At 54.2% G+C, this 57,671-nt stretch carries 49 protein-coding genes and 3 pseudogenes (2 of these 52 cut by a window edge); 26 read left to right on the top strand and 26 right to left on the bottom strand.

The genetic code is table 11. From position 1 onward, the window contains the following. Positions 1 to 746, bottom strand: the 5' portion of a protein-coding gene (locus ACEN2T_RS23610) for an alpha/beta fold hydrolase (RefSeq protein ID WP_442117663.1). It extends 274 nt beyond the left edge of the window; the window shows 746 of its 1,020 coding nt (coding positions 1–746); its start codon is at positions 744 to 746; the stop codon falls past the left edge of the window. A gap of 182 nt (positions 747 to 928) precedes the next feature. Between ACEN2T_RS23610 and metR the strand changes: the two genes are divergently transcribed. Further along, on the top strand, positions 929 to 1,846 hold the full coding sequence (metR, locus tag ACEN2T_RS23605) for a transcriptional regulator MetR (RefSeq protein WP_032891832.1): 918 nt from the start codon (positions 929 to 931) through the stop codon (positions 1,844 to 1,846). Positions 1,847 to 1,961: 115 nt separating this feature from the next. Here the strand turns inward: metR and ACEN2T_RS23600 are convergent, their stop codons facing one another. From ACEN2T_RS23600 to ACEN2T_RS23590, 3 genes are read right to left on the bottom strand one after another with little or no spacing between them, the layout of a single operon-like run. After that, positions 1,962 to 2,468: a GNAT family N-acetyltransferase gene (locus tag ACEN2T_RS23600; RefSeq protein ID WP_032891836.1), complete on the bottom strand. Its 507-nt coding sequence runs from the start codon at positions 2,466 to 2,468 to the stop codon at positions 1,962 to 1,964. A 24-nt stretch (positions 2,469 to 2,492) separates the two neighbouring features. Beyond that, complete coding sequence (locus tag ACEN2T_RS23595; RefSeq protein ID WP_442117662.1) at positions 2,493 to 2,906, bottom strand: NUDIX hydrolase; 414 nt, start codon at positions 2,904 to 2,906, stop codon at positions 2,493 to 2,495. A 31-nt stretch (positions 2,907 to 2,937) separates the two neighbouring features. Next, positions 2,938 to 4,254 (bottom strand): HD domain-containing phosphohydrolase, encoded by a 1,317-nt coding sequence (locus ACEN2T_RS23590; protein WP_032891839.1) that lies wholly within the window; start codon positions 4,252 to 4,254, stop codon positions 2,938 to 2,940. Between the two features lie 380 nt (positions 4,255 to 4,634). Between ACEN2T_RS23590 and ACEN2T_RS23585 the strand changes: the two genes are divergently transcribed. From ACEN2T_RS23585 to ACEN2T_RS23550, 8 genes and pseudogenes are all read left to right on the top strand, one after another. After that, the gene (locus ACEN2T_RS23585; RefSeq protein WP_371260767.1) at positions 4,635 to 5,558 is read left to right on the top strand and encodes a cytochrome-c peroxidase; all 924 of its coding nucleotides are present in this window, start codon (positions 4,635 to 4,637) and stop codon (positions 5,556 to 5,558) included. Positions 5,559 to 5,568: 10 nt separating this feature from the next. After that, a complete protein-coding gene (locus ACEN2T_RS23580) occupies positions 5,569 to 7,383 on the top strand; it encodes a DAHL domain-containing protein (RefSeq protein WP_099601209.1) in 1,815 nt (604 codons plus the stop codon). After that, positions 7,380 to 8,774 carry an ATP-binding protein gene (locus ACEN2T_RS23575; protein ID WP_442117661.1) on the top strand — a complete coding sequence of 465 codons (1,395 nt, stop codon included), beginning with the start codon at positions 7,380 to 7,382 and terminating at the stop codon, positions 8,772 to 8,774. The genes ACEN2T_RS23580 and ACEN2T_RS23575 overlap by 4 nt, the downstream gene beginning before the upstream one ends. Positions 8,775 to 9,006: 232 nt before the next feature. Further along, a complete protein-coding gene (locus ACEN2T_RS23570; protein WP_442117660.1) occupies positions 9,007 to 10,638 on the top strand; it encodes a glucan biosynthesis protein in 1,632 nt (543 codons plus the stop codon). After that, complete coding sequence (gene bglX, locus ACEN2T_RS23565; protein WP_442117659.1) at positions 10,635 to 12,899, top strand: beta-glucosidase BglX; 2,265 nt, start codon at positions 10,635 to 10,637, stop codon at positions 12,897 to 12,899. Before ACEN2T_RS23570 ends, bglX begins: the two co-directional genes overlap by 4 nt. Before the next feature lie 81 nt (positions 12,900 to 12,980). After that, a pseudogene (locus ACEN2T_RS23560) lies at positions 12,981 to 13,718 on the top strand (glutamate synthase-related protein); the annotation flags it as partial. A gap of 463 nt (positions 13,719 to 14,181) precedes the next feature. Then, positions 14,182 to 14,442: a hypothetical protein gene (locus ACEN2T_RS23555; protein WP_442117658.1), complete on the top strand. Its 261-nt coding sequence runs from the start codon at positions 14,182 to 14,184 to the stop codon at positions 14,440 to 14,442. 272 nt (positions 14,443 to 14,714) lie between these two features. Continuing rightward, a complete protein-coding gene (locus tag ACEN2T_RS23550) occupies positions 14,715 to 14,987 on the top strand; it encodes a hypothetical protein (RefSeq protein WP_442117657.1) in 273 nt (90 codons plus the stop codon). A gap of 183 nt (positions 14,988 to 15,170) precedes the next feature. Here the strand turns inward: ACEN2T_RS23550 and ACEN2T_RS23545 are convergent. The 6 genes and pseudogenes from ACEN2T_RS23545 to ACEN2T_RS23520 form a co-directional block, all read right to left on the bottom strand. Then, a pseudogene (locus ACEN2T_RS23545) lies at positions 15,171 to 15,539 on the bottom strand (cation:proton antiporter domain-containing protein); the annotation flags it as partial. A gap of 193 nt (positions 15,540 to 15,732) precedes the next feature. Then, on the bottom strand, positions 15,733 to 16,056 hold the full coding sequence (locus tag ACEN2T_RS23540; protein ID WP_442117665.1) for a nucleotide-binding domain-containing protein: 324 nt from the start codon (positions 16,054 to 16,056) through the stop codon (positions 15,733 to 15,735). 136 nt (positions 16,057 to 16,192) lie between these two features. Then, positions 16,193 to 16,663 (bottom strand): hypothetical protein, encoded by a 471-nt coding sequence (locus ACEN2T_RS23535; RefSeq protein WP_442117656.1) that lies wholly within the window; start codon positions 16,661 to 16,663, stop codon positions 16,193 to 16,195. 52 nt (positions 16,664 to 16,715) lie between these two features. Further along, complete coding sequence (locus ACEN2T_RS23530; RefSeq protein WP_442117655.1) at positions 16,716 to 17,321, bottom strand: GIY-YIG nuclease family protein; 606 nt, start codon at positions 17,319 to 17,321, stop codon at positions 16,716 to 16,718. Between the two features lie 235 nt (positions 17,322 to 17,556). Next, positions 17,557 to 19,905, bottom strand: a complete 2,349-nt coding sequence (locus tag ACEN2T_RS23525) for a hypothetical protein (RefSeq protein ID WP_442117654.1) — start codon at positions 19,903 to 19,905, stop codon at positions 17,557 to 17,559. 310 nt (positions 19,906 to 20,215) lie between these two features. Next, positions 20,216 to 21,097 carry a hypothetical protein gene (locus tag ACEN2T_RS23520; RefSeq protein WP_442117653.1) on the bottom strand — a complete coding sequence of 294 codons (882 nt, stop codon included), beginning with the start codon at positions 21,095 to 21,097 and terminating at the stop codon, positions 20,216 to 20,218. A gap of 88 nt (positions 21,098 to 21,185) precedes the next feature. Here ACEN2T_RS23520 and ACEN2T_RS23515 point away from each other — a divergent pair, with 88 nt between their 5' ends. From ACEN2T_RS23515 to ACEN2T_RS23495, 5 genes are all read left to right on the top strand, one after another. Next, on the top strand, positions 21,186 to 22,274 hold the full coding sequence (locus tag ACEN2T_RS23515; RefSeq protein ID WP_442117652.1) for a helix-turn-helix transcriptional regulator: 1,089 nt from the start codon (positions 21,186 to 21,188) through the stop codon (positions 22,272 to 22,274). Between the two features lie 435 nt (positions 22,275 to 22,709). Beyond that, positions 22,710 to 23,231: a hypothetical protein gene (locus ACEN2T_RS23510; protein ID WP_442117651.1), complete on the top strand. Its 522-nt coding sequence runs from the start codon at positions 22,710 to 22,712 to the stop codon at positions 23,229 to 23,231. Further along, on the top strand, positions 23,224 to 24,144 hold the full coding sequence (locus ACEN2T_RS23505; RefSeq protein ID WP_442117650.1) for an HTTM domain-containing protein: 921 nt from the start codon (positions 23,224 to 23,226) through the stop codon (positions 24,142 to 24,144). The genes ACEN2T_RS23510 and ACEN2T_RS23505 overlap by 8 nt, the downstream gene beginning before the upstream one ends. Positions 24,145 to 24,730: 586 nt before the next feature. Beyond that, positions 24,731 to 25,171, top strand: a complete 441-nt coding sequence (locus ACEN2T_RS23500) for a thiol-disulfide oxidoreductase DCC family protein (RefSeq protein ID WP_442117649.1) — start codon at positions 24,731 to 24,733, stop codon at positions 25,169 to 25,171. 497 nt (positions 25,172 to 25,668) lie between these two features. Continuing rightward, on the top strand, positions 25,669 to 26,400 hold the full coding sequence (locus tag ACEN2T_RS23495; RefSeq protein ID WP_442117648.1) for a GNAT family N-acetyltransferase: 732 nt from the start codon (positions 25,669 to 25,671) through the stop codon (positions 26,398 to 26,400). A 208-nt stretch (positions 26,401 to 26,608) separates the two neighbouring features. On the opposite strand, the gene ACEN2T_RS23490 is transcribed toward ACEN2T_RS23495, so the two are convergent. Next, positions 26,609 to 26,974, bottom strand: a complete 366-nt coding sequence (locus ACEN2T_RS23490) for a histone-like nucleoid-structuring protein, MvaT/MvaU family (protein ID WP_442117647.1) — start codon at positions 26,972 to 26,974, stop codon at positions 26,609 to 26,611. A gap of 344 nt (positions 26,975 to 27,318) precedes the next feature. Here ACEN2T_RS23490 and ACEN2T_RS23485 point away from each other — a divergent pair, with 344 nt between their 5' ends. From ACEN2T_RS23485 to ACEN2T_RS23475, 3 genes are all read left to right on the top strand, one after another. Continuing rightward, positions 27,319 to 28,164, top strand: a complete 846-nt coding sequence (locus ACEN2T_RS23485) for a phosphoribosyltransferase-like protein (protein ID WP_442117646.1) — start codon at positions 27,319 to 27,321, stop codon at positions 28,162 to 28,164. Next, complete coding sequence (locus ACEN2T_RS23480; protein WP_442117645.1) at positions 28,161 to 28,505, top strand: hypothetical protein; 345 nt, start codon at positions 28,161 to 28,163, stop codon at positions 28,503 to 28,505. The genes ACEN2T_RS23485 and ACEN2T_RS23480 overlap by 4 nt, the downstream gene beginning before the upstream one ends. Before the next feature lie 275 nt (positions 28,506 to 28,780). Then, positions 28,781 to 29,803: a reverse transcriptase family protein gene (locus tag ACEN2T_RS23475; protein ID WP_442117644.1), complete on the top strand. Its 1,023-nt coding sequence runs from the start codon at positions 28,781 to 28,783 to the stop codon at positions 29,801 to 29,803. A gap of 91 nt (positions 29,804 to 29,894) precedes the next feature. Here the strand turns inward: ACEN2T_RS23475 and umuC are convergent, their stop codons facing one another. The 5 genes from umuC to ACEN2T_RS23450 all read right to left on the bottom strand — a co-directional run bounded on the left by umuC (position 29,895) and on the right by ACEN2T_RS23450 (position 34,507). Then, positions 29,895 to 31,175: a translesion error-prone DNA polymerase V subunit UmuC gene (gene umuC, locus ACEN2T_RS23470; protein WP_442117664.1), complete on the bottom strand. Its 1,281-nt coding sequence runs from the start codon at positions 31,173 to 31,175 to the stop codon at positions 29,895 to 29,897. Continuing rightward, positions 31,162 to 31,596 carry a LexA family protein gene (locus ACEN2T_RS23465; protein WP_442117643.1) on the bottom strand — a complete coding sequence of 145 codons (435 nt, stop codon included), beginning with the start codon at positions 31,594 to 31,596 and terminating at the stop codon, positions 31,162 to 31,164. The genes umuC and ACEN2T_RS23465 overlap by 14 nt, the downstream gene beginning before the upstream one ends. Before the next feature lie 147 nt (positions 31,597 to 31,743). Beyond that, a complete protein-coding gene (locus ACEN2T_RS23460) occupies positions 31,744 to 32,268 on the bottom strand; it encodes a hypothetical protein (RefSeq protein ID WP_442117642.1) in 525 nt (174 codons plus the stop codon). A gap of 498 nt (positions 32,269 to 32,766) precedes the next feature. After that, positions 32,767 to 33,924, bottom strand: coding sequence for a type II toxin-antitoxin system HipA family toxin (locus ACEN2T_RS23455; RefSeq protein WP_442117641.1), 1,158 nt, complete (start codon positions 33,922 to 33,924; stop codon positions 32,767 to 32,769). Positions 33,925 to 34,090: 166 nt separating this feature from the next. Then, on the bottom strand, positions 34,091 to 34,507 hold the full coding sequence (locus ACEN2T_RS23450) for a DUF6957 family protein (protein ID WP_442117640.1): 417 nt from the start codon (positions 34,505 to 34,507) through the stop codon (positions 34,091 to 34,093). A 1,961-nt stretch (positions 34,508 to 36,468) separates the two neighbouring features. On the opposite strand from ACEN2T_RS23450, the gene ACEN2T_RS23445 reads away from it, so the two are divergent. From ACEN2T_RS23445 to ACEN2T_RS23425, 5 genes are all read left to right on the top strand, one after another. Further along, on the top strand, positions 36,469 to 37,839 hold the full coding sequence (locus ACEN2T_RS23445; RefSeq protein ID WP_442117639.1) for a GrpB family protein: 1,371 nt from the start codon (positions 36,469 to 36,471) through the stop codon (positions 37,837 to 37,839). A gap of 673 nt (positions 37,840 to 38,512) precedes the next feature. Further along, the gene (locus ACEN2T_RS23440; protein WP_442117638.1) at positions 38,513 to 38,674 is read left to right on the top strand and encodes a helix-turn-helix domain-containing protein; all 162 of its coding nucleotides are present in this window, start codon (positions 38,513 to 38,515) and stop codon (positions 38,672 to 38,674) included. A gap of 372 nt (positions 38,675 to 39,046) precedes the next feature. Further along, positions 39,047 to 39,961 carry a hypothetical protein gene (locus ACEN2T_RS23435; RefSeq protein ID WP_442117637.1) on the top strand — a complete coding sequence of 305 codons (915 nt, stop codon included), beginning with the start codon at positions 39,047 to 39,049 and terminating at the stop codon, positions 39,959 to 39,961. Continuing rightward, complete coding sequence (locus ACEN2T_RS23430; RefSeq protein WP_442117636.1) at positions 39,961 to 40,404, top strand: hypothetical protein; 444 nt, start codon at positions 39,961 to 39,963, stop codon at positions 40,402 to 40,404. Before ACEN2T_RS23435 ends, ACEN2T_RS23430 begins: the two co-directional genes overlap by 1 nt. Positions 40,405 to 40,406: 2 nt before the next feature. Continuing rightward, entirely contained in the window at positions 40,407 to 42,524 is a 2,118-nt protein-coding gene (locus ACEN2T_RS23425) for a hypothetical protein (protein ID WP_442117635.1), read from the top strand. A 383-nt stretch (positions 42,525 to 42,907) separates the two neighbouring features. Here the strand turns inward: ACEN2T_RS23425 and ACEN2T_RS23420 are convergent. Then, positions 42,908 to 43,109: pseudogene (locus tag ACEN2T_RS23420) on the bottom strand (Na+/H+ antiporter); the annotation flags it as partial. Between the two features lie 387 nt (positions 43,110 to 43,496). Between ACEN2T_RS23420 and ACEN2T_RS23415 the strand changes: the two are divergent. Further along, positions 43,497 to 44,267 carry a hypothetical protein gene (locus ACEN2T_RS23415; RefSeq protein WP_442117634.1) on the top strand — a complete coding sequence of 257 codons (771 nt, stop codon included), beginning with the start codon at positions 43,497 to 43,499 and terminating at the stop codon, positions 44,265 to 44,267. A gap of 145 nt (positions 44,268 to 44,412) precedes the next feature. On the opposite strand, the gene ACEN2T_RS23410 is transcribed toward ACEN2T_RS23415, so the two are convergent. Both ACEN2T_RS23410 and ACEN2T_RS23405 read right to left on the bottom strand, forming a co-directional pair. Further along, positions 44,413 to 45,822: a hypothetical protein gene (locus ACEN2T_RS23410; RefSeq protein WP_442117633.1), complete on the bottom strand. Its 1,410-nt coding sequence runs from the start codon at positions 45,820 to 45,822 to the stop codon at positions 44,413 to 44,415. A 218-nt stretch (positions 45,823 to 46,040) separates the two neighbouring features. Next, positions 46,041 to 47,318, bottom strand: a complete 1,278-nt coding sequence (locus tag ACEN2T_RS23405) for an RES family NAD+ phosphorylase (RefSeq protein ID WP_442117632.1) — start codon at positions 47,316 to 47,318, stop codon at positions 46,041 to 46,043. A gap of 139 nt (positions 47,319 to 47,457) precedes the next feature. Between ACEN2T_RS23405 and ACEN2T_RS23400 the strand changes: the two genes are divergently transcribed. The 3 genes from ACEN2T_RS23400 (at position 47,458) to ACEN2T_RS23390 (ending at position 49,491) form a co-directional block, all read left to right on the top strand. Beyond that, positions 47,458 to 48,207, top strand: coding sequence for a hypothetical protein (locus tag ACEN2T_RS23400; protein WP_442117631.1), 750 nt, complete (start codon positions 47,458 to 47,460; stop codon positions 48,205 to 48,207). Positions 48,208 to 48,336: 129 nt separating this feature from the next. After that, positions 48,337 to 49,059, top strand: coding sequence for a DUF6035 family protein (locus ACEN2T_RS23395; protein WP_442117630.1), 723 nt, complete (start codon positions 48,337 to 48,339; stop codon positions 49,057 to 49,059). 3 nt (positions 49,060 to 49,062) lie between these two features. After that, positions 49,063 to 49,491, top strand: a complete 429-nt coding sequence (locus ACEN2T_RS23390; RefSeq protein ID WP_442117629.1) for a hypothetical protein — start codon at positions 49,063 to 49,065, stop codon at positions 49,489 to 49,491. Positions 49,492 to 50,189: 698 nt separating this feature from the next. Here the strand turns inward: ACEN2T_RS23390 and ACEN2T_RS23385 are convergent. From ACEN2T_RS23385 to ACEN2T_RS23355, 7 genes are all read right to left on the bottom strand, one after another. Next, positions 50,190 to 50,369 carry an antitoxin Xre/MbcA/ParS toxin-binding domain-containing protein gene (locus ACEN2T_RS23385; RefSeq protein WP_442117628.1) on the bottom strand — a complete coding sequence of 60 codons (180 nt, stop codon included), beginning with the start codon at positions 50,367 to 50,369 and terminating at the stop codon, positions 50,190 to 50,192. A gap of 189 nt (positions 50,370 to 50,558) precedes the next feature. Then, positions 50,559 to 53,357, bottom strand: coding sequence for an SEC-C metal-binding domain-containing protein (locus ACEN2T_RS23380; protein WP_442117627.1), 2,799 nt, complete (start codon positions 53,355 to 53,357; stop codon positions 50,559 to 50,561). Positions 53,358 to 53,557: 200 nt separating this feature from the next. Further along, positions 53,558 to 54,589: a hypothetical protein gene (locus ACEN2T_RS23375; RefSeq protein WP_442117626.1), complete on the bottom strand. Its 1,032-nt coding sequence runs from the start codon at positions 54,587 to 54,589 to the stop codon at positions 53,558 to 53,560. Between the two features lie 145 nt (positions 54,590 to 54,734). Further along, a complete protein-coding gene (locus tag ACEN2T_RS23370; RefSeq protein WP_442117625.1) occupies positions 54,735 to 55,685 on the bottom strand; it encodes an ATPase in 951 nt (316 codons plus the stop codon). A gap of 373 nt (positions 55,686 to 56,058) precedes the next feature. After that, entirely contained in the window at positions 56,059 to 56,427 is a 369-nt protein-coding gene (locus ACEN2T_RS23365; RefSeq protein ID WP_122809935.1) for a histone-like nucleoid-structuring protein, MvaT/MvaU family, read from the bottom strand. Between the two features lie 169 nt (positions 56,428 to 56,596). Then, positions 56,597 to 57,346: a hypothetical protein gene (locus tag ACEN2T_RS23360; RefSeq protein ID WP_236513975.1), complete on the bottom strand. Its 750-nt coding sequence runs from the start codon at positions 57,344 to 57,346 to the stop codon at positions 56,597 to 56,599. Positions 57,347 to 57,475: 129 nt separating this feature from the next. Beyond that, positions 57,476 to 57,671, bottom strand: the end of a protein-coding gene (locus tag ACEN2T_RS23355) for a Mov34/MPN/PAD-1 family protein (protein WP_442117624.1). It continues 2,030 nt past the right edge of the window; the window shows 196 of its 2,226 coding nt (coding positions 2,031–2,226); its start codon lies off the right edge, out of view; the stop codon is at positions 57,476 to 57,478.

Here is a 57,671-nt window from a genome sequence, read left to right as displayed (position 1 = left end):
TCAGCGAGAATCGCCATGATCTGGCGTTTCACGCCCTCCGGGTTGAAGGCGCGGTCGTAGGACAGCGCCGCCTGGTGCAGCAACGCTTGGCGATCATCCTTGATAGTCGGACTGCCCAGCGCGGCCAGCAAGTCAGCCTGTTGCTCCAACGCGACTTCACGATTGGGCGCGCCGCGCCGTGACAACAGTTGCACCAGCGCCGCACTCGGTGCCGGCAAGCCTTCAGCGCCAGAGCTGGTCATGATCAAGGTCAGGCTCTCCACCCGCTGCGGCGCCATGGCCGCCAAGTGCTGGGCGATCATGCCGCCCATGCTCGCGCCGAGGACGTGGAACTGTTGAATCTGCAACGCGCTCATCAGCCCGAGCGCATCATCGGCCATATCGGTCAGGGTGTAAGGCGCCGCCACCGGCAAGCCGAGCTTGTAGCGCAGCACTTCAAACGTGAGATTGGCGTTGGCCGGCGCCTCGCGCCAAGTGGACAGGCCGACATCACGGTTGTCATAGCGGATCACCCGAAAGCCTTGTTGGCAGAGGGCAACCACCACTTCGTCCGGCCAGTGGATCAACTGCCCGCCCAGGCCCATCACCAGCAGCAAGGCCGGGTCGGACGCACGGCCGATACTCTGGTAGGCGATGCTCACCTTTTCCAGGTCGACCGTTTGGGTCGGGACATTGACATCACATCGAGACGCCGCAAAAGACGGCAGGCCGAACAATAAGGCGGCCAGTAAAAGCAACACGCGCATGAAAAACACCGAAACGCAGAACCCCAGTAGAGCGCGAGTCTGATGAAGTTTGTTCAAGCGCGCTGCCACACTTCCATGACAGTTTGATGAAGAGTGCCCAGTGGTCGTGGTCGACATGCTTTGCAACATGAGACAAACTCACGCTATTCAACTTCGTCACAAATTGTCTTCATGGAGAGCACGTGCTCGAAATCCGTCACCTCAAGACCCTGCACGCCCTGCGCGAAGCCGACAGCCTGGTGGAAGCCGCTGAGCGCCTGCACCTGACGCAATCGGCGCTGTCCCACCAGTTCAAGGAGTTGGAGGAACGCCTGGGCATGCAACTGTTCGTGCGCAAGACCAAACCGCTGCGCTTCACCAGCGCCGGTCTGCGCCTGCTGCAACTGGCCGACGCCACCTTGCCCTTGCTGCGCGGCGCCGAGCGCGACATCGCACGTTTGGCCGGCGGCACCGCCGGGCGTCTGCACATGGCGATCGAGTGTCACAGTTGCTTCCAGTGGCTGATGCCAACCATCGACCAGTTCCGCGATGCCTGGCCCGAAGTCGAACTGGACCTGGCTTCAGGCTTCGCCTTCGCGCCGCTGCCGGCCCTCGCCCGTGGCGACCTCGACCTGGTGGTGACCTCCGACCCGCTGGAACTGCCGGGCATCACCTATGTGCCGCTGTTCACTTACGAAGCCATGCTCGCGGTGGCCAATCAGCACGCGCTGGCGAGCAAGTCGTTCATCGTGCCCGAAGACTTGCTTCCCGAAACCTTGATTACCTACCCGGTGGAGCGCGATCGTCTGGACATCTTCACCCGCTTCCTGGAGCCCGCCGACATCGAGCCGGCCCAGGTGCGAACCTCGGAACTGACGGTGATGATGATGCAACTGGTCGCCAGCGGCCGTGGCGTGTGCGGCATGCCCCATTGGGCGTTGCATGAATACAGCTCGCGTGGCTACGTAAAGGCCAAGCGCCTGGGTGAGAAAGGTTTGTTTGCGACGCTGTATGCGGGGATTCGTGCGGACATGCTGGATGCGCCGTATATGCGCGACTTTTTGCTGACGGCCAAGGATACGTCGTTTTCCACTTTGGACGGGGTCAGCGCGGTGCGTTGAAACCACACAGTTCCAACTGTGGGAGGGGGCTTGCCCCCGATGGCGATTGCACATTCAACATTTCTGTTTGATGACACTCTGCTATCGGGGGGCTAGCCCCTTCCCTCATCGGCTCTCAGTCAGCCTTGAGTTCGCGCCACATGTGGATTTTATCGAAGTAATCCACGCCCACCCGCACCGCCAGCGGCTCCAGGCCGTACTGGATAAATCCGCAACGTCGGTACAGCGCAAACGCTGCATCATTGCCGGCGGTGACGGTCAGTTGGATGACTTTGAGGCGCGGATGTTGGCGCGCTTCATCCAGCGCCGCTTCCACCAACCGTCGGCCCAAGCCCTTCTGCTGATAAGCCTCGGTCACGTACATCCCAAACAAGGTCACTTTGTGCCGCGCCTTCTCCCGAAGCTCGAACGCCAGGCCGACGATGCCAGCCAGTTCATCCCCTGAATACGCGCCGAGCAAACGATCCTGGCGCCCGTCCAGACGCTTTTCCCACCAGCTCAACGGCATGGCTGCGCGCTCGGCCACACTGGAGGTGAATGCCTGGGGATAAGCGCCATACGCCTCCAGCATCAACGCTCGATAAGCCTCGGCGTCGTTGCCGCCCAGCGTACGGATGATCACGTTTGAGTCCTTTGCGCCTGAGCGTCAGGCAGTAATGGCCAGCGATGAGCGATAGAACGGCAGGATCTGGTCACGGGTCAAGGGCGCCAGCACCAGGCCGCCATCACCGGCAGGGTCGATCCAGCGAACCTCTTCGATTTCAGCAGCCGGACTGACCTGCGCATCGATCTGCACTTGGAACAATTGAGCTTGCACGGTAAATCCGGGCTCATTGACCGCAGGGGCCGAGAAGTTACCCAGGTAGGCCGCGTCGCTGGGTTTGATGTGCAGGTTCAGCTCTTCGTACAACTCACGGGCCAGGGCCTCGGCAGGTTGTTCACCGGCGTCGATCTTGCCACCGGGTTGCATAAAGGCCTGGGTGCCGCGCTTGCGCACCAGCAGGGTTCGGCCGTCAGCGCCGATCAGCAGGGCGGCGGCGATACGGATAGTGGTAGGCATGAATTGAACACCTTGAATTCAAAAATAAACATTATTGGAGCACTGCTTCGGTGTCGTCCGGCTTCTTGATAAACACGCTGTACTTGGCGCCTTCCATCGCTTCGAACGCAATCAGCTTGTCCACCAACGGCAGGTTCAGCACCTTGCCGGCGTTGAGCAGCAACATCCCGTTGTCGGCATTGAGGTTGCGCGCCAGGACCATGCCATCGGCCAGTTCCCGGGTGCTCAACACTTTGACGGTCGGGTCGCCCAGGGTCACATCACTGAGAAATGCCGCGCAAGCCTGGACGAAGTCCTCGATCAGCTCTGGATCGTAGAGGCGCCCGGCGTATTTGCGGATATATAACAACGCTTCATCGCTGTTCAGATGCCGCTCAAGGATCAGGCCCTTCTGCAGTTCGATAAAGTCCACCGCCAGCTTCAGCAGGCGCGAACCGAACGGAATCGCATCGCCCTTGAGGTGGTCGGGAAAACCACTGCCGTCCCAGCGCTCCTGATGGTGACGAATCATCCGCGCCGCATCCTTCATCGGCTCCAGGGTCATCAACAGCGATTCGCTCTGGGTCGGATAACCGCGGTACCGTTCGCGATCGGTGCTGTGCAGCTTGTCGGCCGGTTCGATCAACATGCTGTCGCTCCAGCTCAGCTTGCCGATGTTGTACAACGCAGCTGCCATGGCCAAGTCACGGGCGCTGGCGTCGTCTATGGACTGGGCGGTGCAGTACACGCGCACCAGTTCGATCAGCGCGCGGTTGGTCTGTTTGTCCTTGGGCAGACGCAGGTTGGCCAACAACGAAAACACTTCGGTGCCGGTCACGTAGCTGCGCTTGAGCTCGTCATAGGCCAGATCGAGCATATCGGCGGTTTGCTGCAACTCGGACGTGCGCGCTGCCACCCGTTTTTCCAGCGTGTTGTTGAGCGCCTTGAGCTGCTCGTTCTGCTCCTGGGTCAAGCGCTCCAGGCGCTGATGCTCCAGAGCCTGCTGCAAGATCAGCTTTAGTTCGTCGTCGTTCCAGGGTTTGCCGATATAGCGGTGGATCTGGCCTTCGTTGATCGCCTTGATGATGGTCGGCAGGTCGGCGTAGCCGCTGAGCAGAATGCGACTGGTAGCGGGATAAAGGCGATGAACCTCGGCCAGCAATTGTGCGCCGTCCATGCCCGGCATGCGCGCATCGCTCATCACCAGGTCAATGGGTTGGGCGGCCATGATCTCCAGGGCCTGTGCGCCGCTGCCCGCGAGCACTACATCGAAGGGTTGGCCGCGCAACAGGCGGCGCAAGCTGTTGAGGATCGACTCTTCATCGTCGACCAGCAAAATAGTGGGTTTCGTCGCAAGTTGTTCATCCATGCCTACTGCGCCTTCACATTGAACTGAATGGAGCTGAATTGAACCCTGGTACTAAGCCGTGTTCCCTCGCCCAAGGCGCGGGCTTGATTTGACGCCAACTGGCCGCCGAATTCAAGGGAGCTCGACTAAGCTGTGACATCAGGTCAGTGCCCCGCCGCGCCAAGTTGCCCAACAGCACGTTGCTGGGCAACCGGTCCTCCTCAAAACCCGGGAGAGCGAAGAGAGCCAGGGTTTTCTATTCAGCAAGGCCGCGTCGACAAAGGATTTTGCCCAATGGCTGCAGTTGGGCTGCGCCATGCCGATAACCTATCAATAGTCCACACTATGCAAGGAGTGCTCGCTTGAGCGACGTCGCAACTCACGGTTTCGGCCTGGTCCTTATGATGGGACTCAGTGTGTCACTGATGGCCGCGCCGCTGGATGAGGCACTCAAACCTTTGCCGACGGTTCCAGTACTGGACTCAGCCAAAGTCGAGCTGGGTCGGCAACTGTTCAACGAGCCGCGCCTGTCGGTGAATAACACCCTGTCTTGTGCCAGCTGTCACCGACTAGCCTCCGGCGGCGCTGACGACAAGCCGTTCTCAATAGGTTTCGACGGCAAACCGGTGCAAATCAATACCCCCTCGGTCTTGAACGCCAGCCTGAACTTCAAGCAGTTCTGGAATGGCCGCGTAGACACGTTGCAAGCGCAGGTCGAACAAGTGGTTATCAGCCCCGTGGAGATGGGCAGCGACTGGAAAACCGTGGTGCAGAAACTGTCAGACGTGCCCGCCTACCAGAGCGCCTTCAAGCAGGCGTACCCCGACGGCGTCACCGTCGACAATGTGCAAAACGCCCTGGCCACCTATGAACGCACGCTGCTCACCCCTAACTCGCGGTTCGATCAGTACCTGCTGGGCAACACGGAGATTCTCACGATCGAGGAAAAATACGGCTACCAGCGTTTCAAGGATTACGGCTGCATCGCTTGTCACCAGGGCGTGAATATCGGCGGCAATATGTTCCAGAAGTTCGGCGTGATGGGTGATTACTTCAAGGCGCGCGGCAACCCGGTGGAGTCCGACCTGGGGCGCTACCTGCTGACCCTGGACGAAGAAGATCGCCACGTGTTCAAGGTGCCCAGCCTGCGCAACGTGGCCGTCACCGCGCCGTACTTCCACGATGCCTCGGCCAAGACCCTGGAAGCGGCGGTGGATGTGATGTTCAAGTACCAGTTGGGGCGCAACCCTTCCCAGGAAGACAAAGACCTGATTATCCAGTTTCTCAAGACCCTGACCGGCGAATGGGCAGGCAAGCCCCTATGAGCATACCGTCATGACCCCCTCCCGCCGTCGCACCAGCCAAGTGTTGCTTGGCCTGATCACCCTGTTGCTGGCCTCTACGCTGGTGTTTTTGTACCTCAAATCCTCACGCGACCAGACCGCCGGCTACACCCAATCGCGGGATCTGATCCGCCAGTTGCAGCAGCTCAACGCCCAATGGGACAGCGAAGTGCTTAAGGCGCGGATCGCGATCACTCACAACTACGATCCGCTGGTCACCCCACTCACGGAAATGACCCGGCTCTGGGCCGAACTCAATACCCGCGATACCTACCACGACCCGCAAGACCTGAGTCGCTGGCAAACCAGCCAGGAGGCTTATCAGGCGGCGATCCAGGAAAAAGCCAGGCTGGTCGACCAGTTCAAGTCCCACAACGCGGTGCTGCGCAATTCCCTCGCGTTTTTGCCAACAGCCGAGGACGACATCCAGGCCCAGTTCAATCGCATTGACAATGAAGGCCGCCTGCAACTGCAGGATGTGGCCACCGACATTTACGACCTGTTGCTCAGTAGCCTCGAATTCGCCCAGGTCACCAGCGACGATCGCGCCGCAGATATTCTGGTGGGGTTGGGCAAGCTGGCAATCAACAAGGAGAGCCTGCCCGCTGAGTTCCAGGGCCCGATAGACATCCTCAGCAACCACATTTCGCTGATTCTGCGTGAGCAGCCGGTGGTCAACAGCCTGCTCGAACACATTGCCTCCATACCCGTGGCCGAGCGCCTGGACGACTTGACCACCCACCTCGATCAGGACCAGCAAGCATCTGACCTGATCGACCATCAATATCACCGCTACCTGTTGGTTTTCTCTACGTTACTGGTGGTGCTGCTGCTCTACCTGGCCGTGCGCCTGCTGCGTAGTTTTGCCGAGATCAATCGAGTCAACCGAGCGTTGCAGGCCGCCAACGAAACCCTGGAACAACGGGTGGAACGCCGCACCCAGCAGCTCAAGGATGCGCAGAGCGAACTGCTGGACAGCGCCCGCCAGGCTGGCATGGCGGAGATCGCCACCAACGTGCTGCATAACGTTGGCAACGTGCTCAACAGCGTGAATATCTCCGCCGAGCTGGTCACCCGCAAACTGCGCAGCAGCAAGGCGTTGGGCCTGGGCAAGGCCATGCAACTGATCAACGAGCACCAGGCAGACCTCGGCGCCTTCCTGACCTTGGATGAAAAAGGCAAGCTGCTGCCGGGCTACCTGAACCAACTGGTGGACGCCATTGCCGTCGAACAACAGGCCATGACCGATGAGCTGGCGCAACTGAGCAAAAGCGTCGACCACATCAAGGACATCGTCTCCACCCAGCAATCCTATGCCGGCGTGTCCACGCTGATGGAACCGGTGCACATCAGCGATTTGATGGAGGACGCCTTGCGCATGAACGCCGGTTCGCTTAGCCGCCACAACGTCACGGTGGTCAAGGAATATGGGCGGGTACCGGAGATCATGGCGGACAAACACCGGTTGCTGTTGATCATGGTCAACCTGATCAGCAACGCCAAGCACGCCATGTCCAACCTCACCGACCGGCCACGACAGATGACCCTGGCGGTGCAACAACTGGAGGACAGCACCTTGCAGATAAGCGTGAAGGACGAGGGCGAAGGCATCCCCGCCGAAAACATGACCCGGATCTTCACCCACGGTTTCACCACCCGCAAGGAAGGCCACGGCTTCGGTCTGCACAGCTGCGCCCTGGCCGCAGTGGAAATGAACGGCCAGCTCAGCGCCCACAGCGACGGGCCGGGCCTGGGCGCGGTGTTCACCTTGAAAATCCCTCTCACCCTTGCCGGAAGCCCGCCATGAACCAGCCCCCTAACCGGCGTATTTTGCTGATCGACGATACCCCCTCGATTCACGACGACTTTCGCAAGATCCTGATGCCCGCTGTCGAGTCGAACGAGGCGCTGGATGAGATGGAGTCGGCGCTGTTTGGCGACACCAGCAAACCCACGGTGCAAACCTTCGAGCTGCACTCGGCCTACGGCGGCGAAGAAGGCCTGCAACTGCTCATCACCGCGATGACAGAGCAACGACCCTACGCGCTGGCCTTTGTGGACATGCGCATGCCTCAGGGGTGGGACGGGGCCAAAACCATCGAGGAGTTGTGGAAAATCGACCCCGGCCTGCAGGTGGTGGTGTGCACCGCGTATTCGGATTATTCCTGGGATGACCTGCTGTATCGCCTGCACGGCCACGATCGTTTGCTGATCCTGAAAAAACCTTTCGACAATATCGAAGTCCAGCAGATGGCCAACACCCTGGCTAACAAATGGGACATGGCCCGGCGCGCCTCGGTGAAAACCATCCACTTGGAGCAATTGGTGGAGCAACGCACCCAGGCGCTGCAACTGGAAATCGACGAGCGCAAGCAGCTGGAAAGCCAACTGGTGCAGTCGGAAAAACTCGCGTCCCTGGGGCAACTGGCGGCGGGTGTGGCCCATGAGATCAACAACCCGGTGGGGTTTATCTCGTCCAACCTCAGCAGCCTCGACACCTACTTCAACCAGCTGCAACAGATGCTGGACGCTTACCGCCAGGCTGAGGAAAGCCTCGCACCGGGTGAACAACGCGATCAGCTCAAGGCCTTGCGCAACGAGCTGGAACTGGATTTTCTCAAGGAAGACATTCCACTCCTGATCCGCGAATCCAAGGAGGGCATAGGTCGTGTGGCCCAGATCGTCAAAGACCTGAAGAACTTCTCGCGGGTGGACAACGATCAGACTTGGCAATTTGCCAATCTGCAACAAGGCATCGACTCGACGCTGAACATCGTCGCCAGTGAACTCAAGTACAAGGCCGATGTGGTGAAGCATTACGCGCCGCTGCCGGACATCGAATGCCTGGCTTCGCAGCTCAATCAGGTGGTGATGAACCTGGTGATCAACGCCGCACAAGCCATGGGGCCGGAGCGCGGCACCATAACCATCAGCAACGGCGTGGAGGGCGAAAACATCTGGCTGGAAGTGGCAGACAACGGCTGTGGAATTCCACCGCACGCGCGGCAAAAGATCTTCGATCCGTTCTTCACCACCAAGCCGGTGGGCGAAGGGACGGGCTTGGGATTGTCGCTCTCCTACGGCATCGTCAAGAAACACCGTGGTGATATTTCCGTCAGCAGCGAGCTGGGTAAGGGCACGACGTTTCGCGTGGTGTTGCCGATTCGGCAGACGGTGGCGCGGGACACGCCATCGTAATCAGCCTCACGTCTCGTTTTTTCCGGACTCGCCCCAAACGAGGACCTATTGAATAAGCGCTGATGACAAGCGCAGCGCGCCTGCCCCGCTCCTCAGCTGCCTCTGGGACCTGTTATTTCTGACAGTAGACAGCCACCTTCCCCCCCTCGAAACTCCTGGCAAGCAACACGGTTGCAGGCCGGCGGCGTGTTGATCGTGAAGATGGCTCCTCTTCGTCCAAGGAATGGTCACCATGTCCACACGTCGCGAGTTCCTGGCGTACGCTTCGCTGACCGCCCTGCTCACGCATCTGGGCAAGGGCGCCCTGGCTGCCGACAGTGCCGATCAGGCTGGCCCCTTTTCCTTCGACGGCTTGATCGAACAGGCACAGGTCGATGCTTTGAAACCCTACCGTTATCCCAACAGGGACTCGGACGCGCTGTTGACTAAACTCGACTACGCCGCCCACGGCCAGATCCGCTTCAAACCCGAGTTGGCTCTGTTTGCCAAGGGGCCGGGGCAGTTTCCCGTGACCTTCTTCCATCTGGGATCATTTTTTCGCACACCAGTGAGGGTGTATGCGCTGGACAACGGCGTCGCCCGCGAGATCGTTTACGACCCGGCGAACTTCGACATGCCCGGCGACAGCCCGGCCCACGCCTTGCCCCGTAACAGTGGATTCGCCGGTTTTCGCATCCAGGAAAGCCGTCTGGGCAACCAGACCAAACTCCCGTGGCAACAGAACGACTGGGTGGCCTTTCTTGGCGCATCGTACTTCCGGGCTATCGGCGAGTTGTACCAGTACGGTCTGTCGGCACGGGCGATTGCCCTGGACGTGGCTGAGGCTGGCAAGGCCGAAGATTTTCCCGCCTTCTCCCACATCTGGTTCGAACCGCCGAAGGACCTGCACGCCACGTCCATGACCCTCTATGCGCGGCTCGACGGGCCCAGTATCTGCGGCGCCTACCGTTTCGTGATCGACCGCACGCAGGGCGTGATCATGGACGTCGACTGCACGTTCTTCCTGCGCAAGAGCGTCCGCCGGCTGGGCATTGCACCGCTGACCTCGATGTTCTGGTTCAGTGAAACCGCCAAGCGAACCGCCGCCGATTGGCGCCCCGAAGTCCATGACAGCGACGGACTGGCGCTCTGGACCGGCAACGGCGAGCGCATCTGGCGCCCCCTGAACAACCCGCCGCGCACTGTGGTTTCGGCGTTCAGCGACCATCAACCGAAGGGCTTCGGCCTCTTACAACGTGACCGCAATTTTGACCACTACCTCGATGGCGTGAATTATCAGCGCCGCCCCAGCCTATGGGTCGAGCCGTTGGGCGACTGGGGCGAAGGCAGCGTACAACTGATGGAAAATGGCACTGACGATGAGATCCACGACAACATCGTCGCCATGTGGGTGCCCTCGGCCCCCGCCGAAGCGGGCAATCGCTATACGCTACGTTATCGCCTGCACTGGCTGGCCCAGGAGCCTTACGCTTCGCCATTGGCGGTGTGCTTGGCCACGCGTCTGGGCAAAGGCGGCCAACCCGGGCAGCCACGTCCCGTGGGAGTGCGTAAATTTGTCGTCGAATTTCAAGGCGCGCCGTTGGAAAAACTTGCACCGGGCGTCAAGCCCGAGGCCGTGATCAGTTGCTCCCGAGGCGAGCTTGGACTTGTCTTCACCGAAGCCGTGCCGGACGGCGTCGTCGGTCATTGGCGAGCACAGTTCGATTTAGCCGTCGACGGCAAGGAACCGGTGGAGCTGCGCCTGTTCCTGCGCCTGGACGGTCAGCCGCTGTCAGAGACCTGGCTGTATCAGTACCACCCCTTCAACTCGGATTCGACGGCAATCGGTGTCGCTTCAATGGCTGACACCGGCAACCGGCAATGACGCGCTTTCGTCAACTGACGCTGCTCTACCTGACGCTCAGTGTCAGCACCGCGGCCCTGCCGGCCAATGAGCAGGAATGGGTGGAAGGCTTGCTGCAACAGATGACGCTCGAAGAAAAAATCGGCCAACTCAGCCAGCTCGGCATTCAGGACACACCGACCGGCCCTGTCATCGACCAAGGCACACAGTCGCATCTGCCCGAGAGCATGGTCGGCTCGATCCTTGGCGCGTACGGTTTCGAGCAGACTCTCGCGCTGCAGAAACACGTCGTCACCCACTCGCGCCTGCACATACCGCTGCTGTTTGCATTCGATGTGATTCACGGCTTTCGAACCGTATTTCCCGTGCCGTTGGCGGAAGCCTCGGCCTGGGACCCCGACCTGGCGCAGCGCACCGCTCGCGCGGCTGCCATTGAAGCGACGGCCAGCGGCGTGCACTGGACGTTCGCGCCCATGGTCGACATCGCCCGCGACCCGCGCTGGGGCCGTGTGGTGGAAAGTACCGGCGAAGATCCGTTTTTGGGCGCAGCGCTGGCCAGTGCCAAGGTAAAGGGGTTCCACGGTGCGGGGCCGCACGACAGCTCGTTCATGCTGACGACCGCGAAACACTTCGTCACCTACGGCGCGGCCGAGGGTGGGCGGGACTACAACGTCGCCGACGTGTCGGAACGCACCTTGCAGGAAGTGCACTTACCGCCTTTCCGGGCGGCCGTCGCGGCGGGCGTCGATGCAATCATGCCCTCGTTCAACGAAATAGCCGGGACACCCCTGCACAGCAACACCGCGTTATTGACCGGGGTGCTGCGCAATCAATGGCGATTCACCGGCCTGATTGTCAGTGACTTCAACGCGATCTGGGAGTTGAGTCAGCATGGTGTAGCGGATATTCCGGCCGACACGGCGCGGCTGGCACTCACCGCCGGCGTGGACGTCGACATGGCCAGCCAGATGTACCGCCGATACCTGCCGACACTGGTGCGCACTGGCCAGATCCCCATGGCCGCCGTGGATGCTGCGGTGCGCCGCGTCCTCCAGACTAAACAACGCCTGGGCCTGTTCGATGACCCTTACCGCTACAGCAATGAGGCGCGGCAGCGAGCCAATACCCTGACACCGCAGCACCGGGCCCTGGCCCGAGAGGCTGCGCAGAAATCCATTGTGCTGCTGAAAAACAACGACGCACTGCTGCCCCTGTCCAAGCACCTGCGCAACGTACTGGTGGTCGGCAGCCTGGCCACGGATGCCGAAGCCACGATCGGCCCCTGGGCCTTGGCGGCTCATCCTGAAGATTCGATCACGGTCTTGCAGGGCATACGCTATGCCGTCGCCCCCGACACCGAGGTGGTTTACCTGGACGGTGCATCGCCCATCAGCCACGCGGTTGATGACCTGGCAGAAGTCCTGCAGGCCGCCCGCGATGCCGAGGTGGTGATCGCGGTGCTCGGTGAGCGGGCCGATCAGAGCGGTGAAGCTCGCAGTCGCACGGACTTGGGCCTGCCGGGTGCCCAGGACACGTTGTTGCGTGCCCTGTTGGACACCGGCAAGCCCGTGGTCATCGTGCTGATGAATGGCCGCCCGCTCGTGTTCTCGAAGACCGTGCGCGAGGCGCCGGCGCTTTTGGAAACCTGGTTACTGGGCAGTGAAATGGGCAACGCGGTGGCCGATGTTCTGTTCGGTGACATCAACCCCAGCGGCAAACTGCCGATCACCGTCCCCCGTAACGTGGGGCAGATCCCCCTCTACTACGCGCACAAAAACACCGGCCGCCCGCCCACCGGTGCCGGCGGTTATGAGTCCGGCTACATCGATGAGCTCTGGACGCCGCTGTATCCCTTCGGTTTCGGCCTCAGCTATACCTCGTTCAGCTATGACACGCCTCGGATCAGCGCCGAGCGGCTAGCGTCCACCGAGTCCCTGACGGTACACGTGAACGTCACCAATACCGGCCAGCGCGCCGGTGATGAAATCGTCCAGCTGTACCTGCGCGACGACGTCGCCAGCGTCACTCGCCCGGTCCGCCAACTGCGCGGCTTTCGCAAAATCCACCTGGCGCCCGGTGAGACGCGCAGCGTGAACTTCAATCTTGGCCCACAGGACTTCGCACTGCTCAATCAACATTTTTCGCCGGTAATAGAGGCCGGCACTTTTACCGTCTTCGTCGGCGGCGATTCGACCACCACCCATCAGGCTCGGTTCGAGGTCACGGACAGCCGTGAACTCTCTGCCTCAGGCCCATCCGAGCCCCCCACACGCGCTCGCTGAATACCACTGTGGGTTGTCCGGGCTTTCCTTACTGGCGCAGAATGCCGGATCGACCTGAGAGTCCGAACCCAAGGAAACCGTATGAGCCTGTCCTTGCTAAGCCGTTACGCCTTCTTTGCCGTGTGCGTCATTTTCACCCTCGCCAGCCTTCCCTTTATCCAACACGAATGGCTGTGGCCCATCACCCTGGTCACCGGCGTGTTGAGCCTGATCGGTATCTTCGACCTGTTGCAAAGTCCCCACGCGGTGCGCCGCAACTACCCGATCCTGGGCAATATCCGTTACCTGGTAGAAGCCATCCGCCCGGAAATCCGCCAGTACCTGCTGGAGTCCGACAGCGACGCCCTGCCCTTCTCGCGTTCGCAACGCTCACTGGTTTACTCGCGGGCCAAGAACGAAACCGCCGACAAGCCCTTCGGCACCCTGATTGACGTGTATCAGGCGGGCTTCGAATTTATCGGCCACTCCATGCGCCCCGCGCCGTTGAGTGACCCCAGCGCCTTTCGCGTGATGGTCGGCGGTCCGCAGTGCACGCAGCCGTACTCGGCGTCAGTGTTCAACATATCGGCGATGAGCTTTGGTTCTTTGAGTGCCAACGCCATCCGCGCGCTCAACCAGGGCGCCAAGCTGGGCAACTTCGCCCATGACACTGGCGAAGGCAGCATCAGCCCCTATCACCGCGAAAACGGCGGTGACCTGACCTGGGAACTGGGCAGCGGTTACTTCGGCTGCCGCACCAGCGACGGCCGCTTCGACCCGGAGCGCTTTGCCGTGCAGGCGCAGAACCCACAGGTGCGCATGATCGAAATCAAGATTAGCCTAAACTTATACTGTCAATACGTTGATCTTATTTTCTTCAAACTTTTTTCCTTCCAAACCCGCGCAGTATAAGACCTCTACCTCTTCCTCCCTCTTCCCCGTCAGGGCAACACTCCGCTAGCCCCAAAATCCGTACTGTTGACTTTCTAGCGCCCTTATCCCGAGACTGCTTACCACGCCAAATTCACGACCTCACTCAAATTCGCGGCTTAGAACCTACAATCCAGGCACCTCAAACGAAACCCATCGCCACGCCGGCGACCGTTGCAAACGATCACCATCGAAGCCCAAATGAGGCCCGTGATGGACGCCTCGCCTTGCGCGTTTCCGCTGACACAGAGATATTGGGCAGGTACTGCATCGCTATGGGGATACATCGCGAATACGTGGATCAGGATTTCGAGGGAGCGTAGATCAGCCAAGGCGTTGTAAGCACGGCGTTTCCTTCGATGCCGCGACCATCATGAACGCACTAGTCAAAACCGGTCATGCAGAGGTATTCCAGTACGCAAGCACCACGGGTAACGGTGTGATGAAGTCGTTCAAGCGACTCACCGATCAAGCTGAACATCTCGGGGTCAACAAAGCCTCAATGGGCCATCCGTTCAAAACTGAACCAAAGTTCTTCGCCGAAACCTTCGCTGACTTGCTCGATGTAGTGGTGTGTCAGCTCCAGGAGGAAACGGCGGCGCTTACAGCACGGGGCGGGTCAGTAGCCGATTAACCGCATCAGCCACGCTAATACAGTGCTGCAAGGCAATTATGGGAATGGGCGTATGAGTCTGTCACTGCCGCGCGCAGGCGTGAGGATGGAAGCCCAAAGGGCCTAGCCCGGTCAGCATGACCGGGCTAGGTTCACGATAGCCGGCCAGGAACGGGTACGCCAGACCTCACCATGGATAACTCCAAGAGTTGTCATTCCTTCCCTGAGTCGCCCCTGCAATGGCTTAACGCCGAAAGCGCCCGTCATGAAATCGACCGCAGGAAGAAACCGCAATGACCGACACCCAACACAACCAGCGCCTAGTCAAGGCGTACGAACATATCGATTTCATAGGCCAGGCGACTGATCTTGAAAGCCTCGTACTGTTATTTGGTAGAGCTTACGGGTACATAGAAGCGCTCCGCGACGCCAAGATCTTGCCCAGCAAAGCGTTCACCAGCATGGAGCAACAAGCACGTGTGAATTTCCAAAAAACCAATGCCAAATTAGGGGTCAACGCAGGGCAACCAGAGCTTGTCGCCCCGACATGGACATCGACGCGATAGGGGTTTCCAGCTACCGCGATAAACGGGCCGCTGCAATCATGAGCTTGATCCAGCCGGCGCGCATGATCGGATACTTAGAAAGGAGTTAGAGAGGATTACAGGCCGATGCCTGTCTTTTTTCAGCTAAGTGACAGCCAGCGATGTGCCTTAATTGAAAAGTACCCACAACTATTCGTTCGCCGTCGAGCCCAAGTACTCACTCACTCGCTTACCACTAGTAGCTTTTTTGGGAGGCATAACGCGTGTTTGCATCATGCCCGCCGCCACCGCCGACAGGATGCCCGATGCGCCCAGGCGTTCGGCCAGCACATAGGCCGCAAACGGCAGCAGCAACATGAAGACCACGTGGGTCGCCGGGTCGTCCCAGCCCCGGGCAATCATCCAGGCACGCAAACGCCCCACCAGCCAACTCAACGCCACTCCGACCGCCAGGCCGCCCACGGCCACCAGCACAAAGGTCAGACTGGCATCGGCCAGGGAGAACACGCCGGTCAATGCGGCGGCCAAGGCGAACTTGAAGGTCACCAGGCCCGAGGCGTCATTCATCAAGGCTACTCACCATATGTGGACACAAATCCACATCTCGCCATGCACACAGATGGACAGACAGATCTTGCATGCATGCGACCGACAGGAAGCGCAGCCGACCCTCCCCGCTACCAACACGAGGAGAAGGCAGGCAATAGAACAGGGTATGGGTGCGTCGCAGGAAGGGGTTAGGCGCAGGGCTGAGTCTCAGCTGACATCAAGCCTTGATGTCCACGACAAACTGGCCACTTTGAGCAGCACAGTAGTTGTCTTTCACGATGAAGCATTCAATGGTGTGGGTGCCGATGTACAAGGCTGTTTCATCCTTCCAGAGAGTGCCGAGCTCAGACGTCGACATCTCGAATCCACCTCGTAGACCTTTCTTCTTGGCAGCTTCCATACCGGTATTCACGATCTGCCAATAGACCTTGAAAGGTGGCGAAACGTCGGTGGTTGCCATGAAGTTGAGTGAGCAACCTCTCCTAACGGGCACCCCACTGTAAACATGATCCGTTCGGAAATGGCTTCGGCTACCATCTATAAAATCGTTAACGCCTCAGCAATAGTCCTGCCCAGCCCTTAAAGGTTACGCCATCTAAAATATGCCTTTTAAGAAAGCCCGGATCGACTTCGGGCTTTTTAAAAGGCCAGGATAAACACTTCTTCTCAAAAGAAGCCTAAGCTTTAACCTTTCCAAAATAATAGCCAATTACAACCAGTCCGATACTATTCAACGTGTGCGGTATTGCGTTCCCAGAAACGGCCAAAATACACACAGTCACAATAACAATCAGCGCAATTACCGAAGGCAAGTTATCTTTAAGATTTTCAGCATTAAACCACTTCTCTGGAGAAGCCCATTTCAACAGCCCCACCACCACCAACAAAATCAAAATTGGCACAACAGAGGTTAAGATATCTACAGCTATTGGCTTCACATTTTGCCAAAACGTGGCCAACATCTCCTTAATATCTCCTGCGGCTGCCATAGAATTGCTGGAACGGTCAAAAACAGACCAAATGTAAAAACCGATTAAAGTGAGCATCGAAAAAATCGGAACAAAAAGTATCCACCCAACAATCCCTACCAGCCGATGGAGTACAGAATATATTCCGTGATTCGATGCATTATCATTTGTCTCTGGCACGTGAATCTCCTTATAGACGCAGCTCAGCCATGATATAAACTAAAAATTCAAACTATTCAAAACAATCACAATCAGCAGCGCCACATCCACCAGGCATGTAGCATTCAAAAGCTACCGGAGGATTACTACGGTCACTTGCCTCATATGGCATATTCCCACCGCCATTCAATATGCGATCATTCCCCCAGGAGTGGATCACATCCATATCTCGATCAGAACAACGATAGCCAAGCATAGATCCCATATGCCTCTCACACAAAAACTCATTTATTTCTTCTTTGAGTTCATCCGGACTTACATTAAACCATTCAGACGCGACGCCTGACCCTTCATGAGGGACGCGCTCATACTTAGTCTCAAGCATTGAAATGGCTAGCGCTTCGATTTCGTTTATCTGCTTGCTGCAAACACCTTCTTTAACCTTGAAGGCATAGTACGGTACGTAAGAGGGATTGTGGCTACTGCTAGCTCTAGTAGCTAACCTTCCAGTCGTTAGGCCGATCTTAGCTCTATCCGGGGATCTTGTGTCCATCCCGATATAAATCCATCCCGCGTCAGAGTTCTCTTGCCTGAGCCTCTCTTTTTCAACCCACGCCATTTTGTAATCATCGAATTCATCAGAGTCGAATTTTTCTTCCCATTTCCTATCTACGGCCATAACGCATCGCTCTTGTTGTTCACTGCATAGGCAGACAGTATGCCCTAAGAGGCGAAATGCCACCATCTACGGGGGCTCTTAGCTTCTATCCAAAGAGCGGATGCTCGAAGCATATGAGCAAGTCCAGGGAGCCTATACGTTACAGGGGTGCAATATCTACATCCCATGCCCAAGGTTCGCCTCGCTCATGTCGAGCTCACTCAGCACCTTGTTTACCACCTCATCGTCAACCAAGTCAGTTGCCTTTGACGGCTGGCTGGGAAAAGACTCTCGTCATTCCCACCAGAGAGTCAACCAGCAACTCAAGCATCTGGCGCCCTTGTACCACCGTATCGGACTGCTGATCGACACCTACAAGATCAAACGCTTCGGACAATCCTGAGGACGGCAAATGTGCGTCCGCTTGCCTAAGCTGATTGATTCCCACCAACACCTTGGTCAGCGCCCTCGCTTCCTCCAAGGTTGCTCCCCGCTTCATCAAGCCAGCTTCCAAATGTTTCATAGACCCGGACTTCGTTTTCCCAGATTGCGCGCCCATAGAGGTCAACGCATCACCACCAAGAGATTCAACCGTAAGCCTGGCTAGATCTTTAGCGAGCTCAAGTACCCCAGTTTTCTCCAGGGCCCGGAACCGATGAACACGTTTAAAAATGTCATCCGTCGCATGATGTGGGGAAAAGAGCGGCTTTCCACTGACTTTCTCAAACGTGGCATTGACCTCGTCATATGCCGGACGCAGCCGCGCCTCAGGCGCTTTCGTTGCAGCAGGAAGAGCTTTAGCCTGCGATGCCAAGAGCTCCTCCGAAACTCCACCCTCAGGAACGACGTTTGCCCCCGCCCATACACGTTGTTGCCAAGGTGGAAGCTGGCCGATGTCCTTGGCATAAACATTGATAAAACCTAGGGCATTCAGACCGAAATGGACGCTATCCCCGCTTGAGATCCCAATGGCGCCGGTGTCCCGGGTGTACCACCGCAGGCAAGAGCCCCGGTAGCTGCCTAAAAGAGCGGTGACGCTCGGGCGGAACCATAGCCAACCACCAGTTGATGCGAGCTCGTCCCCGCTGACACGCTCGCCAGAGCCATTAATAGCGAAGTCCACCTTGGTCAGCGGCGTTTCGCCTTTTACCTTTTCGCTCACACGCCCGGGCTCAACAACCTCAGTCATCCAAAGCGACCCACTCAGGGAATGGAGCTTTCTTCCCTCGTGTTGGATAGACCAAGATTTGGACACGACAGAATCGTCGTCGGGTAGCCCAAGCCTTGGCACGTCATCGTCGGCGTCGACGTCTGTATGAGAGACATGGAAAACACCTGTCGATGAGCCATAGGCCTTGCCGCCCTCATGGATCTCGTAATTGACGCCCTCCCAGGCAATTCCGCTTTTCTCCTCTTGCACGACGCTGGACGGCCAGCCGATATGGGACGCATCCGACACCGTCTGTGAGCGGCTTCGGTAACTACTCAGCAGCAGGTACATGCCCCGAGCTCTCAAGTAATCACGTACGTGCTCAGTGCGCGCTTCCAGGAGGACAGGTTTACCCTGCTCGTCACGCTTGAGCCTCACGACCTCCAGGAAACCCTCGACTGGCCGCAACCAAACGTCGCCTTCTCGCTGCAGGCCTAGCGAAATCACGAAATCCTGATGCAGGTGCCACTCATTCGGCACCGCACCATCGAAGCTCTGCTCCATCACCAATCCAGTGCCTACCGCATCAGAGTGATGACTGGCCCAGTCACCCGCCCAATAGTAGGTTTTGACAAAGATGGGCTCCGCTGGAGCCACTTGCTCGGGAGGAGCTGCAGGTTTGGCTGGGCGAGTGCTTAAGGACAAGTTCAGGTCTGTGAATGGCAAACGGAAGCTAACGACCGAGTCCGTCCGCTCACTGGGAATTGGACTCGGACTTTTTGATGCGTCGTGGGCATCCTCTTTCGGCCATACACGATGCGATTCTTCACCGCCGGCAAAGGTGTTACCACCAATGTCGTCCCAACCCAGTTTAGAAGTTTCGTCGCGATGCTGAAGGTCGAACATCACCGAGCCAACGCCGAAGTACTCTTCCAGATGGCCTTCATAGCCGTACTCCCCCTCTGACGTCAGAGTATGGTCAGCGCGCAGTGGGATCCACACCTTGTCAGAAATCGAAGCCTTCCGAATTTTGGTCATTTCAAACCAAGCCTGCGGCTTGCAGATAGCCGTTTTTGGAATCACCGACATCGCAGCTCCAACGTCCCCTTTTAAAACGATGACGGCCACCAAGTGGCTTGCATGGTCGGTCTCAGCCACGTATTCACGCAGCGCTTCGCGCATCCCTGCGTGCGGGATCGTCTGGTCGATCGCTTCGGCAGGGAAAAACGCACCGGGGCTCTCGAAGCCGTTTTTTTCAAAACGCCACAGGACAAAGCTCGGGCCCTGCGCGACAACAGCTTCAGTGCGACTGAGATCGCTCCAGGCACTGCGCCAGTGCTCGGCGATCGCTTGGGCCTGGTCATCCGCGTCCTCAGGCGGTGCGTTTACAACTGGCTCGCAGCCACTGGCGTCCGCGCCCTTCTCGGCGACCTCTAAATCTTGATCCTTGCCCATCAGCCCCTCGCGTCTGCTGCCTGCTAGTCAAAGAGCAATTTAACCACGAGCGGCGAGGCGTGTTCCAAAGACATTCTCGATTCAAATGGAAGGGATCTACTAGATAAAGCAAGCAATCTTAGATTCTCGCTGCAAGACGTATCGGCCGCGCTCCCGAGACAAGAAATCCGCCGTGCAGCAGCGCTGTTTGGCCCTAGCTCAGGCGCGGCGATCGTTCGTTGAGTAGCGCCCTCAGCGTTGCGTCCAACACGCCATGTCCAATGATTTCGACGATCAGCGCTTTGATGTCAGGCAACGTGTTCATGGTTGTTCAGGCTGCTACGGTGCCGAGATCGTACCCAACCATGAATAGCGCCATTTCGATCCGACGCAACGCGCCTGCACCGCCGCCGAGGAACGGGCTGGTAGCCGCCGAGTGGTGGGCCAATGCCTGGCTCAAGATCCAGCTCGCACGCATGTTCCAAATCGCGTGATGGTGCCCACGTCGCAAGCCTGGGAATTTGAATGCGTCACCCTTGCTTGGATTGCGACACTTTGGGACGGCGGCATTCTCGCCCTCCTTCGCAGGAGCCCAAGGGAAACGCAGACCACCGGGAAGAGCGCGGAGGCCCTTTTCCTCACAAAAGATGACTACTAGCATGCCCAGCGCAGCTGCTACGCGGCTGTCGTAAATGATGAAGTCCTGGCAGATCAGCGAATACACCTTGGTCATGCCCGCGTTGAAGCGAAGACTTTTCTGGAATTGAGGACTGTCGAGATCCCCACTACGTAGCACCTGAGCAACCTGTGTGACCGTGTTGGCCAAGCCTTTCTGATTGACCTCAAGCCACTGATTGTTGCGAGCCGACACCCCACCCCAGGACATCGTAGCTTTCGTTCCTCGCAGCATGGTTTCATCGCAGTTCGCTACACTGAGATCAGCGCTCAGCGCATTCAATGCATTCGTGTTGCTAATGGCGCAACTGCCAGCGCTCACCTTCAGGTGCGGGACTCCGGGGTGCTGCCATTCGTACTGTTGGTAAGCGTCGTACAGGTCAGCGAACTGCCAGTTCTTACCCGTTTTCCGGTTGACGTACGCATGCTTGAGCTGCTGATTCGAACCGAGGTGCTGGGCAAGCCACTCGATGAAGGCTTTAACTTCAGCACGTTGCTTGTATGCGGGATAGGTGCGACGGGTCACTTTGGTACTCATAAGCTCTCCAGGGAAATGTCCGAGATTCGTTGCTGGCAAAGCGATACTGCAGCACCATAGGGACACTTTTTGTCCCTGAGTACATGATGTGAGCGAAATTAAGTCGAAAGATTTGCGCCGCAGAACGCTGACGAAGATTTTGCACCGTGCGAGAACTCCGCTCACGACGGAGGAATTGCATGCCCTGCAAACTGAATGGGCCGAACAAATCCCTCACATCAAAACCACCTTGCGTGATCTGCGAGCCTTGGCCAAAGATGAGCAGGTCGTCGGCGAGAAACCCAAAGGTCAAAAGTCATTTCAATGGAGGTTGCACAGGAATGTGAGCCTCGACCTGGTACTAACGCCGACCGAGTCGATAACCCTACTCGCGATGCTGCAGCATTCCGAACGCTTCGGCTTCAAGCTTGTGACCGAGCAGTTGGTCAAGCTGCGTGACTACGCGTTGGGCGTCATCACTCGGAACGCGAAGCAAGATCTGATTGCACAAGGCCGCATCACGTCAGGAACGCGATTCATGACCCTCCTCCCTGGCATCTACGACCCAGCCCACCTGAGCATCATTCAAGCCGCTTTGTTAGATGGCCATAGCCTCAGCATGGTGTACAAGCCGCGTGATGCCGAAGACGCGGAATGCACCTATGTGCTGAAGCCCCTTGCGCTCTCATTCCAGGATTCCAATATTTACCTCTCTGCTTACGTCGAGTCAGAGCAATGGCCAAGCGGCGAATCACCTGAGCCAGGAGCTTCGCGCGGAAAATACAGCAGCAATGGCCCTGGAATGACCTGTGTCCTGATGCTGCATCGCGTGGTCAGTGTTAACACGAGCTTCTTGAACATTCCCGAGCCGAAAAATTATCGGTTCGACTCATTCGCTGTGCAGAAAGACCTCATGACTGTACACGGCAAGGATGCGATCGATCTCTTGCTGAGGTTGGAGCCGAATCTCTTGAACCGGCTTACTGAAAATCGCCTGAGCGAAACACAGGAGATCGAACCCGCCGAAGTGGGGGCGATCTTGAAGTGCTCCGTCCAAGATACCCAAGGGTTGCGCCTGTTCCTGATGAGTAACGCTAACGAGATCGAAGTGCTGCAGCCTGACTATCTGCGCGAGCACATCCGCAAAACGCTGAGTAAGGCACTCCGCATGTACGACGAGGAGAAGGAGACTGCATAGCGTCATCCCGACCCCCTCCTCCAAATCCCCGGGCTCAATATGATTGTTTTTGATCTCAACACAAACGATGCGGAATCCCTTCTCCGGCACGTTCAAGAATTCAAGCCGAGCTCGGATGACCCGTGCGAGGACGCTCGACTGCGAGAAGCGTTGCTCGAATTGAAAGAAGCTTTGGTGTCGCATCTGGAAGGCGCCAGCACTCCAGTTGCCGCTAAACCAGAGCGACGGATTTAGGTCGGAAACGGGAGCTCAACCGATACGTCAGCCTCAAGTGAGTGAAGCAGCCAACTTTTGACTATGCTTCATCCCGATCGTGGGGTCGACCACTACAGTTTGACCGACTGCTGGCTCGCAGGCACACTCCGACGCTGGAGTAGGTATCTCTGGAAAAATGGCTAAAGCTTGAGAATTTTCTATGACTTCGCTGAGGACGACATGGAAGCATCACGTATGGTGACCGATCTTTTCTGCATCGCGACTCTTATTTTTCTCCGCTCTTGGAACCTCCCAGATGGTCGATTTTCTAAGAGAATAATTTCTAAATTTTCTAAATTTTTCTTTACGCTGGGCCTGTCGCACACTTGGTCAATGTTTGCCCCGAAGCCCATATCAAACAATGATGTTCTTCGTTTTAAAATAGTATACACGGACGACACATTTACTTATTTTATACCGCCCTACTTCCCAACACTTGAAAGTAATTACATCCCAAGCGACGTAAGACATCTTAAAGTCATGCATAGCCTTTCAACGGAAGGCAATACCCCTTTCAAAGAATCTTTTTCAAAATACATTCTTGAAAACCATTTGAAGACTAATGAGACCGAAAAATTGAAACCGAGCAGATTAGAGTTTTTGCTAGTCCGGGAACCAGAAGCTCGGTGGGGGACAGTTCCCTGCTTAGAGAAAACTGAGAGATTTGAAAAAACAGTACATATCCATTTCATCCATGGATGATTTCAAAGGCGGCGTTAGCCTCGAAACACTTGAAACTATATGGGCGAGTTTCTTTTACGCCCCTGAAAGCACAGCGACTTTAGCGCTCTTTCGTATCGCATTCGGATTACTTCTTCTTGCTGACGCGTTTTTCCACACTAAAGATCACATCTTATATCTAGCCCCCCGGGGAATACTCGACTACGAAACGTGGAGGAAAACCTATAATAATCGAGCTTTTTCCCTACTCGCTATTTTTCCTCCAACACTGACATCGGTACGGATACTGCTAGCTGTTCACTTCGTCGCTATCTTAGGAATAGTTTTAGGCTTTGCTACTCAGCTGTTTGCGATAACTGTATTCATAACTCTTTCGTCTCTGCAGCATCGCAATCCGTTCATCATCAACAGCGGAGACGTAGCCATGAAAATAATGGCCTTCCTATTCATGTTCGAAGCCAATGCCGACGACTTTTTTTCATTAAACAACTTTATATATGGATTCCAGCCGAACGAGGCACCACCTTGGTGCCATCGACTGCTACAGATATTAGTTTCGACAATTTACTTCAAATCAATGTACTGGAAACTCTTGGGAGAGACTTGGCGAGATGGTACAGCAGTATTCCACGTCCTCAATGTGCGGCGTTATCAAAGATTCTCTTTTCCAAAAATCCTGCGGCTTCCCGCCATTTACAAATCTATTACTTGGTCAACACTTTTAATCTGGGGGGCGCTTTCTACCCTTATCTGGATCGATGAGTTACGTTACCCCGTAATGGTTACTGGTGTAATTTTTCATCTGGGCATGGATGTATTTTTACGTATTAGGATGTTCCAATGGGTAATGATGACTGGCTTGGTGCTTTTTATCAGCCCAGCAGATGCCGAAAAACTATTTGATTTCATAGGGACGCTTCTCGCGGCCTATTGATCTAAACGGCGCCATGGCGATGACTCATCGGGTAGAGACCTAGAGTACATCCCGTCGTTACCAGTTGGATTGCCATCACCTGCGCCGTCGTTACCCGTTGGATTGCCATCACCAGCCCCATCATTCCCCATAGGGTTACCTTCTGCGGCTACTACCGCTTCAGTCAAAACGGGAATCAAGTCGGCGCCTATGGACGTATCGATTTCCGTATATGTTGAACTTTTCATCCGTCCTTCCCCCTTAACTTTTTCTACTGATGTGCTAAATCAGCATCGTATGGCGATCATAGAAATGCTAGCCGCACCTATACCTAGTATCTTACTTGTGCGAGGTGCAATATAAAACTACTTACCTTTCTCCTGAGGAAATTTTACTATCACGCGCGACATTACATTGTCGTATGTGACTGATATTCATTGGTTTATTACCCGCACCAGCTAAATACCTAAGTCAATACGTTTTTTTGCAGGAGCAGATATTGTTGATGCCTGGTTAGTCGACATCTAGCCAAAACGCAGATAAATTTATCTCTTTGAAATTTCAGACATCTCTCATCCTTGCTCCCTAGCGGACGACGGGCTAATGAATGACTTTACGCCGCGAAGCTATCGTAAACGCCCCGTTTTTAAGACCTGGGGAGTCTGTTGTGCTCTTTGACGGGGTTTGCAAACTGTGCAATCGATGGGTGAAATTTATCATCCGCCACGACCGCGAACACCGAATTCGACTCGCATCCGTACAGTCACCGGAAGGCCAAATACTATTGGCTTGGGCCGGGTTTCCGGTTAGCCAGTGTGACACCATCGTCGTGATATCTAATAACATGGTTTTCGTTCGCTCGGAGGCGTTTTTTGAGATTTTGTCGCGCTTGCCACGGCCTTGGCGATGGCTGACTGCAGGGAGGCTAATCCCCACCGCTTTACGTGACTGGCTGTACAACAAAATTGCTTTGAATCGCTATCGACTATTCGGTCGTTATGACTCTTGCCTACTGCCCTCGGCAGATCACGAACGTCGCTTTCTGTAAAACAAGAACGTCCTAGGGCGCGCAGTGGCAACCCTCCTACCCAACCGCTTTGAGAAAGTGCTTGGCAGAGATATCCATTTACTCCCATCAGGAAGGTTGGCAAGTTGGCTCATGTGCTCTGTACCACTTATAGATACCTACGCAAGACAGCAGCAACTGCAGGTAGCGATTCCTAAAATGAATTGCCGGCTTGATTATGATCTGCGCCGCCTTCGTGCCATCGGACTTGTACTAGTTGCAGATTGCGTTGTTTATCGCGATGGGCTTTACGCTGAAAATGCTTGCACCACTCGTATTCTCCCCGACTAACCGATATTGTTCCGATTCGCAAGGCTATCCCGGCAGTTGTTGTGGTCAGCGGGAAGAAACCTTCACCGGCCAATTCCTTGGCCCGCTGTTGGTTGCATAGCCTGCATCACATAGCTATTCGGTGAAGCAAATTACGATAAAACTCAGTAGCCTGCAGCGATCAAATCAGTCTAGGGAAGCGAATCCGTATGAAGTTAATGCGCTTGATGGGGGATATCCATCCTGAACTCGAATATGAAATTAGGATGCTCGCGGTAAGAAACGCGCGCGACCTCATCAGCTATCCAATGGAGGCCGATAATCCGCTGACTCCATTAGCAGAGGCCGAAGTATCTTTCAGGCTCAGGAGTGACTTGGATCTGATCGACAGACCAGTGATGGTTGAAGGAGTGATGACTCGGGGTGAAATCATCGTCGCTATTGATGAGTCCTCTGCAGAGGAAAACCAGCTTGCAGGTTTCATAACGTTCAAGCCGCGTTTTCCCGCTTTCAACTGCGTAACCATCGCTTACGTCGTCGTTGCCGAACCTTATAGGCGACAGGGCGTGATGCGGAAAATGATGGAGGAGCTGCTACGGCATTATCCAGTAGCAGGTTTGGACTGTGATGTATCCCTCGTTCCTGTGTACGAAAAATTCGGCTTCTATCCCGCACATGTCCAAGGCTGCCATATAGGAATGCAGACGGCTCCTTTAAACGGCAGGATGGTTCATTTTGACAATGAGGATGTGCAGCAATCCCCAGAGATGAAAGCGGCAAAACAGTTCGTGCAGCGCAGCTTCGGTGAGCAGAGGAAGGTTATGTACAGTCGTCTCAACGAACAGATCACTCTCGCTTTGGAGGCGACGTCGACCTATATGAGCACAAGAGTCAGGGGGGTAAATCATACCAACCACAATTACCCACGCCGCTCCCTTTGACCGATGGGCCCAGATGCTGGCTCGTCAGTTGTGGTCAAGACTCACTCTACTATGCCACGGTCGTCTTTGGGCATAATCCGAAGATGGCGCTTCAACCGATTTAAGGAGTCAAGACAAGTAGTGAAAAGCTCAAGACTTTGGACTGACCAAGGCTAAAAGTCGCTAACAAAAATGCGCCCTATAGGGGCCCTTTGTACTCAAACAGAACTCACTTGGCCAGCCAGGACTCTACTTTGTCCGAGCCATATTTGACTTTCCATTCTTTCAGCGTTTTGTGGTTGCCGCCCTTTGTTTCCACGACTTCGCCGGATTCTGGATTTTTGTAGACCTTCACCTGGCGCGGCTTGCGCGTGCCCGATTGCGACTGGGCAATTGGGGCACGACGACCAGCTTGTGGATCAAGCAGATTAACGACGTCTTTCAAGCTGTAGCCGTATTCGCCCAGCAAAGCGCGTAATTTGCTCTCAAATTCCATTTCTTTTTTCAGGCCGGAATCGCTTTTCATGGACTCAAGCTCCGCCAGTTGGGCGGCCAGTTGTTGTTCGAGCTTTCGGTATTCAGCCAGACGAGACATTCGTATATTCCTTATAGATGCTAATTATATGGAGCGAAAAATAAATGCTACCGAATTTTCAGTAGGACGTCACCACGACCAATAAATTGCCAAGCACCTATCTTTTCGTAAAATCAGGTAATCCTACCTCCGGTGGCACTTAACCACACCGAAAGATCGAAAACGCCCCAAAAATGCACCTCCGCTCGGCAAGCTGTAGGCCATAAGGCTGCTAAACCTGGCCAAAAACTTACGAAAAGTGAAGCAACGCCTCCACCAATACTTTACTACCAGTCTTGATAATTTCTAGTGGAAGCAGCTATAGTTCAGCCATTAGCCAAAAAATCAACTAAGTAAGCACTCATATGGAAAGCAAAGAAATTTTCAATGCCGTTCTTACTTTAGTTGCCCGTCAGCCTTGGATCGGTTCAAAAGCTTCTGAGTTGGGCCACATGCTTTTTGAAGAGTGTAAGTGCGCTCGCTCACGCGAAATGCTAATTCAGATTATCAGTAATTTCTTTTATCTATCGACTGTAGACTATAATGAAAAGCTTACAGCATTGGCTCGTGAGATAATAGCTGAAGCAGACTATATCAACAACACCCAAATTGTCGCCATGGCTGCAAACTCTGGCTCTGACAGTTCCCACGAGATACTTTACAACCTTAAATTTAGATTCACTGCAGATGGCTGCCACGACTTCGTAAGTGTTTCCAATTTTGGCGCCGCGTACAGAACATATACAAAAACAGGACGCAAACGGCTAATTATTGTAGATGACTTTGTTGGCTCCGGACAAACAGTTATCAGCAGACACAATGAATTAGTCAGGGTTTTCAACCAAGGAAAGGTAGAAGGATTTTCAATTGCCTTTAAAGTATTAGTGTCTACCGAGCATGGCCTCAATGCAGTAAGAGCAGCAGGTATAAATATCACCGCTCAGTACGAAATCAAAAAAGCTATTGACGACTACTTCCCAAAAGAACTTGCAGAAGAATATCGTAATTTAATGACCGGCCTTGAGGCTGGGCTTTCGCAAGAATATGAAGGCATTAAAATGCCCAGCTTAGGCTACAACGGTGCTCAGGCTGCCTATTGTAGAGAACATGCGAACACTCCTAATAGTGTTTTTCCCGTTTTCTGGTGGCCAATCAATAACAATCTTGAAAAAAGAGCAACGGTACTCCATCGCGCCATGGGGGATGCATGATTCCTTATACCAAATCCGACAAGCTCCGAGCAGACTTCGTTATTATGCGCGCCCTATATGAAGCTAGCTCAGGATTGCAACCGTACACACTCCTGAAACGCACCAAGCTATCTGGCGAAGTGTTTTTTAAAGTTTTCAGCTCACTTGCTTCTAAAAAACTCGTAGTAGAGCATGAATCTTTGATATTTCTTAGCCAAGAAGGTCGATCAGTTTTTTTGGCCGGTTCTGGCCGAGTGTTACCTGGCTCTAAAAGCTGGCGAAAAGTACCTCCGAAAATGCGCTGCCGGACGATAGGCTCTGATGAGCTTTATGTTCCAAACGTATACCTTGTGGACTCTTAACTGCAGAAGCCTTTGTGTGGGTTGTTTTTTTCTCCTTCTGTAGTATTCTCACCACGCCCACAGAGGCTAGTACGTTGGAGTGTAGTCGCTCCCAAGGTTAAGGTGTTCGATAACCGATATCGCAGCCATCGGCGGTGAAGCATACCGATGTCCGCGATGCTACAACGCTGCGCGTTTCCGCAAACCGTAGGGCGTACAAAAGCGGGCTTCGCCCACTTCCGCACGCCCTACGGTTTCGAGCGCGAGTTTAGAAGGTAGTCGTCTGTGGGTTTTTTATGAAGAAAATTGAAGACTGGAAGCGTTTTTTTGTAAGTCGCGGCATCTCACCTGAGTTCATTGATAGCTATCTCACCCAAGTTTCGGCACTATTAAAGTCGGGCTCACCAATTGTATTCGAACTTGAGCATCTATCATTCTTGATGGGCATAAAGTACGAGACTTTGCTACGCATGATAAATGGCAGTTCTAGTTTTTATAGAAAATTCGCCATAAAAAAACGATCTGGGGGAGATAGGCTTATTGAAGCCCCTTACCCTAGCCTCCTCCAATGCCAAGATTGGATCTATAAAAATATACTACTAAATTGCGCCGTGCATGAGAATGCGCATGGCTATGTTCCTGGTAAATCAATCTTCACTAATGCCAGCGCTCATCTGAATTGTAAAACTCTGCTTAAGATGGACTTAATGGATTTTTTCCCCTCGATTAAAATTGGGTGGGTTGTAAATTTCTTCTCCAGTCTCGGCTACGCTAAGAATGTTTCTTACTTTCTAGCGGCTCTATGCTGCAACGAAGGCCGCCTAGTCCAGGGAGCATCAACGAGCCCTTACTTAACTAACATTCTTTTACGTGGCCTTGACGATCGACTTACGCGACTTTCGAAGAAGCACAATTTAAACTACACTCGTTATGCAGATGACATGACGTTTTCTGGCGGATACATTTCAACTAATTTCTTAGGCGTTGTCGAGTGCATTATCTCTGGGTGTGGTCTGACTACAAACACCTCCAAAACTAGACTAATGATCGAAACCAACAAAAAAATTGTTACCGGACTCTCTGTTTCAGGAAAAAGTTTGAGAATAACTAGAGAGCTTCGAAGATCAATAAAACAAGATGTCTTTTACATTCGCACGTATGGCTTTCTATCTCATATATCACAACAAAAAATCAAAGACCCATTTTATCTTGACTCTATCCTAGGCAAGGTAAACTTTTGGCTACAGGCAGAGCCAAACAATATTGAGGCAATTGAATGTAAAAATGTGCTACTACCACTTTTCGGTCGAAACCTATAGCATACAAACTCTCAGCGCCCCTACTGGCTAGAACCATCAATTTCCTTTCGACTAATAACATCCTTTAAAGCTGCAGGTTAGTTTTGGCTGTTTATTTACAATACACCGTCCAAAGCTGATCAACCCTTGTCGTGAAGCTCTGACTCATCATCTCCCTGCGCATGCCCCAATCCGGATCGATCGGCACACTCGCCAAGCGCATTGTCCCCCTGCCCCACCTGCCGTTTATAGCGTCCATCACACCCATAACTTTTTCCGTAGCAACTGGCTGCGAGATCGAAAAAAGGTCATCGGTGTATTCTCCTTTCTGGCAAAGATTGACCAATAGAACCTCAGCTTTGCTGTACTTGAACCCCGGTCGAAAAACCCGATCTACCGCTTCCGCTGCCGCCTTTGTCATCAATCGCACGTCGTCGGTTGGATAAGGCAATTCCACCAAGGCACCATTCGCGTACTTCGCTTCCTCGGGATTGAACATGCCAGTGCGAATGCTCACCCGAATTTTCTTGCACAGTGACTGCTGAGCCCGGAGCTTCTCAGTGGCTCGCATCATGTAGGTCGCGACGGCTTCCTTGATTGGTGCAATCTCGGTGAGACGCTTGCCGAATATCCGACTGCAACAGATCTCTTGCTTGGGTGGATCAGGCTCATCGAGCTCCAGGCACGGTGTACCCGCCAACTCACGAGCCGTCTTCTCGATTACCACACTGAATTTCTTACGCAGCGTCCAGGGATCGGTTTTGGAGAGATCCCAAGCTGTCTTGATGCCTATGCCTTCAAGGTGAAGCGTCATCTGCCGCCCCACGCCCCAGACATCAGAGACTGAGCGTTTCTTCAGCACCCAATCGCGCTTGATCTGGTCACGAAGATCAACCACTCCACCGCTCTGCGCCTGCCATTTTTTGGCTGCGTGATTGGCGAGTTTGCTGAGGGTTTTCGTGCCGGCGATACCAACGCCGACCGGGATACCTGTGCTTTGGTAAACCTGTGCTCGGATCTGCCGACCAAGCGCTTCGAGATTACCTGGCACACCGGCTAAATCCGCGAACGCCTCATCGATGCTGTAGACCTCAACAGCCGGTACTAGCGACTTGATCACACTCATCACCCTCTCACTCATGTCGCCATACAACGCATAGTTCGAAGAGAACGCCACGATGCCGTGCTGCTTGAATTTGTGCTTGATCTGGAAGTATGGCTCGCCCATTTTTACGAACGGCTTGCTGTCCGCGCTTCGAGCGATCACGTAACCATCGTTGTTCGACAGCACCACGATGGGTGTCTTGGCCAGATCAGAACGGAAAACTCGCTCACGGCTCGCGTAGAAGCTGTTGCAGTCGATGAGGGCAAAGACGGACTCAGGCTTTTGGATCATGAGCGCGCGCACTGAACGTCACCACACCCCAAATAATCAGCTCATCGCCTTCGAGGATGTAGCGCGGTGGATATCCGGCATTCTCGGACATCAGAATGATGTTCGGGCCACGCTTACAAAGGCGCTTGCAGACCGGCTCGCAATTCACAGCTGCAATGACGATGTGCCCGTGCTCGGCGGTGATAGAACGATCCACCACAGCCATATCACCATCGAAAATCCCCGCACCTTCCATGCTATGACCTTCGATGCGCACTAGGTAAATATGCAATGCACGAATGTCCAACAATTCATCAATGGAGATGTGTTGTTCAAGGTGATCAGCAGCAGGGGACGGAAATCCTGCAGGTACTCGGAACGAGTAAAAGGGAAGCTGGACTCCCCCTTCTGCCATGGGGCCGAGGATGGTAATGCTCATGAGGCACGCCTTAACATAACTGTATATACATACAGTCAACGTCGAAGGCGACTTCCGGTCAATCTAGGACGAAAAATTTAGACCAGTGGGAAGCGTCCGAGCGCACTAATGGACAGCTCCCCCCGACTTGCGACGAGAAAGCAGATCCTACGACAGATAAGAGCGACGCTTCAGTCGTGCCTGCCTATATTCTGAGTTAATTAAGAACCAAAGTAAGAAACAGAAGCCCAGTGAGCCTAAGACATCCATGCTGAACTGGTCATCTTGAAAGGCTCCTCTCTGCCCCATCTGCTCAAGCTCCCAACCAAGCGACCCCCCAATGTAAATCATTGCAATCACTGCCGCCCACTGGGCTATGTAGACTGAGCGGAAGACATTCAGAATTCGTTTTCGTAGCTTTATGAACCAATACTGGCGCAACCAAGTTTTTTTGAATGGCACCCTTTTCGAAAACTTTGAAATGACCGCTACAAGAAAAACAAAGAGAGCCACTGCCGACATTGCACTCAGCCAGTGCTCTACTAGGCTCTGTTGTCCAAACCCGAGGTGCTTGAACACAGCATTGAGCTCCACACTCAAGCGGAATCGACTGACAAGCGCTAGCGCGCCGGCCCCTATACCTACGATCCCTGCAAAAGCAAATAGCTTGATCGGAAATCCTGATCGTCCCATGTCTCCCCCTTACAACCCTAATGTTTGTGGAACGCATTAATTGCGTAGCAGCTTTCAAAAAGCTCACTGCCCATATCGCAACACGCTACGAGCAAAATAATGCTTCCACTTTGAGCTTTGTGCGAGCGATTCACGTGTATTTTCCACTGACCCTCTTTCCTCAAGCACTTCTCGTGTCTGGAATAATGATTCAGCTGACTCAAGATACGGGGAAGAACTCTCTCAACTTCGAGACAGCGGGCAAGCTCGCGTGCTTTCGGGAGCCCCGACCGGCCAGGATGTACAGCTTGTCTTTGCTCTCAAAAAAGAAACCGTTAGCAGGTAGAGATCAATCACATCAACTTCCACCTACGAAAAGTGTCTTCGAGACACCTGAGCGGAATCATCGGCGAGCGCCAAGCTTCCTGGCGCAGTCCTAGATCCTGTAGCAAATCCGGCAACGCCAGCAGCAACCGGGCATCCGCCTGTAACCGATCGAACAACCATTCCGGATCTGCCCTATGCGCGAAGCGAGCACACACAGCCCCCCCAATCGACCGAACCTAATCGTTCAATCTTTGTTGACCACCGAGTGATCCGCACAACGCCCTCGATATCCATCACCATGGGCGCAAGATCGTAGATGGGTGCAAAGCTCACTCGCTCCTTGCCCCGAAGGATCGAGAGATTTCCGCCATGGTTGTCGGTGTTCCCGACGATCTGATTGATTAAATCCCGTCGCAAGTATTCGCTAACCATGTCAGGTATTTCAGATTCTTGGCCAGCCGCAATCCATGTTTCCGCTAGCCGATCCACGACATCGAAATGACTCAAACAACTACCTCGATGCCTGACGCCACATAATGAATACATTGACTCGACTGCGATGCGCTCCACTTCCCCCGGAGAGACCTTCCGATCGAATCTTTGCATCCAAATGCTAGGTATCTTCGCTGCTTCGTGGGTCAGACCATCGACGGCGATCGTGTCGATCCCCAGCTGGCCCAGCGCGCGGTAAAAGCAGTATTCGGAGTGCAGGATGTCGCGGTCTAATTGAGTGGCGGTGTTACGCGGGAATTTAACAAACCAATGTCGGCGCACATCTGAGTCGCTTAGCATCCCTTCGGGATAAAGCCGCCCCAAAGCATCCTCGACCAGCAGCATTTTTGGAGCTTCACCTCCGGCCCCAAGAGCACCGCTTATTGCCATTCCCAATTCCCTGGCCTGGTCGAGAAAGCTGATACCTTCCTGAATAACCTCTTCTCGGGTTGCCCCACCAGTCACTTTTTCAGCGGGATGCAGCATTCCGGTCGCACCTTTTATACGCAGGTGCCCAATGGGAGCAGCAGCGAATTGCCGCAGCAGAAAGAGTTCAGTCGACATCCCTGGCGGTACTGCCATTCTCGACAAGATGTGCCGACGTCCAGCACCGGCGGGGATGATATCGTGCAGAAAAGCTGGGGCGAGCTCTCGCCGAATATCCCATTCCAGCGGGAGGTTCGCACTGATGGCAGGCGCTTTCACCGTACCCAGTTGAATGAACTGATCCACAAGGTATTCGGGCACATAGTTGATGTTGCACCGACTTCGCAGGCTATCTCTCGGTGAATCGAAGCTGACCACCAGTGCATCGCGCCAACGGCCATTCGAGTGAATTTGAAGAGTTATGGATTCCATACGTCTCGGCGAATTACCGAAGCCTCACTGTGCCTTGATCAATCTGAGTCCGAAGAGCTTCTGGGCTGTTGTCCGACCAGCTGGACAGCGGGGAATACGTCGCTGAATCACTCCAATCGCGAGCGAAGCACTCCGTCCAAACATAGAGCTCTTCCCAATCTCGCCACTACCTGACGGGCCAAGACAAATTTTCATGCAACGCTGAGATCGCAGGCACACTCACGTGCTTTCTTGCACCACGGCCAGCCAGGATGTACAGCTTGTCTTTGCTTTCAAAAAAGCATCCGTGGAAATCTTTTTGATAGCCGGGGATGAAACAATCGCCGGCCGGGATGCGGGATTCGCTGTCGAACACAGCATGGTTGATGAAAAGGACGGTGGGCTGATGTCCCTGCTTTCTTACTTCACGCTCCTGGGCCTCGGTGAGTAGGAGGTCGAGCACCATCCAGTTTCGAACGATGCAAAATGGCTGCCCCTCGAACTCCTCGCGCGCCAGTTCAATGAGCTCACCGTCTTCAAGCTGAGAGCCACCTAGCATCTGAGCGGGGCCATACAGCACATCTTCAATCAAATCTGCTTGCACACTGCTGCCTAGTTTTCTAAAGACTTATAAAGCCACACGGATCCAGACATCTGGGAGCCGTGCATCCTGGGAATTGGGTAACCTTGGGAGCCGATTGAAATGCCTGTAATTCGCTAGTGGATCATATTGATCTCGGGCATGGCGCCGTTCTCATGCCACCAGTGACAAATCACGTATCGGCTTCCATTGTGCGTTTCACAAAGCTGATATCCAATAAGTTCGAACACCCTTTCGAGCCTCGAAGTACGGATCGTTTTTCCGTCCGTAAACCGCCCGCGTGATTCAGAAAAAACCACTCCGATCACGCAGGGTGGCTGGAATTCGGCGCAACACAAGTACCCGGTTATCTCGACGCCGAAATCAATTTTCTTTGCGTCCAAAACACATTGGGGGAGCCCCATTTTTTCTTTCCTAAGCCTCGTTTATCACCACAAGCGCCCCAGCAAAAAAATCAATGAACTCGGTTGAACCGATCTAAGGCACCGCTCTCAAACAGCCAGTGAGCGACGACATACACGCCACCATCGACGGCCGTGACAACCTCGAAACCTGCGCGCCGGTGTCGCTCGATGATGGGCAGCGTGTGAACGGGTAACCCACGGACGATTCAGCGCGCAATCGCCAAACTGGAGGATAAGCAATACATCAAACGCACGGAGCGCAAGTCTGCGTCGCACGGTGGTAACACGAGCAACAGCTATTCCTTCACCGGCCTCATCAAAGCCGCTAAGCCTTTCGCCAAGAAACTGCGCGACGCCCGCGATGAGAAGGCAGCGGAATACGAGGCCACTAGCAGTAAGCCGGCTATCAAGCCCGCACGATAATTTTTGGGAGGAAGCTGACCATGAGCTCGATCACCTACAGCCAGGGGACGCGAGCCTCGCAGACGCATTCAGAACCCTGGCTGACCAGGTGATAGCGGTGCAAGACTCCAGCACGCCACCCCACAAGCGTGGCCCTCTAGCCGAGTTCACTTATCTCATGACGAACAACAGTTTGACCGCGTCCGTAGCATATGCATGAAGATGGGCTGGCAGGTACCGAACTGTCGTGGCATCCATATTGACTATGAGGCCGTCGCGCACCCTCTTCACGCTCGGATGCAGAAAGACAACTGCACTGTCGAAGAGGTGCTGGAAATTTTGATAGCTGCTTACTGTGGCTACAGTGAGATGGGGCTGAACAAGCCCAAGAATGCTCAAGGCATCCTTTTCAACCGGAGCCGCAGTGTGAAGGTAGGACAGGGACACTTCCGCGCCTTGGCGGTCTACAGATTGTGCGAGGAGAAAGGAAGGCGATTCTTGGCACCAATTACTGCGTTCCACACGACGGATGCCAAGATTCGGAAATCGTATGACTACCAAGGAAGGACGGCCTTGAAAGCAAGTCTTCCGTACCAAAACGGAACAACCCCAACGCTTTCAATTTCCCTTCATATGGCCCCATAAAGCGTTGGGCCTACGCAGCGTCGCCGACAAATTTTCTGCTGTCTGGATAGTCGAATATAATGCTACGGACGTCGCCAGTGTAATGCAATCCCTCACCATTCCGTAAGCCGAGGGCCTTAGCGTTTACCGACGGAGTGACTCCTGAGACGATCAGCCTACCTATCCAGATCCGCCTCTACATCCCTTGGGTGCCTGCTCAGCAGTGCTCAGGTCGAAGGGTCGTCATCGCAGATCGGCCAGGTGCCAGCGCTTCTGAAAACTATGGCTGAGCCATAACTCGAACTAGCTTGCCGCCTAACCGCCCGGCCAACACACTTATGTAAATCTATTGACTATGCCGTACTCCGACCTGACTTTCGCCTATCGATAAAGTACCCCCCGTCAAATGGACTCAAGGGTGGCTTTAAGCTACTATGTGAGGCATTCGGGACTAAAGAGTTGGCTCTGCGCTTTAAGAATTACGCAGACTAAAATCTAACTAGTTGCATGTCTTTCAATTGTGCAAGTAAAAAAATGAATAGTGTAGAGATTAGCGAGCACTCAGTTGACTGGGGAAAAGCTTTTACCAAGGAGGCTCAAGCAATAAGGGATAGATTGCAGAATCTCTCGTTTTTCATTGATCATGTAGGATCAACATCAGTGCCTGGGCTGTCCGCAAAGCCTATCATTGATATCTTAATATCTCTACAGGACTGGGTTGTGTCCGGAGAGGTAGTGAAAATTATTCAAGAGTTAGGTTACCAAGTCAGAGAAAAAGACTTGGACACTCCACGTTATTTTTTAGTTAACTATTCGTCCCCCGATAGCATTGGTTATCATATTCATATTTGCAAGCCGCAGAGTACCTGGGAGCAGGATATGATAAATTTCAGGGAAGAGTTGTGCATGAATGATAAACTTGCTTGCAATTACGCGAGACTCAAGGAGGATTTGGCCAAAATTCATAAAAATGATGTTGACTCCTACGCTCTAGGCAAAAAGGAATTTATCGAAAAGGCATTAAAAATACGCGCGCCTAAGTTCAGCATAAACAAACTACTTACACACCAAAACTTAGAGCTCGACAAGGCCGATCGCTGCGGTAGATCTATGATGTGGCTACAGTTGGGCATGGCACTTACTGCTGCATTCTCAGTGTATGTTGATCAAGGCTGGCTGCTTTTATTAATAGCACTCATGGGTTTTGGTTTTCTGGCTGCATGGCTTATGCTAAGCCAGTCTCAACAAAAGCATCGTTCGGCGGGAGATCAAGCTCGGCGAGCAGTATTATTCATGAGTGGCTTAGGCAAAAAACCATCTCTAGAAGAGCAGCAGCGAATTCTTAAAGAGTTTATTCTTCCGCTATCAGGTACTGACTGGATTTTAGAGGAAAGTCGTTTCGCCAGCCGTGAGTTTCCAGGCTATCAAAGGTTGGCAGAGATTATTGAAGAGTCTGCATTTTGGACTGGTGATCTTCATCATGCTAGTGCCGAACTGATGAGTAAATTTCTGTGGGGCTCGTTATTGTGTTCCTTTACCGGGAGCATTGCTGCTATCGTGCTTGCTCCTCCGAATGACCTAATAGCATTTAATAGGGCTCTTATTGCTGTAATGTTGTTTTTTATCTCGTCCGATATGCTTGGGCTGTACTTCGCATATAAAAGATCGGCGACTTCCCTAGATGAAATATTCCATAGGGTAGAGATCTCTGCTTTGAGAGGTTATTTGGATGCGGATATTTTGCTTCTAGCCTCTGATTACAACGCTGTCATTGAAAACTCTCCATCTCCGCTGATTTTCTTTCTCAAGTCGAGGGCGAATAAGCTTAGTCTGCGGTGGACAATTTATAAAGAGATGAAGCGAGAAGGTGCTGCGAAAGAAATTGAAGGACGACGCTCTTACTGAGGAGTTGTTGTGGGGCGGGATTAGTTCTGCGTATTTTGCTTGCCAACTTTGCTTTTATGGTTCGGGCGGTGTGCTAGGTGCCGCATAACAGAAACAGACCGCCTCAATTTATGCTTTTCGGCTTTACTTATCCCCAGGCTGCGTGAGTTAGAAGTACTATATAATGTTATTTCTGTGCCGCCCCGGCGCTTATTGAATCTGGTTGCTAAAAGTTTTTATCTATCTGCAAGCCCGCAATTACTGAATCGTCGGGCTGTCGAACACCATCAGAATCGCGCACGTACTGAAGATTCGGCATCCATTGAGCCTGGGGCACTGCCGCTGTCTATCAATTCGTGGAACAGGCGTGCCGCTAAGGACTCCCCCGAATCCAATTCAGCAATGTTCACCTTCATTGCAGGGGCCTATTGATGACATTGGCGCTACGTATAACGTGCCTGCCACGGTGAGCGTAACAGATGAATCCAACAACTCCGGATGGCCGATACCTTGTTGTCGAAGGACGCCTGTGGCGATGCTCAATCCCGCGCTAGGTGAGGATGAACGGCAGCGGCTGGTTGATCAGCTCATGAATGCGCAGCGGGCTGTGAAAGCCGCGATGGCTTCAGGAGATCCGGATGAGAGGAAATACGCTCGGGATGACCAGGTGGCAAATCATTAGAGCTCGGTCTCCTTGGGAGCGCTCCCTAGGAGTCTGCCCGTACGCGACAAGCGCACGGACGGAACCATAGAGGCGGTCAGAAAGCTCCAAGCTCAAGGGCACGCGATAAAGGTTGTCGTACGCCAGTTGGGGATAAGCCGGTCGACCGTGGATAGATATTGGGTGAGCGGCTGAGGTCGCTTCTGCAGACGATTCATGGCGCTGATACTGTACTGGCTGATGCTCGTGTGGGTGCTGACGTATAATAATCTTGCGGTCGGGATTTTTGATAGTCACGCCTCACCAGCGTGCTTCGCTGGATGCGCCTTCCTTCTGACCATGATCATTTAGTGCTGGGGTTGCGAAACTGGGCAGTGGTTATAAAAACAGTGCTGTATTTATAACCAGTTAAGTTGATTATCAATTTAACTATAAAACGTAGACCTGCCACTGGCCATTTGATAGCGTCGCCTAACGCGGTGCCCAGCACCCCTATGCGATATCCGAGGTCGACATTCGCTCCCTCGGAAATGGACTAATCGATACGCGTGATAAGGCAGGCGAGCTTTGATTATCACACCAATGGGGCCTTTCAACGGAACGACCTGGGAGGCGACGCTTCAGCTCGTCCTAAAGGCAAAATTCGGCGCTGACGGATACCAGCACGTTCCTGCTACGCCGGGCGATTTCGGCATCGAGGGGTTTACCAAGCATACCGGGCTTGCCTTCCAGTGCTATTGCCCAGACACGCACTATGAGCGCAAAGAGCTCAATAAGAAGCAGCAGGACAAGATCACAAAAGACCTCAAGAAGCTGAAGGACAACCAAACTAGCCTGGTTGGGATTCTTGGCGGCACCAAAATCAAAGACTGGTACTTCATCACGCCCGAAATTGCCCACAACGCCCTGTTGACGCATGCTCAGAAAAAACAGGATGAGGTCAGAGCCTGGGGCTTGCCCCACTTGGACGAGAACTTCACAGTACTTGTTCAGGACATTGGTTTCTACACTCAGGAAATAAACCAGCACCGTATTACAGCCGGATTACCGATCTCCATAGGCCACGACAAGCAGTCCATTCCCAAGGTCAACAGTAGTCCAACCGCCTACGACGAAAACCTACAACGTAAAACCCAACTGCGTATGGCCGACAAAGGTGAGCGCGCGAACTCGGCCCTGCTCTCCATAACTAAAAGCTCCTTCCTGGATCACGACAGCTTCTTCCAGACGCTTTACGAAAAAGCGCCTCAGACATATTTCCAAGTCGCGAAAACCCTAAACGGCTTTGAGGAAAACGTGGATGAATGGAGCCTGACCGCCTCAGGTCACCCTGACGACCTGGTTAAAATGGTCAAGGAGCGCCTATCTGCTCGGCTGATGGACGATGAACAGCTGCTGATTGATGTAACCCTCACGGACGACATAGTGCGCAGAACAGTCGCCCGTTGGCTCGCGGTCTGCCAACTGGACTTCTATAGCTGATGGCAACAATCAACTTCACCATAAGACCGATGCCGGTTTTGACCGAACTCAGACCGATGTACAAAATCAGCCAAGCATTGCTGATCCTCTCGATCTGTGGGCACGGCAGCAAATGTAGCCTGATCAAATTGCACCTGATGCATTGGGCGATGAAAACGCCTCGACGCATGGAAACGTTGATCCTTGCTGCAAAATTGGGGCAGATCAGCCTTCCAGTCTGGGGATTCGACCCCGCACTGTCCATCGCCCTCCAGCTCGCGTACAGAGACGGGCTGATCGAGCCTACGTCGAATGGGTTCAAACTGCTCCCAAAAGGCGCCCTGCTGGTAAAAGACATCATGAACGATGAAACCGTCATGATCGAAGAGAAGACCGCACTTTCGAAGATCGGCAGGAAGATCACTGAAGCTATGGTCAAGACCATATCCAAGGAATGGGAATAGCCATGTTTATCAAACGTATCAAAATCGCAATCGAAACCACCGGCGGCCCATTTGGCTTTATGGCGAAATTCGATCGTAACCTGAACATCATCCGTGGTCGGAACTCGTCGGGCAAAAGCAGTATCGTCCACAGCATCCTTTACGCTCTAGGGATGGAAGAGCTGCTGGGTGCCCAGAACGCCGCAGCACTGACCTATGTCTTGAAGAATCATGTCGAGTTTGAAGACGTGAAGTACCCGATCCTGCGCTCTAAGGTCATCATGGAGCTGGAATCGCTTGGCAAGACAATCACTGTTACGCGAAAAATCAAAGAGGACGGCGTCAACCCAAAGCTGGTCGAGATCCAGGAGTGCGCGGTTCTCAGTGAAGGGCAATCCGGGCCTGTCATCTATCGGTTCCTCCATGATGGCGGGAGCGCCCAGATCAGGGAAGGCTTCTACACCTACCTGGAGAGCTTCCTTGGGCTCAAGCTGCCAATGGTGCCGCATACGAACGGCAAGCAGGTGAAGCTCTATCTGCAATACATCTTCGCGGCGATGGTCATTGAGCAAAAGCGTGGCTGGACGGACTACATCGCCAACCTTCCCTACTTCGGGGTCAAGGAAGCTCGAATCAAGATCGTCGACTTCCTGGTTGGCGCCAATGTATTTGAGATGGAAGCCAACCGGGCGCGGCTGGATCACGAGTCGCAAGAGCTGAACACCGCTTGGCAAGATACTTATCGGGCAATTAACAACGATGCCCTGAAAAATTCGATGAAGGTTCTGGGTCTGCCGAAGAATCCGGTGCTGGAGTTCCTTCCTGAGAGCGTGACTTACCAGAAGTCCACACTTCATGGCCTGGTAGGGCTGGATCAGTTCAAAAGCAACCAGATCCAGGCTCTTCAGAAGTTAGCTCAAGATGAGGCAAAGTGGAAAGACACGCTACCAGCGGAAACACTGAAACTCATCGAATATGAAAGTTCGACGCTTCAAGAGCTGACAGTCGCATACGAGACCAGTGTTGGTGAGTTGACTCTGCACCGGGCTTCGCGAAACGCCAACGCCATCCACCAGCGGCAAGCTGAAGAAGAGCTGTCGAAGAACCAGGCAACTCAGAAGCTCATCAAGTATGGCGCCTCACTCGAACTTGATGTGGCCGGCGACGTATGCCCGGCGTGCCATCAGAATATCGGCCACTCCCTGACTGACCTCCATGAAAGCACTCCGCACATGGATATCGAGACCAACATCGATTATCTGAAGTCGCAGATCAAGATGCTGGAGCGGGATACTGCCGGTATCGAGCAATCGGTCAAGGAAACCACCGTGGTTGGTGAAGAGCTGGCCAAGCGGATCAACAGTTCAAAAGCCAAACTTCGCGCACTAAAATCTGACCTCACCACAAATGCCGTGGTATCGAAGGCAAACCTGCGCCAACAGCTTCAGATCGAGATAAGCATCGAAGAAGTCTCGCAGTTTGTTGAGCGTAACGAAGATCTATTGGAAACCCTCGCTCAGCTTTCAGATCAGTTCAAACTCAATCAAAAAGCCAGAGCCGATCTACCAAAAGAACATTACTCTGATGCCGACCTGGCGAAATACGAGTATTTTGGGAAAGTTTTCAGATCGAACGTAAGTTCATTTGATTATCACAGTGCTTCAGTGACTGACATCAGATTCAATGTGGAAAACCTGCTGCCAGAACTGGACAAGATTGAGCTCAGGGAAATTTACACAAAAAATTTCGCCGAACAGAAGAGCGCTTCGGTTACCAGCACCTCCAAGAGCAGTTCCAACATCGCGCGCGAATCCAGCGCCAGTGACTTTGTACGTCTGATCTGGAGTTACATCCTGTCTCTCTACGAAACGTCAGCGAACTTCACCGTGAAGGGCAACCATCCGGGATTCATCTTGATGGATGAGCCAGGACAGCACTCCATGGCAACTAAGAGCCAGCTGGCGTTGCTTCAGAAATTATCTGCCCAGAAGAACCTTCAAAGCATCGTCGCAGCGTCGTTTGATGACAGCGAAGCCGCGTACCGTGAAGCCACCCACAATGTTGAGTTCAACCTCATTCGCCTCGGCGATAAGGCCATTGTTCCTAACGGGGATACAGTACTGCTGGGTGATCTCGTCTAGCTCACGCGTGGGGCATGTGAGCAGGCAACGTCTGCTGCTGACAGGTCTTACGCGTGGTGACGGACGTAGCAAGCCGTTTTTTTGAGGGGCATCTCCCGCTGTTTGCCGCCGATCGACATCACGTAAAAACCCTCTATACGGCTTACGCCTCGCACGCCAAATGGGGGTTTCCAGCACGGCGATTTCAAGCTTATCGTTCAGTTCAAAGCTCCAATCACTAGGGAGAATCGATGGCTGCCGAGCCTGCCACCTCCCCTCATGCGAACAGAAGGCGATCCGTGTCCATTTAATTTAAAAAAAAATGGACACCTAAAAAAAACGCCAACCTATTGATTTAAAGTAAATAAGTACTGTCCATTTTGTGCACTTGAATCGGGTGTAGGCATCGACGAAAAGCAGCGGAGGCAGGAATAAAAAAAGGAAAAGCTCTGGGTTGAGGACGACATGTAGACCCAGATTAGGCCAGGCCAGCAGAGCACCTGCCCCGATCTGCACCAATGGCAACGGAATCGGGAGCAGCCGACCAGCTAGCTTTGAGACGCTCACGAGCGTCAGCAGGATTAGGACGGTATAGGCTGACTGCATACGGCATTTTCCTCTGAATCCAGTACAACTCGGCGAGATCGAATAGGTCGGATCGCCATTTGAAACAATATGTTAAGGCGGATGCCCCGGCTTGGCCGCTGCACCATGGTCGCAGCTGCGATCGGGATCTGTAACCGTTTATTGCAGAGCTGCTCTGAGCTGGTGATGTGTGCCTTGGTCTAAAGCGAATCCAGATACGAAAGCGTAGGTCTAACTGCGCCGTCAGCACGTAGGCCGAGGAAGAAAGTGACGCGGCTGAAGCTGCCCCTGAGCAGCGACCTTCGGCTTGGGTCACCAACGGCTCTAACATAGGGCTGACAGCCACCTAAGCGCCTTGAGTTTCCAGATCATTCCAAGGACACTCAGACGTTTTAGACGGATCTATTGATGAAGATCGCTAGACATCCCTGGACAGGCAAGCCCGTAACGATTTCTCAGTACCGCGCTGAATTTGGCCCGCCCTTTGTGGGCACCGTCAAAACCAATCGCCCGCCCACTACCTGTCCCGGCTGCCGGCAAAACCTACTGATCCGGGGCGAGATCGTGGCCCAGGATCACTCCACCTTCAGCCATTTCCCGGCTACCCCCGGCCAGCCAAAGCCGTTCTGCCCCATCAAGGCTAGTGCCAGTCACAAGTACACAGTGCTCTGCCCAGTGGACGAAGACCCGGCGCGCACGAAAGCGCTACGGGATAACTTCTTCAAGAACTGGCGCATCCACTGGCTGCAATTCAGAAATCACGTGGGGTTTGTGGACATTAAGGACTTCATCAATGCCCTTAAGGTAGCCGATAAGGAACACGTGTGGCGCTACCGCGCACTCCAGGAGCACGAGGTCATCATCGTGTTGATGCTGATCAGCGACTTCAAACCGGTAGCAGGCAAAGGCAAAAAACCTTTGCGCGCGAACTGGGTGCGCTTCTGGTTCGAGTCGCGAGCCCAGACATTCTCTGAGTTCTGGAATCTGTCTAACGACCAGAAAGTCATCATTCGCGTGGAGTACGAAGTGCCGGAGGGTCGTCGAGCACTGAAGCCCGATTACGCCTGCGCCTTTGAGGAAATCGACGTTAGCACCAACTACCTTTTGGATCGGCAAGAGGGTGATGATGCAGTTCATGCCTTTGTCGAGAGCATGGTGCTGAAGGCTTTCAGATTGTAATGGGCTACCAAGCACTTCCAGCCGCGAGCTGCTTGCGAACGGTTCCGTAAATTGAGCCTCCAGCTCGCAAGCACAGGCCCGATTCAAGATTTCGTCTGCTTCCTGCCCTTGGTGACTGCCACGCGTCAGCAAGCCCTGAGCCCTCTCATGGCTTCTGTGCAAACCGGCAGTACGCGTCGAAGTCCTCCAGTGGATAGATGTGAAAGCTGGCGATCGTATTCTCGTAACTCACCAGCTCCAAGAGCCCGTTCCTGATCATGATGTGAACCGGGGGTAAAGAAACCGCCTGGCCAAATACGTTGATGCCTTTCTGCTCCGTGGCGTCGAATTCTTTGAAGCGATATCGCTGGTTTTGGAAATGGCTGGCCTCGTCTTCCCCCATTCTCGTCGCGCTTCGAATAGGGAATTTGATGCTCTCCAGCGGCTTGTAGAATCCATCAATGGCATCAACGCTGTCTTTCAGCTCAACGTAGTCTTCATCTGTGAGACCAGAGGTCAGGTCAACATTGAGCGATATACCCAGAAACTCCGTGAGGCGTCTCGCCCACTGTAAATAGGTCATCAGGGTCGTCAGTCGCTTGAAGCCTTCAGGCCGCAAATTGATCGACATGACGTAAAGTCGCTCACCATCGAGCTCAACTATGAGGGAGACCTTCCATCCGTTGAGCGCAGCTTCAGCAAATTGCGCGATTTTCGAGAACCATGGCAGTTGGTTGACCGGGCGCGACTGCCAGCTTTCAACGCTGATGTTGAAGTTCACATTGGAAACCGCGCCCCCATCGTCGACCTCGGCAACGAGCTTGAGCATCCCAGCCATGGATTCGCCCTTGAGGCAGAACGACTTGGTGCCCCACACGATTTCTCCTGGCATGTCGTTCAACACCAGCGTTTCAAAGGTGTCCGGATCCGTCAGAATGATCTTCTGGATCACATGGGTAGGAGGGCGAAAAAACTGCATCTTTCCCCCCGCGCCTTTGGTCATGTCCACGATCGCGTCGAACAGTGGCGATCCCTGGATGGCAACGTTGGTCATGTCCAACTCCAAGCTTTGACCATGCTCGAACAGCGCGTCGAAACCTGTAGCAGCCACTGGGGCATCCTTTCCCCGTACGGTCATGGCAAGCTGCACGTTTTCCTTCGCATTCACTTGGAAAACGGTACCGTGTTGAGGATCGTACCTGGTGATGACATCGAAGCGAGGATCAGTCTGTGACAGGACTTGTGCAGTCGCTGTATGGGCATTCTGAATCGCAGTGGGCAAGAAGCTTTTTGGCAATCCCGTCAGGGTCATTGCCAAGAGGTCGGGTGCGTCTTGAGCTGAGGGCTGGGGTTTGCCGAGCTCGGCCTTAGCAGTGGCTTCGGCTTGTCTCTTCCAGGCTTTGAGCAACTCGACCGTGTAGGTGTTGAAGTCCCGGTCAATTTCATCTGCATGATTCGCGCAGAGCCAAATCCCATTTGAAAAGGCTTTCCTCTCGTTACTGGTCATGCCAGCGTCGAAGCGGGCACCGCCAGACGAGGCGGCGCATATGTGCGCCGCTTTACCGACATTGGTCACCCCGTCTTCATCCTGTGGGGCTGACGTGGCGACTCTGCAGCTCGGGTTCGAGCACCGATGTGCGACCCTGTCCCGCAGTCTTTTGATGGTGCTCTGTTTGAAGTCATCGCGCGCCATACTTGCCATCTCTAAGTCGATAGTTCGACACAGTGTACTGCGCTCTGAAGCTCACAGGCCTTGCCTGGTTCGACCCCGGCAGTGGCACTCATCGGGTGTCGTTAGAATTCCCACACGGGCTCCGGTTTGCACGTAGGTTTATCTTCCGACAGTGGCTCATCAGCCGTTTCGTATGCCACGTAGCGCACGTCATGATAGACAAGACTGTCAGCTACGTACTCAATGCAAGACCCGCTGGATGGCTTGGCTCCCGTCACCCCCATTGCGCCATCCACACTCCAGAACGTTGGCGTTGGTGCACACGCTACATGAGAGAACAGAACAATGTTGTTGCCCATCGGTGCCTGAACAGATTTGAAAATGAGACCGTCGATGCGAGGTTTGCAGTGCGTGGCGAGGTATTCGGCGACGGCTTGTGATGTCAGGTAGTTGCGCTCGGAACCTGGAAGCACCGGTACGGTGATCAGGTTATGAAGGTACTTTAGGAATTGACGACGGCCACGTTTTTCAAAGTAGTTGGACTCGAAAAAACTCGGCTCTGGCCCCAGGTCAGCGCTCTCGAACCGGCCAAAATCCAAAACCTTGATCGAGCCGGTCAGTTTGAACTCACCACTGACAACGGAGCCCCCCACCGGAGGACGTAACTCGGCAACGCAGGTTTTGCGCTCAAAGGCGCCATAGAAGGCCGGCACGCCGGCGGGATTCATCCTCCCTTCACCTGCGATTTCTTTGGGCGGCGCTGAGAGATTGCAAACCGGGTCAGCGCTAATCTTGCTGACGTCTCCGGCGGTTGCGCATGAACGGGCGCGATAGATCGAAGGGGCTTCTTCCGGCGACAGAATCCGCACCACCGCATGGTCGCTTGATGAGGCGGAATACTTCGCCAGATCCTTGAACAGCCAGTCCAGGAACGATTTCGCGCTTTCATTGAAGAAGCGGTTCCCGTGCGCCAATCCCTCTTGGAATTCGCCCCACTGGTATCTGAAATCGCTAGGCAAATAGGGCAAGTGAGTGTAGTTCACGTCGTCGCTGTAATTCGTCAGGTTTCGACAAACAAGCTTTACGACAGGGTCGATGTTGTCACAACCGAAAATTTCTCCCACCCATACGTCGATCAGCTCCCCGTACTGACGCTGGAACGAGCCGTGAACATCGTTCCACGTGAAGTGGTGCTCTCCTGGGCAGACATAGGCCTCAAGAATCTTTTCTACGCGGCTCACTAGATTCGGTAGCGAGATCGACATGCGTTTGGTTTCACAGAGACAGCATGTAACGGATATGCCGTTGCGTTGAATCTGCCGAGCCATGAAAGGATCCGTGGCGCATTTGAAGCACACGTATTGCTCGGCTGTCATGGCGGTTCTGTCGTCCTTCTGCATAATGGTGGCAAAGTACAATTGCGCGGGGGCCGATGATGATCGCTGATCGCCTTCGGCAAACCAACACCTCGTTCGCCACTCATGACCGATGATTGCGTGGCCGCGATCACCACTCCCCTTACACGTCAGAGGATACGCCGTGAGCTCGACTAAGGACTATTTTTTCGAGGTTCAACAGGAAGCCTGTATCGAATGGGGTCGCCAGATATACGGATTTGAGATCGACCCGGAGGAAGAGCCCGAGCTATGGGAAAAGCTGGCAGCCGAATATTCAGACATGCTCGACGCCAAAGCCGAGATCCAATGGCTGAATCGTCACTCTCACCAGGAATTCTTCAAAGAATTCGAAACTGAGCTAGCAGCCACGGCTAGCCTGTTGGCTGCTGCAACCCAAACTCCCAACGCCAATACTGTCTTCAAACTCGTCTATGCGCATACCGTCACTCTCATGGAAGCGCTGATTAGCTCGGTGGTGCGCAAGCTTGTAGTAAGCGACGAAAACCTGCTGAGGTCGCTTGCTGCAGGCTATAAAAAGGTGAACGTTGTCTCCGTGTCTCTGAAGGAGATCGCTGAAAACCCGAAGGTGGTGGAAACCATTGCCCTCAGAATCTTGGCCGAGCAAACATTTCACAACGTCGCCACCATCAAGGAGGTCTTGGGCGTGATGTTTGGCGATCACATGAAAGACCTCGACCTGGCTGGAGTTGGCCGCATTTGCAGCAAGCGACATGACATCGTCCATCGCAATGGCAAGACGGTCGATGACAAGCCTATCGAGCTGTCACCAGCAGAGGTGGATCAGGCCATCAGCACCGTAAGTGAGTTTGCCTTGGATGTCAGGCGCAGGATTGAGGCCGCGCTCAGAGAAGCTGACCCCGTACCTTTTTGACGAGACCTCCACGACCACGCCCCCGTGCGCCGTCGACTCGGCTGGGTGATAGCAAGTGTAAGAGGTTCGGTGGCGAGGCCCAGCCGCAATCAGGATGCTGAGGGTACATATCCCCTGTAAGGACGCAGCATGTACACCCACGAAATGGCACAGCCTACCAACACGATGCTTCTGACCGAAATCCTCGACATGGAAACAGGTCTGAATATCGACGCCCAGGTGTTCCTGCGCCGGGAGCTGAGCCTGGTCATGAAAGATCGAGCCGAATTGATGGCCCGATATGCCCGAGATCCAGATGCACCTTGGCTGGTCTGCCAGCTGTGTTCTGCACCTGTGATCTTGGTGCGTACGAAAGATCGGTACTTTCATTTCCGCCATCACCTGAATGAAGAAGCGGAGGAGAAATGTTCGATCTCGACACGGGGCGAGCTGAGCGCCGATCAGATCAAATGCATCAAATACAACGCGGCGAAGGAAAGTGAGGCGCACTTCAGACTCAAGGCCATTATCCGCGGCAGCCTGATGGCCGACGAAAAGTGCACTGAGCCGCTGGTGGAGGCCGTTTGGAAAGGGCTGCGTTTGGCTGAGCGAGCACAGTGGCGAAAGCCGGATGTCCAGGTCGAACATGCAGGTCAGCGTCTGGCGTTCGAGGTTCAGCTGTCGACAACGTTCCTAAGCGAAATTGTAGGCCGGCGCGAATTTTACCGGCGCAACAACGGTGGAATGGTCTGGGTCTTCCACGGCTTCGACCCAACCACGACGCGTACTGCCGAAGAGGATATTTTCTACCTCAACAACCACAACGTCTTCCTAGTGAACGAGGCAACACTTGAGCGCTCCATACAGGCCTAGCGCATGGCGCTGGATTGCTGGTACCCCACTCCGGAGTTGCGAGGCAATACGATCTTCAATCGCTGGACGATGGCGCACGTGTTCCTTGATGAGCTGACGATCGACCCTAGAGAACAGAAGGTGTTTTTCTACGATTACGATGCGCAGCGAGCTGAAATCGAACGCTCGCTGGATAAATCCCTGGTTCGTCAGGCCTTTTATGATTTTTGGAACCAGCACGCTGCCAACGACTGCAGGGAAACGGATGCAGCCTGGGTAACCTTGCGGGAGAAGATGCGGATAGCCATGCCGCGCCTGCAGTTGCCGGTGGATCATCGCACGGGCAAATTTCATGGTGCCATCTCGATCATGCTGAGTGCCCGCTTTGGGCGCCCGGGGGACTACAACCTGCCTCGACTGCTGAACGTCGCCAACACGGCTTTCGATCACTAAAAGGATTTCCTCTACGCCTTTGGCGTGGACGCTGGACGACGCTCGTAGGCGCTTAAAAGCGATCGATGGATTACAGGGAGATCATCCCCATAGGCTTCGCAGGCAAGAGACCAGAGCTGACCATCAGACAGTGGGGTCATAGGATCCGATGTCGGGATCGCATTATCCATAAATTGGCAATATAGCCCCAAGCGCGGCCAGAATTCAGGTGCCCCCTGTAAACCAATTTTTTAACGTGTTAATCACAGGAGTTTACAGTGTAAAAATTTGGTTTACAGGCCAGAATTTTCAAAGTGCGTACAAGGTCAGCAAATGCGTTTCGCTAGAAATATGACGGTGACGGACGCTTACAGACGCCTGTTGTCCGAGACGGGTGGGAAAGGGTTGTCAGACCCGGAACCGATCGCATGCACCCTCGGGGCTTCAGTGGCCAGGGAGGGTTAAATGATGGCGATAGGCCCGCATCAGCGTAGGCGGCTTTCGAGGATCTGCACGGTGCCGGCACAACCATTTGATTGGTCGGCTGCGCGAGTGGGGTATGAGTGAACAGAGACTTAACCGAAGGCCCGCTACATCATTTCTACCGACTTTGATGGCCAAGCAAACAAGCCTGAATTTACGAGTTCCGGATTTGGCGGGGAGTCGGTCAATCGATCGGCGCCCTAGTCAGAACCTGTCGTATCCGGAGGCTCGATTTGTTAAGCGCCCAAACCATGCTCCAGACGCGCCAGTAACTCCAATGCATCGTCAACGGTCGCATCCACCGGCCTTTTGTCGGCTAAAGCGTGTGCTTGGGTCATAAGCCAATGCATTGCAAGCGCCTCGTTACCAAACACTCGAATTGCGGCCTCTAGAAGGACAGGATCAATTTTTTCCATTTGTACACCTTGACGGAGCGTCGCCAGGCTCGTTGAGTTCCATGTATGCCGGTTGCCAGAAACCCGCGAGAGGATTGGGAGCCCCAAATGCGCCATTTGCGGATCGACTGGTCAGCGAGCCTGAACTGACGAACTTTGGCAAGAAATGCGTGCCCGAGTAGCTATCGGGCACATCAGTCCTCGACGGGCTTATGTCCCGTGGCACTTTTTGAACTTCCGCCCTGACCCACACGGGCACGGCTCGTTGCGACCTACTGCCCCCATCTGGGAACGGAGCGCCACACGTCTGCTTTCACTGATGATGCTGCCAATCAGTAGAGTTTGGCCATGCAGCTCCTGCTTCTGCCAATCTTCCACGCCTTCCAGGTAGGGGTCTAGCCGCCTGATTTCAGAGATTGCACCTTGGTGATCACCACACCGAGCTAGTATCACCGCATACTGACTTCTGACCTGAACCAGCCTTCCGATAAGACCTGCCCCAGTAACGACCGGCAGGACATGCTGTTCCATGACCTCCTTTGCACCCACGAAGTCTTTGAGCCCCACAAATTCATCGGCCAAGTCTTGTCCGACCCGCACAATCGACTCGTACCCCTCCACCATTCCATAAAATTTCATGGCATGGATACGTTGCAGGAGCGCTTTCAATCCCTGGCCTTCGCGAGCTTTGGCTTGAACTTCCAAGGCGTCCGCAAGGTGCTTGATGTGTTCATGGACATTTGGTGGTCGCTTGATGACCTCCCACAGGACATCCGAATTTTTGCCCATCACAGCTTTATGGGTCAGCCCCAAGATCTCAAAGTATTCACTGACCACTTTCTCGCACATCGCTTCAGCGGCTTTGTGGCGCTTCAACTTCCACAGTGCGACTGCGTGGTTGTAATCGAATACTCGGCGGTAGTCGGGGTCAGGGATTTTCGGGGTGGCGTACGCTACTGCCTGTTCAACCTCGTCCGCACGGCCCTGGTCGGACGCCAGCAGCACTTTTCGCATAGCCCATGCGATCTGCTCGCGGGCCTCGAATCCGTGAGTATCAAGAAGCTGCTGCATCATCGAGAGAGGTTCAGCCGCCTCGTCAAAGCGCCCTTCTCGCATGTAGGAAAACACTAGGGCATCAAGCGCCCAGAACGCCTCGTGTGGGTTGAGTTCGTCCGCATCAAGTGCCCGCTTCAAGCTGGAGGTGATGTCGACCGATATCCCCATCTCGTAAAACAGTTCCTCGCCTGCGAGGCCGATCAAGGTCATCACATCGTGGAGCCTGATGAAAACACGCGTGAGCAGCGAAAACCGCGAAACATCACGACTCTTTTCCAGGCTTCGGATCAACAGCTCCTTCAGCGCTACCAATGCCTCAGTGATCACGGGCTCACCCATGAGCTCCAGGTGACGTAGGCCCAGAGTACGGACAGCGTCATGGACTTTGAGTGTCCTGGCGCCAAACACCTCAACTGTCCCTGTGGCCTGGATTTTTTTGATGGCCGCAGCTGCGCCGCCTTGGGACAGCTTGAGCGTAGCCGATAGCAAACGGACGACTTCCTCATGCGTGAGCCCTGTATCAGCAAGGCTGACAATGGCTAACGCGTTCTGGGTAATCTGCTCGAAACCCTCGTAAACGCGAGCCAGGATGACCTCCTGGGCCGTTTCCACTACGTTCGATTGCTGGCCGAGATCGACACAGAGCGCCTCGATGTCTCCGCCATATTCTGACAGGGCAACCGTAACGGCGCTGTCAACGTACAGCGGTAACCCACCGGAGTATGTTCGGAGTTGCTCAAATGCCCGTGCACTGCCGAACGCGCCGGCGTCACTGGCCACCCGTGCCACGGTATCCAGATCCCACCCGAGAAGCGTCTCCCGCCTCAACGTCATGACCGCTTCAAGTTCACGGACGTTTTCATGAGGCTGGCACAGAAGTGTGAAACGGATGTGGCGGGTCGCGCTCAGCAAGTCTCGCAGGTGGGCGACTGGAACGCGGTGCGCGTTGTCGATAACAACAACCAAGGGCGCCTGAACCTGTTCCAAAAATCGGTCGAATGCCCGAATGGCTTCGTAACCGCTAGCACCGGGCAACAGAATCTTCCGAATACCTTCGGGGTCTTTTTGGGAGTACTTGGAGGCAAGCTCGCGCACGATTGAGCTCGCAATCGCCGGCCCCGGGAGGTCACCAACGTCGTAGTAGGCACATGGTTCAGGGCTATGCAGAGCCGCGTAGGCTGCCCAAGTCGTTTTCCCGGCACCTGACAAACCGCAAATGATCCGTACCCGCTCCGCCGATACCAGTGCAGGTTCGTTCTGTTGAGGCCTGTAGGAGGCAGGCGGCGTAGGAAAATCTTGAAGCTGCACGATCAGTTGCTCGAACAAGCCCGGCAAGTCCGAGGTGCGGAATACGTGCTTGGCGTTTCCGTTACCCCCAGCGGACGCCAGCATCACCAACCCCGCCATTTTCCAAGTCAGCGCGGAAGGTGAGAGCAGCGAGAACTGCAGCTTTTCAGCCAGGTCTACGCACCACTGGGCCGCCTCCTCCAATGTCACCCACGCAGGCGGAAGGTATTTGGGGCGCGGGGCATTCGATCCGGGATAGAGATAGGTCAGATCCGAGGGCGTCTTTTCCTCGTCTACCTCCGCTTGAAGCGTTCTGCCGAGAGGCTGGTTCGCAACGATCACGAACTCTGGACTCCCAGAACGCCCCTCAGGCCCATGCGACTGCCGAATCTGCTCGAAGCGCTCCAATGCGCCTGCAACGTCGCCAGGCATCAGCGGCTGAGAACGTGTTTTGACCTGGATATAGACTCTCCCGGCATCAGTGCTGAGTTGGATATCTTCATCCAGCTCGACCAGCACCTCTTTGACACCCGCAGCCTGCGCCAAAAACAAGCAGCCCACACCATATAGGTGCTGATACAGGAAACCTCTGTGCAGAGACTCGATGCGCTTAAGCTGGGCAGGATCGAGCACGTCCACGGTATTGAGTTGGTCGTCAGATTGCATAGGGTATCCACTTCACTCTGGCAGAAGGCTTTTTTGCTCAGGCAGAACCGAGCGCCGGTGACGGTGCAACATTCTGTGGTGATCGGGACAAAAGATCGAGCAGAAGCGTTACCGATCGTGGTTGGGAATAGGCCGCCAAGGCATCTGGGAATGCCTGCTAGGTCTCCGGCCCCGGGGCGGTCACGGTCGAGGACGGCTAGTCAATCTTTGCTGCCGTAAAACGGGTTCGACCAGTTTCTGACCTCCCCGCACACCTTTTCGTAATGAGCGCCATGGATAGGGTTTTGAAGGGCTTGATCCCACGTTACGAAATCACCGTCCGAGATAACCGACATAATCTCAAAACACTGCTTCATCGCCTCTGAAACGAGGAAGTAAGCCTGGTTGGGTTCGAGTCCATTTATTCCATGCTCCAGCGCTGTGCTCTGAATCGCACGAAGCCTGAAGGCATGGCCAGGATAGAAATTCTCCTGGTGCGATTCATCCATGGGGATGGCTACGCTGAAGCCCCAGAATGTTGCTGATACCGAAATGAGCGCGAAAGTGAAGCACGCTTGGGTAATCCCAATGTGTCTCTGAGGATGATAGTGCGTTTCGTCGGCAAAGAGCCTCTGCTTCAGTTCATCCATCAGGAACTGCATCGCATAGGTATCGGCGATGACCTCTCTCGCGTGCCGCTCCAGCCGCTCTCGATCGGCTGCCGACTCAGCTTCCAGTGGTGCGCCTCGCTCCATCCGGCGATCCGCGTGGAGGTTATGAAAATGACCGACTTCATGCAGAACGATGAAGCAGAAGATAGCGAACGTAAATGTTTCGAAGGTTGCCCGGTATTCAGGATCGTGTAACCACCAATAGTCCGGGCTCTCCCAGTCGAAGACGCCATCTTTAAGCCAAACCTTAACGTCGTTACGCCAGGGCAAAGGCGCAGCCTGGTAGGTTGAAGGTATGGGCCGGGCATGCACGGTCACTAAGGACGCCAGCTTGAATATCAAATCAAGCATACCCTTCCATACCATTACTACCTTGAGCTCTGAATCCGCACCGGCTTGGCACCTCACCCCATCGACAAAGTACAGACTCACTTTATCGCCGGGCAGTGAAGCGCACATTTCCCTGCCCTGGCGCAAAAGCAGGTCATACATCTCACCATCTGGGTCTTCAGCATAAATCTGCAGAAACCCCTCGCCTGTCTTGAAGTGCTTCTCAGCTATCCGACGCTCGATATCTTCCATGTCGTCCCTGGTCTATTCATGAGTGGCGGTGCCCATCAGTAAGCGCCGATTGCCTGTATGCCACAACCCACAGACATCACGCTACTCGCTAGACACAACGCTCAGGTTATCAGCCGACTACCAGTGCTCCCTCGCCCATCAAAAATTAGGCAAGCTGGTTTTTCTTTACCGCAAAAATCGTCAGACGGTTGAGATCTTCGATCGCAAGCCTGTAGCTTTTCCTGGTCTCAGAAAGCACCAGACGCCCCAGACCGAACACGCGGAAATAGTCAGCGTCATCTTGGGCGAGGATGTCGTTAAAGAAGCCTCGGAACCGGTAAGCATCCATTTCCTGCTTGGTGACCTTCAGGTAAACGCCCTTCCCATCGACACGATCGATGAACCAAAACATGAACCCACTACCATTGCGGGGTTCCAGCCGAGCCCCGCCATGGATAACCCGATTGGGTGAGTCGGGTGCCGCTTTCGATATGTTTGGAAAGTAGGAAATAAGCGGCATCTCCCCTTCACCGGTAACCTTCAGCTGTAGGCCAAAGAACTCGGTGCTCGGAAGATCCTTGTGCGCGTTGCGATAGTACTCGACGAGCCGCTCGAAACTGCTAGTGCGGTTTCTGGTTGAGAAGGAACTGCCTTTCGCAACACCACTGCTGCCTTGCCCACGACCATGGGCTGACTTTGATCCAGCATTCCCTGACACCCCATCTCCAGCCTTCGGTTTGACGGCGGTGGGATCGAACTCATCAATGAAATCATGGAGCTTACGTTTGGCCTCTCGATCCTTATGGGCAGCCTCTCCTCCCTGGTCTTGATCGCTTACGGCGGGTTCCTCATCCTGCCAGTGGCAACCAGGCGCATGACCCACGCCGGGGTCGCGAAAATGCGCTGCCCGATAGGTATCCTGTGGCAAGCTTGCATAGTTCACTGCCGTGATCGTGGGCCGCTTGGTCAACGCCATGCAATCAGCGTAGGAACACTGAAACGTGAAGCGAGCTCTGGGCTCAAGCTGTGAGAAGTAGGCTCTGCGTGCATCTGTAATGGAAACGACTTCCCCAAGCTCTACGCAGTAAGCTTCCGAGACTTGAATCTTTGCGGGCATTCCCTGACCTCCTATCTTGATGGCGAAGCCCTAATTCGCCCAAGGTAATTTCGTCTTAGGGCCAGACCTCACAGGAGGTACGTTTATAATCGGGATTGAACCGGCCTGTAAACCGGCCAAAGGCCCAAGATAGACAGGTTCGGCCAGCTCCATCTTGTGGAAAAAGGAGCAATAATCTTTACAGGATCACTCTGTCGATGGATCGCGTTGCTGTGCACTTACGACATGCTTCAAGGGCTGATGCAATTTCGATACGTCATCAACCGATCAATCAGGCGCTTGACGTCCAGCGCTTGTACCGCTCCCTGGTCTAGGTCTGAACAAATCTTGAGCGTCGAGCTTCGCTGCTCCTCTAGACCAGGAAACCGCTGGTTTACTTGACCAACCACGATTCAACTTGTTCAGCGCCGTATTTGGCCTTCCACGCCTTAAGAAGCTTGTGATTGCCTCCCTTGGTTTCAACGATGGCGCCGTCGTGCGGGTTTTTGTACTGCTTCAATTGACGGGCTCGACGTTGGTTCCTTTCGTGAACACCAGGCGTGGCCGCATGCCGCCCGGACTGGGGATCAAGAATGTTGATGATGTCGCGCAGGCTGAATCCATAGTGGCTTAACAAGTCGCGGAGCTTTTTCTCGAACTCGATTTCTTTCTGCAGCTCCGACGAGCCCTTCAAGGTTTCCAATTCAGCCAATTGGGCAGCCAATTTTTGTTCAAGCGCGCGAAATTCAGCTAAACGGGACATCGATGACTCCTCAAAAAACCAGACGGTGGAATCCATCTTAAATCATTGAGGCGCAGCCAACCCAACCTCTGTTTTTTTGCGAAAGACGCCTTCAGTGTTTGGCCGTCTACCAGCTCTCCCCCTGCTTCCTAGCTGGGCGTTGGCTGCGGAGACTGCAGGTCGGCATGCTCTAGCTGACTTGTTCGCAGCTAGCGAACAGACGCTGTGCGTAGGCAAAGCCTCTAACCCGAACCCAATCGTGGTTCACCAGGAAGATCCAGCAAAGCAAGATGACCAGTTCGACTCCTGTGGCTGCGAGCAGGATTGGATGTTTCGCTAACGCCTCGAAGCTCAATTCTTGCAGGGGCAAACCTATCGTGTGATACAGAGTCACCAAGCAGAGCGCGACGCAGGATAGGGCCAGTAGGATGCCTGTCGACTTGCAAGCCGTGAGATTCCGGGCGAATCCATACTCCACGTTTTCGTCAAAGATCATGGCGTACTTTTTCGTGTCTCTCGTCTGTTCACGCAGGAAGTTCGCTGCAGACCGATACACATCATCTGCGGCCTTCGGGTCAGTTTTTTCCTCCTCTTCCGTGACAAGGGTGAAATCTTTTATGAGATCCGCCAGGCGCTGCATGTAGCGCTTTTTCGTGGGCCGCTCCAACGTGTCGTCGGAGTGCCTCAGCACGATGGTGGTTGGGGCACCACCCCACGCCTTGAACAGCTTCTCCTGGAGCTTATTGCCTTTGCTGGACATTTGGCTCGCGGCAAATGCCACCACACCGAACGATACCAGGAAGGTTGCGATCACCCCGTTCAAGGATCGTGCAGCTTCGAAGAAAGCCATGACATAAATGACTACCGGCAACACCAACAGCAAAGCAGGCTTTACCCTAGCCTTGTACTTATACGCATCAAAAACCTTGCTGAAATCCATACCAACCCCTCACGCAGTGCACGGTATTTGGGCATCAATCGAACAAGCACATGTCGATCATCTAGGCGTGTCGCGCAATTTCGCCGCTCGCCAACAACTAACCAAAGCTGAAATCCGTTACCCCAAGGCTCACCTCACATAAATGCCGAGATCAGCATCGGAAACGATCAGCATCAGTGCCGGTAAACCCTCTATCTGCATCCTGCTCACCAGCGTGGAAAACAGGACAAGGTCGTCCGCGCTCTGCTTGACGGAACAACCGTTCGGATGGGAATGCCAGTCCCCGACATAGTCAACGGTGCCAGCCGTCAGATCGTGCACCTTC

The sequence above is a fragment of the Pseudomonas sp. W22_MBD1_FP4 genome, assembly GCF_052113765.1.
Lineage (GTDB): Bacteria > Pseudomonadota > Gammaproteobacteria > Pseudomonadales > Pseudomonadaceae > Aquipseudomonas > Aquipseudomonas sivasensis.
This window is presented reverse-complemented; position numbering and strand designations above follow the sequence as displayed.

Coding starts and splice junctions, on each gene's coding strand:
- ACEN2T_RS23595 (WP_442117662.1), bottom strand. CDS start 2,906: ATGCCTACCACTATCCGTATCGCCGCCGCCCTGCTGATCGGCGCTGAC.
- ACEN2T_RS23590 (WP_032891839.1), bottom strand. CDS start 4,254: ATGGATGAACAACTTGCGACGAAACCCACTATTTTGCTGGTCGACGAT.
- ACEN2T_RS23585 (WP_371260767.1), top strand. CDS start 4,635: ATGATGGGACTCAGTGTGTCACTGATGGCCGCGCCGCTGGATGAGGCA.
- ACEN2T_RS23580 (WP_099601209.1), top strand. CDS start 5,569: ATGACCCCCTCCCGCCGTCGCACCAGCCAAGTGTTGCTTGGCCTGATC.
- ACEN2T_RS23575 (WP_442117661.1), top strand. CDS start 7,380: ATGAACCAGCCCCCTAACCGGCGTATTTTGCTGATCGACGATACCCCC.
- ACEN2T_RS23570 (WP_442117660.1), top strand. CDS start 9,007: ATGTCCACACGTCGCGAGTTCCTGGCGTACGCTTCGCTGACCGCCCTG.
- bglX (WP_442117659.1), top strand. CDS start 10,635: ATGACGCGCTTTCGTCAACTGACGCTGCTCTACCTGACGCTCAGTGTC.
- ACEN2T_RS23555 (WP_442117658.1), top strand. CDS start 14,182: ATGAACGCACTAGTCAAAACCGGTCATGCAGAGGTATTCCAGTACGCA.
- ACEN2T_RS23550 (WP_442117657.1), top strand. CDS start 14,715: ATGACCGACACCCAACACAACCAGCGCCTAGTCAAGGCGTACGAACAT.
- ACEN2T_RS23530 (WP_442117655.1), bottom strand. CDS start 17,321: ATGGCCGTAGATAGGAAATGGGAAGAAAAATTCGACTCTGATGAATTC.
- ACEN2T_RS23525 (WP_442117654.1), bottom strand. CDS start 19,905: ATGGGCAAGGATCAAGATTTAGAGGTCGCCGAGAAGGGCGCGGACGCC.
- ACEN2T_RS23520 (WP_442117653.1), bottom strand. CDS start 21,097: ATGAGTACCAAAGTGACCCGTCGCACCTATCCCGCATACAAGCAACGT.
- ACEN2T_RS23510 (WP_442117651.1), top strand. CDS start 22,710: ATGGAAGCATCACGTATGGTGACCGATCTTTTCTGCATCGCGACTCTT.
- ACEN2T_RS23505 (WP_442117650.1), top strand. CDS start 23,224: ATGGATGATTTCAAAGGCGGCGTTAGCCTCGAAACACTTGAAACTATA.
- ACEN2T_RS23500 (WP_442117649.1), top strand. CDS start 24,731: ATGACTTTACGCCGCGAAGCTATCGTAAACGCCCCGTTTTTAAGACCT.
- ACEN2T_RS23495 (WP_442117648.1), top strand. CDS start 25,669: ATGAAGTTAATGCGCTTGATGGGGGATATCCATCCTGAACTCGAATAT.
- ACEN2T_RS23490 (WP_442117647.1), bottom strand. CDS start 26,974: ATGTCTCGTCTGGCTGAATACCGAAAGCTCGAACAACAACTGGCCGCC.
- ACEN2T_RS23485 (WP_442117646.1), top strand. CDS start 27,319: ATGGAAAGCAAAGAAATTTTCAATGCCGTTCTTACTTTAGTTGCCCGT.
- ACEN2T_RS23480 (WP_442117645.1), top strand. CDS start 28,161: ATGATTCCTTATACCAAATCCGACAAGCTCCGAGCAGACTTCGTTATT.
- ACEN2T_RS23475 (WP_442117644.1), top strand. CDS start 28,781: ATGAAGAAAATTGAAGACTGGAAGCGTTTTTTTGTAAGTCGCGGCATC.
- ACEN2T_RS23465 (WP_442117643.1), bottom strand. CDS start 31,596: ATGAGCATTACCATCCTCGGCCCCATGGCAGAAGGGGGAGTCCAGCTT.
- ACEN2T_RS23460 (WP_442117642.1), bottom strand. CDS start 32,268: ATGGGACGATCAGGATTTCCGATCAAGCTATTTGCTTTTGCAGGGATC.
- ACEN2T_RS23455 (WP_442117641.1), bottom strand. CDS start 33,924: ATGGAATCCATAACTCTTCAAATTCACTCGAATGGCCGTTGGCGCGAT.
- ACEN2T_RS23445 (WP_442117639.1), top strand. CDS start 36,469: ATGAATAGTGTAGAGATTAGCGAGCACTCAGTTGACTGGGGAAAAGCT.
- ACEN2T_RS23430 (WP_442117636.1), top strand. CDS start 39,961: ATGGCAACAATCAACTTCACCATAAGACCGATGCCGGTTTTGACCGAA.
- ACEN2T_RS23425 (WP_442117635.1), top strand. CDS start 40,407: ATGTTTATCAAACGTATCAAAATCGCAATCGAAACCACCGGCGGCCCA.
- ACEN2T_RS23415 (WP_442117634.1), top strand. CDS start 43,497: ATGAAGATCGCTAGACATCCCTGGACAGGCAAGCCCGTAACGATTTCT.
- ACEN2T_RS23405 (WP_442117632.1), bottom strand. CDS start 47,318: ATGCAGAAGGACGACAGAACCGCCATGACAGCCGAGCAATACGTGTGC.
- ACEN2T_RS23395 (WP_442117630.1), top strand. CDS start 48,337: ATGTACACCCACGAAATGGCACAGCCTACCAACACGATGCTTCTGACC.
- ACEN2T_RS23390 (WP_442117629.1), top strand. CDS start 49,063: ATGGCGCTGGATTGCTGGTACCCCACTCCGGAGTTGCGAGGCAATACG.
- ACEN2T_RS23385 (WP_442117628.1), bottom strand. CDS start 50,369: ATGGAAAAAATTGATCCTGTCCTTCTAGAGGCCGCAATTCGAGTGTTT.
- ACEN2T_RS23380 (WP_442117627.1), bottom strand. CDS start 53,357: ATGCAATCTGACGACCAACTCAATACCGTGGACGTGCTCGATCCTGCC.
- ACEN2T_RS23375 (WP_442117626.1), bottom strand. CDS start 54,589: ATGGAAGATATCGAGCGTCGGATAGCTGAGAAGCACTTCAAGACAGGC.
- ACEN2T_RS23370 (WP_442117625.1), bottom strand. CDS start 55,685: ATGCCCGCAAAGATTCAAGTCTCGGAAGCTTACTGCGTAGAGCTTGGG.
- ACEN2T_RS23365 (WP_122809935.1), bottom strand. CDS start 56,427: ATGTCCCGTTTAGCTGAATTTCGCGCGCTTGAACAAAAATTGGCTGCC.
- ACEN2T_RS23360 (WP_236513975.1), bottom strand. CDS start 57,346: ATGGATTTCAGCAAGGTTTTTGATGCGTATAAGTACAAGGCTAGGGTA.